This is a genomic window from Pseudoalteromonas sp. SWXJZ94C, assembly GCF_015864385.1.
Lineage (GTDB): Bacteria > Pseudomonadota > Gammaproteobacteria > Enterobacterales > Alteromonadaceae > Pseudoalteromonas.
This window is the reverse complement of record NZ_JADYXF010000042.1, coordinates 1-45,394: the sequence shown is the minus strand read 5'-3', so window position 1 is coordinate 45,394 and position 45,394 is coordinate 1. Positions and strand designations below refer to the sequence as shown.

The window sequence follows — 45,394 nt, the reverse complement described above, 5'->3', positions numbered from 1 at the left end:
TCGCCACATAAAAAAGCACGGCGAACGCAACGTGAAATACAGTGGTAGTATTTTGTATCAACCAAACTTATTTGACGTTTTCTTGCAATAGCCATAAAACACCTGCTCACTTTTCAGACTAATTAAAATTTAGTCATTAACCTTAGAAAGTGCAAATTTAGGTTGGGTGTCTAGTTTATTTTCTGTTTAATTTTTGAGTGGGTGCTATGAGGGAAAGAAGTGAATTTAAAGCGGTTTGTACTGCTTTTACATCGTCTGGCTTATTTGCGCCGCCAATTCCTACCGATTGGATTAATTTCATTGCTGGCATCGAAGAGTCCTTTTCTTTTGTGTTATGTTGTTTAAGTACAACGTGTTAGTAGTAAATTAACACCCACTATTTAAAGTGGGTGTCTTTGTTATTTTGTGTTGGCATCGAAGAGTCCTTTTCTTTTGTGTTATGTTGTTTAAGTACAACGTGTTAGTAGTAAATTAACACCCACTATTTAAAGTGGGTGTCTTTGTTATTTTGTGTTAAGTGGGTGTCTTTGTTATTTTGTGTTTGTTATTTTCCTGGTGACTGGTGCATATTCACACCAATCGACGTCATTACTAGGTGCGTAGTCATATTTAAATTGAGTTTAAATAATAAGAACACTTGGTTTTTGAATAAAAAGATCAAGAAAACACAGCTGCCTGCTTGACCGGAACTTTCTAATGGGTGACCCCATTCTCTCCACTTTTGTTATTTTCTTTGTTATTTTTTTGGTTCTTATTTTATTGGTTTACGAGTTTTTAAGATGGTCTGGCTTACGCCTTGCTCTTCAAACTTTTTAAATAATGCTGCTATCCCATATTGCTTTTCAAACTCGATTTCTTTTTGGTATAACGGGAAAAGTCTATAGATGTATACAAGGGTATCGTTACAGTTAATTTGCTCTTCAGTCAGTAAAGCAATACCTTGATATGGTGTACACTCAACTTCTCGGGTAATAATAATGACCCGTTGCGTTAAGTCTATCTCAACTTGGCTTATCACCTCTAGCCAATCAAACAACCATGGATATGATTGAGTAAGTACTTCTTCTGCTGTATCAAAGCCTTGTTTTGTAACTTCAAACATTATCTCAAACGGGATTTCGGGATTTTTACTGATGTTGTCAGAATAAACCGTAAATTTGCCCTTTGCTTGTTTTGAATACAAAACACACGGTGACTCTTTACATTGTACGTCAGTCAGCTCGCCATAATGAGTGCTTAACTTATCTTTAAACGTTTCTGTTATGGCAGATACATAATTAAGGTCGTTTAAATCGTCTTCAATGTTTTTATAACCTTGACCACGACCAAAACGAATAAGCTCCTCTTTAGTTTCGTTATTTGCGCCATTTTCTATTAATAGTTTGAGTAACTCTTTATTTTGGCTATACACCGCACAAGATAAAGGGGAATAATCACCACCATGATTAACGTTGGCACCTAGCTCAATTAATTTTTTAGCTGGTGCTATTTCATCAGCTGTAATAGCATAACAAAGTGGTGTTCGACCAAACTTATCAACACCTTCTATATCTGTTGTATTTGATAACATTTGAATAACATCAGGCACATCATTCTCAGCAGCCTCATGCAACCAATTTCGGTTTGATAAAAGATCATATTTAAAAATTTCAGGGTGTTCATTAAAAAATGATTGCAAAGATTCCGCATCATTTTCAAGCATAAATTTCATTGCTAATTTAAGTAGTTCAGTATTCATGGGTATACTTTTCCTCTTGTATGCTGTGCAGCTATTCTTCCCATGTTTTGGAGTGCTTTGACAACAGCCTTTTTAGTACCTTTCGTTTCGTGTGCATAAGCTAATTCTTCATAAACCAACTTAGCCATTTCTTCTGTATGTAACCCTTTAATATTTGGTGCCCAGACTAAATTTTCAGGACCTTTAAGCCAATCAATTTTATACTTCTCTAAAATAGCTTTACTCTTAAGCACCCATTCTTTTTGCTTCCCACTACCTTCTTTAAATACAATATGGTGAGCATGAGCATTTTCCATTTCTTCAGGGCTTGGTTTAGCAACACCATGCTCTTCTTCTAAAATTTTACCCCAATGAATGTTGGCTACTTTTTCATTGTTATCAACATGCTGCTGAGCAAAGTCTTCTATACTGACGGTTTGCGATATCCTTCTGCCTGATGGTAACTCTCTTGTTATTATAATTTTATTTTCTTCAGGGAGAAGTTTTTCAAAACTATATTCATGGTCTTTTCGATTTACCCCCCCTTCTATTGGATAATTAATCGTAGATATATCTTTATTGTTAATAGGAGTGCATGCTATTGCAATTTTATAAATAGCCTCAACGGTTTCTTCATCAAAACCATTACCTACCAAGGTGCCCAACATGTTTTTTAATGTTTTTTCACCATTTTTACACAGCAACCCCATCGGATCTACCCAATTAACCGGATTGGGCGCATATTGATAGTGGTTGATCCCACCCACTAACCCTATTGGATCTTGGTTTATAAAGCGCTGTTGCTTGGGGCTGTAATAGCGGTAGCGATTGTAATGTAATCCGCTTTCCTCATCTAAATATTGCCCTTGAAAACGAATTGGCTGAGTAAAGGTATTATTTACAGGAGATTTAGCTTCTAGTTTTGGCTCTTCGTAACCATATGCGTCGGCTTGGTTTTCCCATACTACTTGTGCGCTGTTGTTGGTAACAAAACGCGGGGTATTGAGTTGATCTAAATGGTAGTAATATACTTCACCTTTTTTAATCAGTGCTATTGGATGAAATTGATTTGGTAAGTTTATATACCACGTATATTCACCGTGCTGGTACTCGCCAATAAGTTGGTCGTTATCCCAAATGTAGTCAATTTTACCGTGTTCAGTATGCTTAGCTATACGTCGACCAAGCGGGTCGTAATCGTATTGGGTAAGCGTGCCGTTGTTGTTAAAACAACTTAATTGGTTAAATGCATTGTATTCACGAAGGGTTTTAATGCCTTTGCCGGTTTCGCGTATTTGGTTACCGAATTCGTCGTAGTCAAAGTCGCTGTCGCCAAATTGCGTTAAGCGGTCGGCTTCGGTCGTACTGTTTTTAATGGTGCCATGTGCGTTAGAATTACTTGATGCAATGCCAGCTTTATTGCTATTTGCTCAAAAAGGCTATCGTTGATAGCCTTTTTTATTTATTTTATTTTTTGCTGTAAACTTATAACCAGCGCCTAACTTTTGCTTTATAGGTAATATACTCTTTGCCAAATAATTTAGTTAAAGCACGCTCTTCTGGCATTATTTGAAAAAACGTTAAGTACGCAATAAACCCTGCAACGCAAAGCAGTGCCCACAACGAGCTTAGCCAAATGCCCCACCCTACTAAAATAAAAGCAAGCCCAACATACATAGGATTACGAGAGAGCCGGTAAATTCCGCTCGTAATTAGCTTTGATGCTTGCTCTAGTTTACTTGGGTTAACTGTTGTTTTAGCAAGTTTAAAACTCAATACACCCGCAATACATAACACGCTCCCTATTGCTAAAAAGCTCAAAGCTAAATAGGTAATAAACGCTGTAAAATCAATAATACTGTAGTGCGCGATAAGTGCCATTATGCCCGCAAAAAACAGCACAACAATAACGGGTGGAATTTTATTATTTAACATAGCAACTCACTGTATTAGTTATAAAATATTTATTTAATTTATTACATAATGTTTAGCCGAACATTAAACAATACTACAAGTGTATAAATGATGAACGCTGTAAACTATAAATCAATTTGAACGTTAAAAATAACAGCTTCTACCAACCCACAATCAAGAGCTTAAACTGACCATACAAATTAAGTTACAATTGTCAGCTTTATCAAAAGTGCTTAAAGGTTATACTTTAAATATAAACGAATGAATAAAATGAAGGAATGTGATTATGTCTGGAACTACGATGATTGTTTTAATAGTGCTAATTTCGGTTGGCTCAGGTGTGGTTTACGATATGTATAAAAAGCATCTTGAGTTTAAACATAAAATGCAAAACAATAACAGTGATGCTAATAAAGAGTTAGCTGAGACTAAAGCACAAGTACTTGCATTAAAAGAGCGTGTACAAACACTTGAAGCTATAGTTACCGATTCAAGCTTTAACGTGAAACAAGAAATAAATAAGCTTTAGTTGTATGTTTTAATAAGTTTGCACTAGGTGCAAACTTATAAGTAACCTGGGTACAAATGTGCGTTTTCTGGTTGCTCTATACCATGAGCAGCTAAAAAACCGCCAATAGCTTGTCCGCACCCTTCTGGCGCTCGCCCACTGTCTATTTCAAAATTTAACTGGTTAGCGTGCTGTTTCCCTAATGAGCAAAGCCCTATTGCACTTGACGAGCGCATGGCAATGCTTAGAGCACCTATTTGCTCAGCCGTAACGTGTTTACTAAATCGAGCAAAGCCTTGGTACTTAAACTGCTCATTAACGTATTCATTGCTTGCATTGACTAGTGCTGCAATTAAAGCATGTAAAAAGCTATTAGCAGTTTGATCACTGGTTAAAAATGCAATCGTTTTTTGGTTAAACTCGGTTAACTGGCTGTCTTGGCATAAAAGTTCAACCGTATATAAATACTGCTCAGCCGTGATCATATTCTGGCTTTTTAAAACAATTTCTTTACCGGCAAAAACAATACGTTTAACAACATCTGCAATGGCTTGCGTGTCATTACAGTCGCTGTTAATTAGCTCAGGGTTTTGAGCCATTAGCGGCAAATCGTGGTGATTATTAAATGGCGTGCTTACATGATTTGCGTGCTTATATTGAAAAAGCTCTCTCACTTCGTGCTCACGGGCCACTTTAAGTGCTAAAAATGCAGTTTGAATAAGCTCTGAGGTAGGCAAGTTTTCTTCAACAATCCAACGTCTGCCAAACAACAATTTTTTTGCTTTTATATCGCTCTGAGAAACACCTTTTTGATAGTTGTCAGGGCTTAGTACCGCAACTTGCAGGTAAATTTCGTCACCCTTTTGTGCAGCAAGCACTCTAAAGTGTGTCGAAAATTCAATGCTATCGAGCACTTCGTTTACGCTATTTAAAGTGTGTTTATAACGTAAAAAATGTTGAGGCACCACCCAGCTATTATTTGCCAATTGCACAACAGGCGCATAAGAAATTGGCTGCTCGTAGCTATGTTGCCATTTTTGCTCATTACTGAGTAAAGACTGTAAGTAACTATTATTATCTGACATAAATTAACCAAATAAACTTGCTTAAGCAAGATATTAACTTTAATCATATTACGTCTTCACTGTCGTAATTAGATCACACCAACGCCTTTATTTTAGGCTTTTTTAACTATCGGCTAATCCTTGATAGTCTGTTATAACTTTTTGATAATAAACTTCATCTTTATTGAGCATTTTATTATAGTGATTTAGTAATTGCTGTTTGTAGGTTATGTGTTCTTTATTTGTGAAATCCCACATGTGTAAACCTGTGCAACTTACTTTTGTGTTGCTATTAAAGCTGACTTCTATAATTTCGTAAAAACGTTTATTTTCGCAAACCAGTTGCTCGCTTATCAAACCTAAACCCAGCATATTAAGCCCTACTCTTACGTCATAAGTATGGTGTACTGGGCACAAAATAAAGCGCGTGTTTTGTACGCTTTCAATGCTGTTATTTGCGATTATTTGTTGCACGAGTTTTAATAATAACTCACCGCCTACACCAGCAATAACAACGGTCTGCTTTATATTTTTGCCAAGTAAAATACGACCAACATCTTTGCACATTACTTGCCACTGCTCGCTGCTTGAATAAGAATTTTGCTGGGCGCTAACACGCATAAGCAACGATTCTAAATCAGCCATTAGATTGGGCACTATATCTACAAAAATAACTTTTTTAGCGGCATTTCGTTTTAACAACGCTAAACCTAAATAACCATGGTCACAGCAGCAATCCCATACAATATCGGTTGGTTGTGCTATTAACGAATCAATAGCTGATAAACGTTTACTGAGCTTCATTTAATCAGTTGTTTGTGACGTTTTATAGACCAGCGCTTTTAAGCTTCTATCGCTGTCTATTTCTATAAAGCGTGCTGTTGGTGCTAAGCGCTCAACAAACTCAATGGCACCTTGTGTATGCTCTGTAATAAGTGCTTTAAATGCATCTTCGCTAAGCTCTGGGCTATTAGCACAAAGCAGTAACTTTGTTGTATCGCTTAATAGCTCTGGCAATCTGCGCAGCACTTTTTGATAGTCTTTAGTTAAAATAAAGCTACCTTTTTGAAAGCTTGGCGGATCAACAATAATTAAGTCAAACGGAGCTGCTTTTTTTAATTTACCAAACGACTTTAAAATATCGTGTGGTAAAAAGCTCACGCCTCTTTCAAAACCATTAAGCTGATGGTTTTGTTTGCCTACTTTAAGTACACCTTTGCTCATATCCATGTTCATTACATGATCAGCACCGCCTTGCATTGCTGCAAGCGAAAACCCACACGTATACGAAAATAAATTAAGTATTTTAGCGTGCTTGCTGTTAGCCATAACAAACTCACGGCCGCTGCGCATATCCGGAAATATTCCAGTATTTTGGCGGCTCTGTAAATCAACCAAAAAGCGAATACCGTTTTCGTTTACAACATGCTGAACAGGTAATTGACCATACACTAATTGGTTTTGGCTCTGCACACCGGCGCGTTGCTGGTACACAAGCGATGTAATAAGTTCGGGATGATGTGCTTGCGCCCACTTCCATACAACACTTGTTAATTCGCTAAGTGTTAGCTCGTCAATTTCATCATAAGACACTAAAAATAAACTCGGCGGGTAAAAGTCTACGTTAATATGGCTTAATGCCTCAACCGTATGCCCACGCCCATGAAAAACACGGCAAAGTTCATTATTTAAAATCGGCGCATCAGCTAGCGCTGTAATAATTGGAGTAAAATCAGATGTCATTTTTAATTAATCAACTGTTGTTGTAGTTCATGTATTTCATCGCGAACAGAAGCCGCTTTTTCAAATTCTAAATCGCTCGCATACGCATGCATTTTGCTATCGAGTTGCTTAATTTGAATTGTAATTTCTTTTGCACTGAGTACTTTTTTAGACTCTTTACGAATAAGTCTCAGGTTATCTTTTGGTGCAGCCTCTTCGCCTATATCCATCACATCGAGGATTTTTTTGGCTAATGAATGCGGTTCAATACCATGTTTAATATTATATGCATGCTGAATTTCGCGTCTGCGTGCTGTTTCATCCATGGCTTTAGCCATCGATTTTGTGACTCTATCACCATATAAAATAGCACGACCATCTAAGTGACGAGCGGCGCGACCAATGGTTTGAATAATTGAGCGTGCAGAGCGTAAAAAGCCTTCTTTGTCTGCATCAAGTATTGCTACAAGCGCCACTTCTGGCATATCTAAGCCTTCTCGAAGTAAGTTAATGCCCACTAACACATCAAACACACCAGCACGTAAATCACGAATAATTTCAACTCGTTCAACCGTATCAATGTCTGAATGTAAGTAACGTACTTTTACATTATGCTCACTTAAGTAGTCTGTTAAATCCTCAGACATACGTTTGGTTAATGTAGTTACAAGTACGCGTTCGCCTTTCTCTACACTTTTGTAAATTTCAGATAGTAGGTCATCAACTTGATCAGCCACTGGGCGCACTTCAATAAGGGGATCGAGTAGCCCTGTTGGTCGAATAACTTGCTCCGCTATTGCGCCTACGCAACGCTCTAACTCAAAATCACCTGGCGTTGCAGATACATAAATTGTTTGTGGTGCTATGGCTTCAAACTCTTCAAAGCGTAGCGGTCTATTATCCATAGCTGAGGGCATTCTAAAGCCATACTCAACAAGGTTTTCTTTACGGCTTCTGTCGCCTTTGTACATAGAACCGATTTGCGAAACGGTCACGTGCGATTCATCAATAATCATCAATGCATCATCTGGTAAATAATCAAGTAATGTTGGCGGCGGATCGCCAGGCGTACGTCCCGATAAATAACGACTATAGTTTTCTATACCTGAGCAGTAACCTAACTCTCGCATCATCTCAATGTCGTATTGTGTACGTTGCGTTACCCGTTGCTCTTCTACTAATTTATTTGCACTTAGTAATTGCGCTCTTCGATCTTTAAGCTCTTCTTTTATATTATCGATAGCACCCAGAATTTTTTCTCGTGGGGTTACATAATGCGTTTTTGGGTAGATAGTGGTGCGTATAATATGTCTTTCGACTGCACCTGTTAGCGGATCAAAAATACTCAAACGCTCTATTTCATCGTCAAACATTTCTACGCGTATAGCGAAAGTGCTTGATTCTGCGGGAAATATATCAACCACTTCGCCACGTACGCGGTATGTGCCACGGCTAAAATCTATATCGTTGCGGGTGTATTGAATTTCGGCTAAACGGCGCAGCATGTCGCGTTGATCTACTTTTTCGCCCACTTTTAAAAGCAGCATCATTTTCATGTATGATTTAGGGTCACCCAAACCATAAATAGCCGATACCGACGCCACAATAATGGTATCGCGACGCTCAAGCAGTGCTTTGGTTGCACTTAAACGCATTTGCTCTATGTGCTCGTTTATTGATGCATCTTTTTCTATGAACGTGTCGCTAGAAACAACATAGGCTTCTGGCTGGTAGTAATCATAATAAGATACAAAATATTCAACCGCATTTTTAGGGAAGAACTCTTTCATCTCGCCGTATAACTGCGCTGCTAAGGTTTTGTTGTGTGCCATTATTATTGTCGGACGATTTAAGTCGTTAATAATATTAGCCATGGTAAAGGTTTTACCTGTACCTGTTGCGCCTAACAATGTTTGGTGCGCTAAACCTGCTTCTAGACCTTCACATAACTGCTTAATAGCTGTTGGTTGATCTCCCGCAGGTTTAAAATGTGATTTTAGTTGAAAATGATCGCTCAATTATTGCACTCCTTTAATGATTGACTGCTCAAAGCCTCAAGCTCTTTTATAAACCACTTGTATGCCACCATTGCGGTAAATAAATTCCCGATTGCTGCACCAATAAATAATCCGATTAACCCAGCGAGTTCGTTACCTATATATGCAAATGGCAGATAAAAAATGAATAAGCGCACAGCACTTAAAAACAATGCGTTCATTGGTTTGTGTAAAGCATTAAACGAAGAATTAGATAATATGATCACACCTTGTAAGCCATAACTAAGCGGAATGGTATAAATAAAGAGTTTTATAACGTCAATAACCATTTGCTCTTTACCAAACAATTGGCTGATCACACCTGATAAAGCAATGAGTAAAACATAAATAGCGAATTGCCAAATCATTACAAATTTTAATGTACCAATATACGCTTCTTTTACTCTGCACAATTTACCTGCACCAAAGTTTTGACTCACAAAGGGTGGAAGTGTCATCGATAAAGCAAGTACCAATATACTTGCTATAGATTCTATTCTGCTGCCAACTCCAAATGCCGCTACAGCCTCCGGACCGTGATGTGCAACCATAGCGGTCATTACTGCCATTGCTACTGGTGTAAGCATATTAGCGCCCGCTGCAGGTAAACCAATTTTTAATATTTTACGAATAGCGCCAATAACTGTTTGCTTGCCTGCTTTTAAGCTTAATAAACGTTTTTTTACTATTAGCAAATATAAAATAATTACAACAGCCACCGACCACGCTATAACACTTGCAATAGCCGCACCTTGAATACCTAAAGCAGGTATTGGACCAAAACCAAAAATAAGCATTGGATCGAGTATGGCGTTAATAAGCCCTGCCCCGCCCATTACAATACTCGGTGTTGTGGTATCGCCACTGGCACGTAATACCGAATTACCTATCATGGGGGTAATTAAAAACACACTTCCGATAAACCACACATTCATGTATTCGTGTATTAATGGCAGTACTTGTTGCCCTGCACCTAATAACGTAAATATGGGATCAATTAATAAATAACCAACAAAAGATAAAATAAGCACTAAAACAAAAGCGACCAATATAGATACGCTTGCGTCAAAACGTGCTTCATCAATTTTATTACTGCCAAGTGCCTTACCTATTACAGCCGATGTACCAATACCCAAACCAATCGCTAAACTAATAACGGTAAAGGTAACTGGAAATGTAAAACTCACTGCTGCTAATGGCTCAGTTCCTAATAAACTTATAAAAAATGTATCAACAATATTGAACATCATTAAAGTGACCATTCCAAAAATCATTGGAATGGTCATTTTTTTTAATGTTGAAGGGATAGGATCATTTAGTAAATCTGGGCGGGTCTGAGATTTTGAAATTGCGCGCATGGAATAAATTAGCCTCTTTTACTGAGCGAATCATTTTAAAGCATCAAGGCAATTCAAGCCACGGATTTATCAACAGATTTGAAGTAAACAGCAAACTAAAGATTCGAAAAAATAGTAAAAGCCTCTTTTTACGTATTTTTGTTAAAATAACGGCTTAGTGCTCTAAAAAACAATTAAAATACATTTTTGTAACTTTTATTACAAACAACCACCAGTTGCTGATGCTTTTTTACACAAAGCAATACTTTGATTTATCGTAACGAAAAATTTTGCTCATCGAGTTGCATGGAATAAAGGTGAAACACTAACTCATTGTTTTATATTGAAATAAAAATAGTGATTTAAAAGCTTGAAATCGGTGCAGCGCCCTACAGCTCTAGTGCGCCTGATGTTCTTAAGGTTTCATAAACAGAGTTATCCACAGAAACCGTGGATAACTCATTCAAAGCCGCATTTATAAAGGCTTCTAGAGAGGTCTCATTTTTAGTTAATTCTTATTAAACTTAGATAATCAATTAATGTCATTTTTACAATCTCAAAGTAAAAGTCTATTAATTGGATCAATCCGCCTTACTAACTCAATTGTTTAACTGAGTTCGCTAACCAATAAAATGCTGCAAGTTATTGATTGCACTATTTTTGAACAACTTCAATATTATTTGCATAATAAATCGTAAATTAAATTTATTACCGCTAAATAGTGACTAATTTTTTTGAATTACCCAAAGTCGATTTTAAATGTTTTTATATTTTAAAGGTAAAAAAGCGAAAACTAAAAAGAAGTGAAAGCTAGTTTTTGTCTTTTACGTGTAATTTTTGCTAACAAAGCAGTTTAATATTGTGTTTTATTTGCTCAACACACAAAAGTAATTTACTCAAAAAGCAATTTACGTCGCATTTTCTTCCATTAAAATTTCTAAAAAAAATCAAAATAAAGCCATAAATCACACAGATCGAACATAAAAACGCCGAATAGACTTCTTTTTTTAGTTTATGATCTTTTATGTGTTGACAGTTTGCAGTGAGGTCATTAATATTTCGCCCCGTTGAAAGGCAAGCGCTTCCCCCTTAGCTCAGTTGGTTAGAGCGACGGACTGTTAATCCGCAGGTCCCCCGTTCGAGTCGGGGAGGGGGAGCCAAGTTTTTACGATTTCCCCCTTAGCTCAGTTGGTTAGAGCGACGGACTGTTAATCCGCAGGTCCCCCGTTCGAGTCGGGGAGGGGGAGCCAAGTTTATGTTTATGATATTGTAGTTCCCCCTTAGCTCAGTTGGTTAGAGCGACGGACTGTTAATCCGCAGGTCCCCCGTTCGAGTCGGGGAGGGGGAGCCAAATCATAATAATATTTTAGTTCCCCCTTAGCTCAGTTGGTTAGAGCGACGGACTGTTAATCCGCAGGTCCCCCGTTCGAGTCGGGGAGGGGGAGCCAATTATAATAATTCCATAGACATTCCAGCAAAAATCCACTACTCTCCTATCTATAACTAAAGCATTAATTTATTATTCATATGCGTTGTAACTTAGTTTATTAATCAAGGACTTGATTCCTTCCCTTTTGAATTATTAAAAGACTGAAAACATGGCTGGTTTTAAAAAACTTATTTTTGTACAAATAATTACTTGGCTACTATGCATTGCAGCTGGAACTTACTTTATATCGGTAAGCTTTAACAATGCGGTTAGTGATGCGCAAAAAAATGCTCAAACTACTGTAACCAAATATATAAATGAAATATCTTTTAATGATGATTCAGCACAAAACTTAAAAAAAATAATTGCTGACGGGAAAACATTTTCTAGTTTTACATTAAGAGATTACCAAGGTAACGAAGTGTTTAGTATTGACACCCCTTCTCGCTTACCTATATTTGCTAACTTTATACAATCTAACCTTAACTCTATTCGTCCACAATTTGCTGTTAATGATGCAGCAGATATAAAAATTGAGTTTACACTTAATATAGAACGCTTAGCTGAGCAGCTTCAAACCGCCCTATTTATTGTTATTGTTATTTCTGCTGCATTAGTAATTATTCCTATTATTTTGATGAAATCGATTTTTTACCGTTTAAATAAAAATATAAGCATGACGGTTGCAGACACAATTGATATTTATATTAATCAAAACCAAGTTAATAACGATTTAGAAACAGCATTAGACGGTTCAAAATTAAAAAACTTAGGTAAAGACTTAGTTCCTAGCTTTAATCGCTTGTCACACTTTTTAAAATCAAAAAATGAAGATATTCAAAGTGCCGCGCAAGATATTAAACACGAAGCGTATAAAGATGTAATTACTGCGCTTGGCAATCGTAATATGTTTGTTGAGTATTACGAAAAAAACATCGAAAACACCGAAAAAAGCACGTTTGGTGCTTTAGCAATGGTTAGATGTAGCGAGCTACAAGCTATAAATCAAAGCCGTGGCTATCAAAAAGGCGACGAATACGTTAGAGGTGTTTCTGAAATAGTTAAACACATAAGTGGTACGTATACTGGCAGCCAAGTATTTAGATTAAACAGCTCTGATTTTGCCGTTGTATTGCCTAATGTACCTCTTAAAGAAGCTGAACGCTTTGGCGAAAACTTACAATCGCGCTTTACGCAATATCAACAAAACCAAGAACTAACTTCAGTAGCTAACACGGGCATTGTAGGCTACGAAAAAGGAAAACCTTTAGGGGAGCTTCTTTCGGTTGTTGATAATGCAATGAGTATGGCGCAATCAAAACAAGTAAATGCGTGGCATGTACAACGAGAAACCGATTTAGCTAATAACGCAAGTGCTGGGTTTGGTAATCAAAACTGGCGCAAAGTGATTAACGAAGTTATTGAATCAAAACGTGTGCACTTAGTAATGCAAAATATTATGCCACTTGGCAAAAGCATTAAAGCATACGCCGAAATACAAGTTAGATTTAAAACTGAAGATAACCAAGTACTCCCTACCGCGTCATTTTTGGCGATGGCCGAAAAACTCGATATGGCTATAGAGATAGACAGATTAATTATTGATTCGTCGCTTGAAAAAGTTAAGAGCCGTAACCTATCTGAGAAGTTTTTTGGCTTGAATGTAACAGCATCAAGCGCACACAACGACCAATTTGTAATTTGGTTAGAACGCCGCTTATTAAAAGATACTCACATTGCATCTAAACTTGTGTTTGAAGTAAGCGAGTTTGGTTTACAGCAAAACATTAAAGCTAGTAAGCGCTTTATTGATATGATCCACCGAGTTGGCGCTCGCGTAACAGTTGAACGCTTTGGTGTTGGCTTAACTTCATTTAAGTTTTTCCGCGATTTAAAACCCGATTTTATAAAAATGGATGCAAGTTACACTCGCGGTCTAGAAGATGATAAAAACAACCAATACTTTATGCGACTTATGGTTGATTTAGCGCACCGTATTGGCGTTAATGTATTTGCTGAAGGCGTTGAAAGCCAAGAAGAAAAGCACATTATTGAAACCCTATGTTTAGATGGTGTACAAGGTTATTACATCGAAAAACCTAAAGATATCTAAATCAATTAAGCTTGCTCGCTGTTAAATCAGCCTAGTAATGTTAATTAATTTAAAAAGAGCACTTGTTGCTCTTTTTTGCTTTGTGAATTGTAGTAATAACGCTGTGGTACTATTTGGCATTACTTGCACTGTAAAATTAAAGTAAATATTACATACGAATTACAGTATTTTTACACCTTTATAATTGCCTTTGAATTTTAACTTGTTTATTTGGCTGATAGTCACTGCACATGTTGTTAATCAGGGCAGAAAAAAGGATAATACCAATGATTTTAATAGCGTGAGGCACACATGACAGAATATGTCTTATTATTGATCGGAACAGTTCTGGTTAATAACTTTGTATTAGTACAATTTTTAGGCTTATGTCCGTTTATGGGCGTATCAGGGAAACTTGATACGGCAATTGGTATGTCATTGGCGACCACCTTTGTACTTACCCTTGCCTCCGTTACAAGCTACTTAGTAAATCAGTATATTTTAGTGCCACTCGACATCGAGTTTTTGCGCACTATGAGTTTTATTTTAGTTATTGCCGTTGTAGTGCAATTTACCGAAATGGTGGTGCGTAAAACCAGCCCTACCCTGTATCGCTTATTAGGCATATTTTTACCGCTTATAACTACCAACTGCGCTGTACTGGGTGTCGCTTTACTAAATATCAAAGAAGATCATTCATTTTTACAATCGGCAGTGTATGGTTTTGGCGCTGCGGTTGGCTTTTCGTTAGTGCTAGTTTTATTTGCAGCATTACGTGAACGTTTAGCAGCAGCTGACGTACCCACTCCTTTTAAAGGCGCCTCTATTGCCATGATAACCGCAGGCTTAATGTCGATGGCGTTTATGGGCTTTACCGGATTAGTGAAATTTTAATATGACCTTGTTTTATGCCTTAATTGCGCTTGGCTCGTTAGCGCTGATTTTTGGGTTAATTTTAGGATTTGCCGCTATACGATTTCGTGTAGAGAGCAATCCCATTGTTGAGCAAATAGACACCATTTTACCACAAACCCAATGTGGTCAATGTGGCTACCCGGGTTGCCGCCCTTATGCCGAAGCTATTGCAAACGGCGATGAAATAAATAAATGTCCACCCGGTGGTGAATCAACCATGAAGAAGCTTGCGGGCTTAATGGGTGTTGATGAAAAACCACTTGCGGGCGGCGAACAAGCAGAGCCTATAAAAACAGTTGCCTATATTCGCGAAGACGAATGTATTGGCTGTACTAAATGTATTCAGGCTTGTCCTGTTGACGCTATTTTAGGTGCCACTCGCCAAATGCATACTGTATTAATTGATGAATGCACTGGCTGCGATTTATGTGTTGAGCCCTGCCCTGTAGACTGCATTGATATGCTACCTGTAGCCGAAACTAAACAAAACTGGAAATGGCAGCTAGACGCTATTCCTGTTACACAAATAGATTAGAGGTTTGAGTGGATAAGTTACTTGAACAAATAAATAAAGGGACCGTTTGGCCATTTCCTGGCGGAATACACCCGCCACAACAAAAATCACTCTCTAATAGTGCTAGCATTGCTCGCCTACCATTGCCCGAAAAGCTTGTAGTTGCTTTAAAGCAACACATAGGTGCAAATGGTAAGTTACTTGTAGAAAAAGGTCAGCGTGTACTTAAAGGCCAAGCATTAACTGCCCCCGCAGCTAATTGGTCAGTGCCGGTACATGCGCCAAGTTCAGGTATAATTACTGATATAGCACCAATGCCTTCGGCGCACCCATCTGCATTGCCAGAGCTCAGTATTGTTATTGAGACTGATGGAAAAGATGAATGGTGCACACTTAATCCAATTAACAACCCTACGAGCTTAGCTCACGACGAATTAGTAAATATAATTCATCAAGCGGGCATTAGTGGCATGGGCGGCGCGGGTTTCCCTACTTATATAAAAGCAGATACAAAACAGCCAATTGAATTTTTGATTGTAAATGCGGTTGAATGCGAACCTTACATTACTGCAGACGACACACTAATGCGTGAGCATGCAGCACAAGTAGTACAAGGTCTTGAGCTAATGCAACAGCTGTTAAATCCAACGCTGTGCATTGTAGGTATTGAAGATAATAAGCCTGAAGCTATTGCAGCTATGAGTAAAGCGGCTGAGCATAACAATAAAATAATAGTACAAACAGTCCCAACTATTTACCCCTCAGGTGGTGAAAAACAACTGATTAAGTTACTCACTAATCGTGAAGTACCAAGTACGGGTATACCCGCTGATATAGGCATACTTGTACAAAACACAGGAACGTTATTTGCCGTACAACAAGCTGTTTACGAAGGTAAACCGCTCATTGAACGAGTAGTAACGGTAACGGGCAATACCATTCATAAACCAGGTAATGTGTGGGCTTTATTAGGTACTGAAATAAAACACTTACTTGATTGCCAAGGCTTCTCACCCGTACCACAGCAAAGCGTTATAATGGGTGGCCCAATGATGGGCTTTACACTGCCAACCGTACGTATAGGTATTGTAAAAACAACTAACTGTATACTAGCGCCTGATCATAAAGAACTTGCAGAGCCTGGTCCTGAAAAAGCCTGTATACGTTGTAGTGCCTGTGCTGATGCTTGCCCTGCTTCTTTATTACCACAACAATTACAATGGTTTGCTAAATCGAAAGAATACGACAAACTTCAAGAACATAATTTATTTGATTGTATTGAATGTGGTGCGTGTGCGTATGTTTGCCCAAGTGAAATTCCACTCGTGCAATACTACCGCGTAGCTAAAGTTGAAATAAAAGAACAGCAAGCTGATAAAATTAAAGCAGATCGTGCCAAAGAGCGTTTTGATGCACGTAAAGAACGTTTAGACCGCGAGCAAGAAGAAAGACAAAATCGTCATAAACGTAAACCTGCCGCTAAATCAGCTGACGAAAAACAAAAAATAGCCGATGCATTAGCGCGTGTCAAAAACAAATCTGATAACGGCGATGAAAAATCGGCTGTTGCTGCAGCAATTGCCCGTGCAAAAGCTAAGAAGTTAGGCGATCAAACTGCTGAATTAGAACCAGACAATAGCGAAGTAGCAAAAGAACGCGCACTTCGCAAAGAACAAGCGCGAAAATACAAAGAGCAAAAAGCACAAACTGATGAGCCAGCATCACCTGATGATAAAAAATCAGCAGTGGCAGCAGCAATTGCACGTGCTAAAGCTAAAAAAGTGGCAAAAGCACTAGAAGACGCAGAGCCAGCCGTTAGTGATGAGCCACAAGCCGATACACCCGTTGACGACAAAAAAGCAGCTGTAGCGGCAGCCATTGCACGTGCTAAAGCTAAAAAAGCGGCAAAAGCACTAGAAGACGCAGAGCCAGCCGTTAGTGATGTTCCACAAACCGATGCACCCGTTGACGACAAAAAAGCAGCTGTAGCGGCAGCCATTGCACGTGCTAAAGCTAAAAAAGCGGCAAAAGCACTAGAAGACGCAGAGCCAGCCGTTAGTGATGAGCCACAAGCCGATACACCCGTTGACGACAAAAAAGCAGCTGTAGCGGCAGCCATTGCACGTGCTAAAGCTAAAAAAGCGGCAAAAGCACTAGAAGACGCAGAGCCAGCCGTTAGTGATGATCCACAAACCGATGAACCCGTTGACGACAAAAAAGCAGCCGTAGCGGCAGCCATTGCACGTGCTAAAGCTAAAAAAGCGGCAAAAGCACTAGAAGACGCTCAGCCAGCCGTTAGCGATGAGCCACAAGCCGATACACCCGTTGACGACAAAAAAGCAGCTGTAGCGGCTGCCATTGCACGTGCTAAAGCTAAAAAAGCGGCAAAAGCACTAGAAGACGCTGATGCACCAAGCACACCAGATAAAATCGAAAATTCATCTAGCTCTGTTGAAGCTGAAGTATCTCAATCAAGCGACGATAAGAAAAAAGCAGCCGTTGCTGCCGCTATTGCCCGAGCAAAAGCCAAAAAGTTACAAAAAGAAGGAAATGATAAGTCATGAAATTAACCATGGCCAGTTCGCCGCATAATCACAGTCATAAATCGTTAACGCGATTAATGCTTACCGTTATTGCCGCGTGTATTCCTGGGCTCATTGCTCAAGTTGTTTTTTTTGGCACCGGTGTACTTATCCAACTAGTGATTGCACTTGTTGCCGTCAGTGTTTTTGAAGCCGCTATAATGCTGATGCGAAAGCGCCCTGTTTGGCCTGCTTTAAGTGATGGTAGTGCTTGGCTTACAGCCGTATTGCTAGCATTGAGTATTCCGCCCTTAGCGCCGTGGTGGATTATTATTATTGGTTGTTTATTTTCCATTGTTATCGTTAAACAATTATACGGTGGCTTAGGATTTAATTTATTTAATCCAGCAATGGCTGCGTATGTACTGCTATTAGTGTCATTTCCGGTGCAAATGACTTCATGGCTGCCCGTATCAGATTTATTAAATAATTCAATTGGGTTTACCGATCAGCTACGTCTGGTATTTACCGACTTTACCTCTATAGGTTACAGTTTAGATCAAGTACGTGCCGGTATTGACGGCCTTACTATGGCGACCCCCCTAGATACAATTAAAACTGATGTTGGTCATGGCTTAACAGTAACCGAAAGCATGCAAAAGCCCGTATTTAATGAATGGGCTGGTCTTGGATGGATGTGGGTAAATTTAGGCTTTTTAGCAGGTGGTTTATACCTACTGAAAGAAAAAGTAATTAACTGGCATATCCCAGTTAGCTTTATCGCAAGTTTAGCGCTGTGTAGTGCAATTGGTTATATTGCAGCACCGGGCACAGAGCCTGGTACTATTTTTCACTTATTAAGTGGTGCCACCATGATGGGGGCATTTTTCATTGCAACCGATCCGGTATCTGCAGCAACCACAAATAGAGGGCGTTTAATTTACGGCGCCGCTATTGGCTTATTAGTGTATTTAATTCGTACCTTTGGTGGTTTTCCTGATGCAGTCGCTTTTGCGGTATTACTTATTAATATTGCAGTACCGTTAATTGACTATTACACACAACCTCGTACTTATGGTCATGGAGCAGTAAAATGATTATTTCGTCGATGGCTAAAAATGGCGCTATTTTAAGTGCCTTTGCACTGGTAACAACCGGTTTAGTTGCCTCTATAAATGCGCTTACAGCGGATAAAATTGCCGAGCAGGAACAGCTTCACCTTACTTCTCAATTGCAAGAAGTGCTTGACCCTAAATCGTACGATAACGAACTATCAAAAGACTGCGTTATTATTACCGACGAAAGGCTTGGCCCATACGCAGATCAAGTTATTTACCGCGCCCGTAAAAATAATCAACCTGTCGCGCTTGTTGTAAGGCACGTTACGCCCAATGGCTATAGCGGCGATATTAACTTATTAACCGCCGTTTTAAGAGATGGCAGTATTGCCGGTGTACGCACCACTAAACACGAAGAAACCCCCGGCTTAGGCGATAAAGTAGAAGTTAAAAAATCACTTTGGATCACCGACTTTAAAAGCTTAACAGTGAACAGTAAAGATGATGCGCGGTGGGCTGTAAAAAAAGATGGTGGTCAATTTGACCAGTTTACAGGGGCAACTATTACCCCTCGTGCCGTGGTTGGCTCAGTAAAAAAAGCAGTGCTGTTTGCTCAAAGTGAATTTGACGCTATTTTTGCAGCACCTAACGCTGAATGTTTAGAGGTAACTAATGAGTGAATTAAAAACACTGTATAAAGAAGGTGTATGGGTAAATAACCCTGCCCTAGTTCAGCTTTTAGGTCTTTGCCCATTATTAGCTGTTACATCGACAATTACAAACGCACTAGGTTTAGGGCTAGCTACGCTACTTGTTTTAGTCGGTTCAAACGTTAGTGTTTCAATAGTACGTAACTGGGTACCTAAAGATATTCGTATCCCTGTATTTGTAATGATCATCGCAGGCTTTGTAACCATAGTGCAGCTGCTAATGAACGCTTATACATATGGGCTTTATCAGTCATTAGGTATTTTTATTCCACTTATCGTTACTAACTGCGCCATTATTGGTCGTGCTGAAGCATACGCCTCTAAAAATCCAGTTCACTTATCTGCCTTTGATGGCTTAATGATGGGCCTTGGTTTTATGGTTGTACTTGTAGTACTCGGTGCAATGCGCGAGCTAATTGGTCAAGGAACTTTATTTGATAGCGCCGATTTATTATTAGGTCCGTGGGCACAAAGCTTACGCATTGAAGTATTTAACTTTGATAATCAGTTTTTACTCGCCATTTTACCACCAGGAGCATTTTTAGGTCTTGGATTGCTTATTGCCGGTAAAAACGTAATTGACGCACAAATAAAATCAAAGCAAGTTGCACCACCAGAGGCTGAAAAAGGTCCTCGTGCACGTGTTACTAGCTTAACTTAAGGGGAAAACGCATTAATTTAGTAAATAGTTAATGCGTTTTAAGTTGCATGAATAAAGAAAAACGTCACCAAATACTCTCGCGCCTGCGCGACGATAATCCACACCCAGTTACTGAGCTTGAATATTCAAGCCCGTTTGAGTTACTCGTAGCGGTAACGCTCTCAGCACAAGCAACCGATGTAGGCGTGAACAAAGCCACTCGTAAGCTATTTCCAGTTGCCAATACGCCACAGGCCATTTTAGATATAGGTCACGATACACTGCGTGATTATATAAAAACTATCGGCTTATTTAATTCTAAAGCCGCAAACGTTTATAAAATGTGCCAAATATTAGTTGATGAACATAACAGCATAGTGCCAGAAAATCGTGAAGCGTTAGAAGCCCTACCTGGCGTTGGCAGAAAAACAGCAAACGTAGTGTTAAATACAGCCTTTGGCTGGCCTGTAATAGCGGTAGACACCCATATTTTTCGTGTTTCTAACCGCACTAAGCTTGCCATGGGTAAAGATGTTGTCGCTGTAGAACAAAAGCTTGAAAAAGTAGTGCCTGCTGAATTTAAAGTAGACGTGCATCATTGGTTGATTCTTCACGGACGTTACACCTGCGTTGCACGTAAACCTAAGTGTGGCAGCTGTATTATTGAAGACTTGTGTGAGTTTAAAGATAAAGTTGATTAGATAAACATCAAAAACTCTCGGTCATACAACTCACTTTTGGTGAATTGTGAGTTATAAACCTTATTTATCGGACTTACAAAATGAACTAACTACCTAAATAGTTAGTTCGCAACACGCCATTACTTTCAGCTCATTAGGCACAAGTAGCAAGCCTTAGCTTATTTCATTTTATGATATTTTAAAGATCCATATAAATAAAATCACTCTTTATTTAAGGACTTGAGAAGAACTAAAAGCTTTGCTCACTTTTTATATGAATGTAACTTATTAGAGTAATGCAGGAGCAGCTACCCAGCCCACTAAGTTACAAACCCCGCACCGCAATTAAACAGCCTCCAGGTTGAACAAGTTTTAATCATGAAAGTTCAACACGCTTTCGTGAAAAAATACAATTATTAGAACATTATCAAAGTATTAATTTCACAAGTCTCACTCCTTTAGTTATGCTAATGAGCATTATAAAATTATATTGCGAAATCCCTATGTTACCTCTACTTCGTATCTTGATAATTGAACAAGACCCAGCCACCTTACAAGAGCTTTCAACGAACCTGTCAAAGACCATCCCTAACTTTGAGCGAGATGATATTCATATCGATATTATTGAATGTCTCGAGCTTAAGCACGCGCTGGAATGTGTAGAGGAAGATGGTGATATTCAAGCTGTGATTCTCAGTTGGGATATGCACAACAAAGTGGGTGAGCGGATGTATAGCCGCTTTATTGAAGAGTTAAAAGCAATTCGCCTTGAGTTGCCGGTTTATGTTATCGGCGACGACACTAAAGGGCTGGAGATCGTTAACGAATCGGAAGAAATCGAATCCTTCTTTTTTAAAGATGAGGTGATTTCTGACCCAGAAGCGATTTTAGGTTATATGATCAACGATTTTGATGACCGCTCTGAAACGCCATTTTGGACGGCATATCGTCGTTACGTTGGTGAAGCAAACGACTCTTGGCACACACCAGGTCATAGCGGTGGCTCTAGCTTTAGAAACTCACCTTACATCAAAGATTTTTATCAGTTTTACGGCCGCAATGTATTTGTTGGCGACCTATCGGTGTCGGTAGACTCGTTGGGTTCATTGTCAGACAGCACCAATACCATTGGTCGCGCACAAGAATCAGCTGCGGCAACATTTGAGGTTAAGCATACTTACTTTGTTACTAACGGTTCGTCTACCTCAAATAAGATTATCTTGCAGACACTGCTGCGCAAGGGAGACAAAGTAATCGTCGACCGTAATTGCCATAAGTCAGTACACTATGGCATCTTGCAATCAGCTAGTTACCCCATTTATTTGGCGAGTATTTTAAATCCAAAATATGGGATTTTCGCGCCACCGTCGTTGGCCGACATCAAGTTGGCAATTGAAAACAATACTGATGCTAAATTACTAGTGCTTACCGGTTGTACTTACGATGGTCTGCTTAGCGACCTAAAACAAGTGGTAGATTATGCTCATCAACATGGTATCAAGGTGTTTATAGATGAAGCCTGGTTTGCGTATTCATTGTTTCATCCTAGCTTTCGTCATTATTCTGCAATACATGCCGGAGCCGACTACATTACGCATTCGGCGCATAAAGTAGTATCGGCGTTTTCTCAGGCGTCTTATATTCATATTAACGACCCAGATTTCGATGCCGATTTCTTTCGAGAGATTTACAGTATCTACGCCAGCACATCGCCTAAATATCAGCTTATTGCGTCTCTTGACGTGTGCCAAAAGCAATTAGAGATGGAAGGTTATAAACTGCTCAATGCGCTGTTAAATCATGTTGAAGAGTTTAAACAACAGATGGCGTCGCTTAAGCAAATTAAAGTGCTAGGTAAGCAAGACTTTATGGAAATATTCCCACATTTTAGTGGCGATAACATGGGTCACGATCCGTTAAAAATCCTTATTGATATTAGTGAGCTACCCTATTCATTAAAAGATATTCATAAATATTTACTAGACGAAATTGGGCTAGAGATAGAAAAATACACACACAGCACCATCTTGGTTTTACTTACGCTTGGTGGCACGCGTTCAAAGATAATTCGTTTGTACAATGCGTTGAAAAAGCTAGATGGAGGTAAGGTAAAACTGTCGAAATCGACGCGCAGAGCCCGCTTACCTGAAAATTTACCTGCCATCGACTTGGCTTGTATTCCAAGCGACGCTTTTTATGGCGATCGCGAATCTGTGCCAATCAGCAAAAGCAACAACCGTATTTGCGCAGGTTTAGTCACCCCATATCCACCAGGCATTCCGCTTTTGGTACCGGGTCAGCATATCACTACAGATCATATTGAATATTTACAAGAATTGGCGAGCCAAGGGCTGACTATTCAAGGCAGTTTTGATGGTGAAATCTACGTTCTTAAAGGTAAGGTAAAAAAATAAAAGTGTTCGTTTAATACTATCACGATCATTATTACTGAGCGGCAGTGTCGTATGACATTGCTGCTTTAAACCATGTTCTTGTGCGAGTTAACCTGAATTATTGTGTGAGCTATAATTTTGGGTAACGTTAAAAAATTAGAGTCCTACTTAGTGTCACTAATAGTATTACTATAGTTTAAGCAAGGCGCATAATTAACCGTTGCCCTACTTTAATACATCAATGTTTATCTCTTCTACAATTGGTTAAATTACACCCCTACTTTTCTAGGCTGCCTGTACGGCAGTGAACCGCACTTGCATAAAATGCCACGGCATCTACGATTTCTAAGCTGCCTGTGCGGCAGTGAACTAGCTCAAGTCAGGTTTTCGCGTGATGTTCAATTTTTAAGCTGTCTGTGCGGCAGTGAACAAATGGGACTAGAGTCCACTATTATAGTATGTTTTCTAAGCTGCCTGTGCGGCAGTGAACTAACGAACTGAGTAAGTGGGTTTATGCCGATGTTTCTAAGCTGCCTGTGCGGCAGTGAACACCAGTTGAGACATTACCATACTCATTGCCGATTTCTAAGCTGCCTGTGCGGCAGTGAACAAAAAGAGCAAAACAAGTGTATCCAAGTCTCAATTTCTAAGCTGCCTGTGCGGCAGTGAACAAAAAGAGCAAAACAAGTGTATCCAAGTCTCAATTTCTAAGCTGCCTGTGCGGCAGTGAACAAAAAGAGCAAAACAAGTGTATCCAAGTCTCAATTTCTAAGCTGCCTGTGCGGCAGTGAACAAAAAGAGCAAAACAAGTGTATCCAAGTCTCAATTTCTAAGCTGCCTGTGCGGCAGTGAACAAACAGTGCGTGCAGGTTTATCACCTTTAGCTTTTCTAAGCTGCCTGTGCGGCAGTGAACAGCAAGTAGAATGAATCAGATTCCGCATAAAGTTTCTAAGCTGCCTGTGCGGCAGTGAACTTGTCGTGTCAGTAATCCCCTCTTTGATATAATTTCTAAGCTGCCTGTGCGGCAGTGAACATTAAAAGGCTAATAAGCCAGCGGTTTTTTATCTTTCTAAGCTGCCTGTGCGGCAGTGAACAATCAGTCTCAATTAGCACTGTTTCACCTAGCTTTCTAAGCTGCCTGTGCGGCAGTGAACGATGATTGTGCAATAGGTGAGCCAGCCTTAAATTTCTAAGCTGCCTGTGCGGCAGTGAACGTTCCAGAACCGCAGCTGGTGACAGTGACAAATTTCTAAGCTGCCTGTGCGGCAGTGAACAAAATAGTAAGTCGATTCAAGTTGCACGATGTTTTCTAAGCTGCCTGTGCGGCAGTGAACAAAAATGTTGAAAGCATGATCATGTCACTAACTTTCTAAGCTGCCTGTGCGGCAGTGAACACTCTGTATGACCAAGAACAAGAGTGTTGTTATTTCTAAGCTGCCTGTGCGGCAGTGAACGCATACTAATAGAACCTGTTTGAGCTTTTGACTTTCTAAGCTGCCTGTGCGGCAGTGAACTGAAGAAAAAGCAATTGAACAAACCGAAGAATTTTCTAAGCTGCCTGTGCGGCAGTGAACCTCACCACCTACATCGGGGTAAGGTCTAAAAGTTTCTAAGCTGCCTGTGCGGCAGTGAACGGGCGGGTGAAAAGCACAAAATAGAATGTATATTTCTAAGCTGCCTGTGCGGCAGTGAACTTTAACATTACACAGACGGACCACGGTTTAGTTTTCTAAGCTGCCTGTGCGGCAGTGAACTCTATTTGTAGTTTAGGCTTTTATTTCTTGTCTTTCTAAGCTGCCTGTGCGGCAGTGAACAATAACTCTCATACTCTCTAACTACCGCATTCTTTCTAAGCTGCCTGTGCGGCAGTGAACAAATATGTTCTGGTTGTTGATATTCATATAAATTTCTAAGCTGCCTGTGCGGCAGTGAACAGGCTGCCGAAGCTGTTGCAAGCGCTGTATCATTTCTAAGCTGCCTGTGCGGCAGTGAACAATTAAATAGCGCAGCTTCACAGTTTCAAGCTTTTCTAAGCTGCCTGTGCGGCAGTGAACACAAAGTTACCGCAACTCGTGTGCGCTCAAAATTTCTAAGCTGCCTGTGCGGCAGTGAACGTTTCATAGGTTCGTAGCATCAACTCCCCAGTTTTCTAAGCTGCCTGTGCGGCAGTGAACGAAATGTTAGCGTTAATTGATTACATTAAAGGTTTCTAAGCTGCCTGTGCGGCAGTGAACTGTGACGGCGTTCTTAATTTAAGGTTTACAAATTTCTAAGCTGCCTGTGCGGCAGTGAACAAAGGAGCAAGTTAAGTTCAAGCAAGCTGATTTTTCTAAGCTGCCTGTGCGACAGTGAACGTGAAGGCTTAAGCAATTACGCAAAACAAATATTTCTAAGCTGCCTGTGCGGCAGTGAACGCATCTATTGAAGTTAATCGCATTAGCGGTGATTTCTAAGCTGCCTGTGCGGCAGTGAACTTGATTTAAAAGCGTTAACGCCGCCCTGTTCATTTCTAAGCTGCCTGTGCGGCAGTGAACTGAGCCATGATGTTACTATAATGGAAGTGTCATTTCTAAGCTGCCTGTGCGGCAGTGAACTTATGATTAATGAACAAGAGTTGACAGCGTTATTTCTAAGCTGCCTGTGCGGCAGTGAACCGTGAGTTTGTTCAAAACCGTAATAGCGTTATTTTCTAAGCTGCCTGTGCGGCAGTGAACCTTAGAAAGCGGTAAACGTGTAACGCTTTTGCTTTCTAAGCTGCCTGTGCGGCAGTGAACGAATACATGGGCGGAAACTACGAAAGCAAAGATTTCTAAGCTGCCTGTGCGGCAGTGAACGATAAGTTTGGTCAAGTTGCTATCTGGGTTATTTTCTAAGCTGCCTGTGCGGCAGTGAACAAGTTAGTTGACGACCTCGACACTTTTAAGATTTTCTAAGCTGCCTGTGCGGCAGTGAACGAGATGGCACAAGAGACACTGGCGGCGAGGGTTTTCTAAGCTGCCTGTGCGGCAGTGAACGCGCCAAGCTTAGCTCCAATGCCTGATGTTGATTTCTAAGCTGCCTGTGCGGCAGTGAACCTTTCAAATGACGATACAATAAAACCGCTACATTTCTAAGCTGCCTGTGCGGCAGTGAACATGTTAGTAAGTCGATTGACTTTCTTATCAATTTTCTAAGCTGCCTGTGCGGCAGTGAACAATTGTTTGTGCGCGGGTATGTCCAAGGGCGCTTTCTAAGCTGCCTGTGCGGCAGTGAACATGTTGACAGCGATGGTGATATCATCATGCAATTTCTAAGCTGCCTGTGCGGCAGTGAACATTAACTTATTGGAATGCTATGGTTGCTAGTTTTTCTAAGCTGCCTGTGCGGCAGTGAACTATCCAGGTGACACAAGCGCACCTGCTAAACATTTCTAAGCTGCCTGTGCGGCAGTGAACCTTCACACACTTGCTCTGCATTAATATCATTATTTCTAAGCTGCCTGTGCGGCAGTGAACTGCGATGCGTTGTAACCGCTACTAACGCGATTTTTCTAAGCTGCCTGTGCGGCAGTGAACGTCAAAACGCGTTTGGTCACATTGCATTAAAATTTCTAAGCTGCCTGTGCGGCAGTGAACAGTTTGGCTCGAACTCAGACATGTGATGATAATTTCTAAGCTGCCTGTGCGGCAGTGAACCGCAAGCCATAGCCCAAACAAGTTCCTCTTGCTTTCTAAGCTGCCTGTGCGGCAGTGAACTTGAGGGTTATCACCTTGCAAAAACTATTGTTTTTCTAAGCTGCCTGTGCGGCAGTGAACAGATGGTCCTTGAAAATCAGGATGTAACTGTATTTCTAAGCTGCCTGTGCGGCAGTGAACTTTCCAATCAATTGTAAAGTGACCGCGATTAATTTCTAAGCTGCCTGTGCGGCAGTGAACCTATAGCTTTATTTATGCAAGTTCCTGCATTTTTTCTAAGCTGCCTGTGCGGCAGTGAACGTTGGTCTCCTTTTGAAATGGTATTTGCAGAATTTCTAAGCTGCCTGTGCGGCAGTGAACAGAGAAGCACTCTCAGGAGGTTATAGACTGGTTTTCTAAGCTGCCTGTGCGGCAGTGAACACCAACGATTCTCGTCGAAACCATGTCGTAATTTTCTAAGCTGCCTGTGCGGCAGTGAACGTTTTCGTCGTTCAGTTCGTACGCAAACATACTTTCTAAGCTGCCTGTGCGGCAGTGAACTCAGCGGGCTTAATTGCCTTGTTTACGTCGATTTTCTAAGCTGCCTGTGCGGCAGTGAACTAATGAAGAACATACCACCTCCAACGCTCGACTTTCTAAGCTGCCTGTGCGGCAGTGAACTGTAACGAATCGCGTGTTGCTTCGACTTTAGATTTCTAAGCTGCCTGTGCGGCAGTGAACAATTCAATTGAGCGATTGTTGCCAGTGTTTGTTTTCTAAGCTGCCTGTGCGGCAGTGAACCACCAAAAACGTACGGGTCAGCGTCATTAGCATTTCTAAGCTGCCTGTGCGGCAGTGAACTGTTAACTTTGATACACAAACACCGAGCAACTTTTCTAAGCTGCCTGTGCGGCAGTGAACCTAAGCGTGAATTAAACCGAGCGTACTTAAATTTTCTAAGCTGCCTGTGCGGCAGTGAACACGCTATCATTACGTCTAAACGTATGGATACATTTCTAAGCTGCCTGTGCGGCAGTGAACCCGACTTAGGTGTTACTCAATCAAACCTAGAATTTCTAAGCTGCCTGTGCGGCAGTGAACACGGCGGCTAGAGCACTAAGAGTGGCGTTAATTTTCTAAGCTGCCTGTGCGGCAGTGAACGTAAGCTGTTGACGCTGCGGTCTTGTACTCTATTTCTAAGCTGCCTGTGCGGCAGTGAACAATACGGCGAACTATTCCCCAATGTGAATTTATTTCTAAGCTGCCTGTGCGGCAGTGAACTGAGGTGATTAAATGCCACTTAAACCATGAATTTTCTAAGCTGCCTGTGCGGCAGTGAACGGTAACAGGTAGTTATTGGCAAGCACGTCCCATTTCTAAGCTGCCTGTGCGGCAGTGAACGAGAATATATTTGCCACCGGTACGACGATAGATTTCTAAGCTGCCTGTGCGGCAGTGAACCGACACAAGCACCTACGATGCCGATTAGGATTTTTCTAAGCTGCCTGTGCGGCAGTGAACTAACCCGCCAAACGCCATAATTACCTGCTTTTTTTCTAAGCTGCCTGTGCGGCAGTGAACTACCCGAACCGTGTCGTAAAGAAGGTCATTATTTTCTAAGCTGCCTGTGCGGCAGTGAACAAAGGTTAGGTTATTACGTTGAGTCTGATGGATTTCTAAGCTGCCTGTGCGGCAGTGAACTAATGAGGACTACTAGCATGGCTAAAACTGCATTTCTAAGCTGCCTGTGCGGCAGTGAACAGTCAGGAATACAATTCTTTGACAAAGTAAACTTTCTAAGCTGCCTGTGCGGCAGTGAACCACACAAAAAGGCATCAGGATTATCTGATGTATTTCTAAGCTGCCTGTGCGGCAGTGAACATTCAAAACAATAATTCTTTAATAACGTATGATTTCTAAGCTGCCTGTGCGGCAGTGAACTGTTTTGAATAATATCCCTTAATTTGTCGTATTTTCTAAGCTGCCTGTGCGGCAGTGAACTTTATTTCACGCAATAAAAACCGCAATTAAGCTTTCTAAGCTGCCTGTGCGGCAGTGAACTATCGCTGTACTCGAAAAACAATTTACTGCGATTTCTAAGCTGCCTGTGCGGCAGTGAACACGTAATTCATGCATTGCGAAATATATCTAACTTTCTAAGCTGCCTGTGCGGCAGTGAACACAAATTTACTAGGGATGAACTTTTGAGGTTATTTCTAAGCTGCCTGTGCGGCAGTGAACTTTAGATGTGGTCGCGGTACGCTGCGCTAAACTTTCTAAGCTGCCTGTGCGGCAGTGAATTTCAGGTTTAAATTTTTCTAGTTGCTCATAATTTTCTAAGCTGCCTGTGCGGCAGTGAACCGACAGCTACCGGAGGTGTTACAAAAGGACAATTTCTAAGCTGCCTGTGCGGCAGTGAACCATATGCAAAAAAAGATAGCAGCAACCGGAAATTTCTAAGCTGCCTGTGCGGCAGTGAACGCTGATTGATGTTGCCCCGCATAAAGCTCAATTTTCTAAGCTGCCTGTGCGGCAGTGAACTCGCCGAGGTTAACCGTATCTTCACACCTAACTTTCTAAGCTGCCTGTGCGGCAGTGAACTTATGATTTGGGGTATATATTATGCAGCTCTTTTTCTAAGCTGCCTGTGCGGCAGTGAACAAGCAACTGCACAGTCTATTCAGGATTGTACTTTTCTAAGCTGCCTGTGCGGCAGTGAACATACTGATGGTCCTATTCTATTGGCTACTGAATTTCTAAGCTGCCTGTGCGGCAGTGAACTCAAAAATATCAGCGCATAACATAGCGTTATATTTCTAAGCTGCCTGTGCGGCAGTGAACTTTAGTATTGATTCATATGAATTGATGGGAATTTTCTAAGCTGCCTGTGCGGCAGTGAACACATATTATCCATGGGGTTGTAATACTTCAACTTTCTAAGCTGCCTGTGCGGCAGTGAACTAGTACAATACCCCTATACCCCTTACTTTATATTTCTAAGCTGCCTGTGCGGCAGTGAACGGTATTGGTTACACTTTTCGTTTAACTCGTAATTTCTAAGCTGCCTGTGCGGCAGTGAACTAAAAGCTGCTTAGTTGCGGCTTTTTTTATGGTTTCTAAGCTGCCTGTGCGGCAGTGAACAACATTGACATAATCACACGTGAGGGTTTAACTTTCTAAGCTGCCTGTGCGGCAGTGAACTAGAGCCTAGCGAGTATCAACAATTTATTTTATTTCTAAGCTGCCTGTGCGGCAGTGAACACGTAATTCATGCATTGCGAAATATATCTAATTTTCTAAGCTGCCTGTGCGGCAGTGAACAAAAGGGCGAAACTGGTTTAACTGGCTCTGCCTTTCTAAGCTGCCTGTGCGGCAGTGAACAATAGAGTAACAGCAAAAAAACAAGTTACAACAATGAGTTACTATAAAAATAAATATTTTACCTTTATTTTGAACGCACTTTTAACTTGTTGTTTATATTACATAATTTTAAAGAGCTGTTTTTTAGGTCAAATATAATATATTTATCCTTCTCTAATACTTTAGTAAACGCGCCGTAGCGGCTTTTGTAACTCGTTGCTTTTGATGTAAGATTATCATGATATAAATATTTGTATTTCCTATCTGATAAGCAAGACTGAGCTATCTGTATTACTCGATGCTGGCTTTTTAGGTACTCGCATTAACAGAGACCATGTCGCCAATAAATTTACCACTTCTTCTATTTTAAATAATTTATCAATAAACTAATTACTTAATCGGTTTATATAATGTGAGTAAATCACCTCTAAATCTTTATTCGCTCTTTGAGTGAACTGATTAATTTAATGTGAGTAGATAGTGACATAATTTACCTCCTATGATCTCATTTATTAAACTGTGGGAACGGTAATAGAGAACCAAACATCAACTATATTTGGTTCTCTATAAACAAAGAAGTAACTATAACGCACAACATATTAAACAACTAAAACCATGGTACGGTCGCGGTTTTGCTTAGACCAAATTGATCAAACTCACCGTCAATAGCATTCGACAATAAAATACTAAACTGAATGTAGCGTCGGTGCATGTGCCCATTAGAGTTACTTTCTAATTCAAAGTATGGGTTATCTAAGCCTTTAGCAAACATTTTAGCTTTGTATGCTTTTGCTTCATCTGTTGATATTGTTTTTCGCTTAATCAGGCGGTTAAGCTTGGCATTAGTCATGGTGCTCTGTTTACGTGCAATAACTCGATATTGCAGCGCTTCAGGTATTGGTAAAATACCAGTTACTTTACAGTAGCCACTCAAGCCACCTAACCAATTAACTGCCTGAAATTTGGTTAATGCCTCTAATTCACCATGGATGCGCATTACATTACCCAATAAAATTTTATATGCTGGAAAGCTAACACCAATACTCGTAGATTGTTGATCGCATAAAGCTTTGTGCAGTTTGGTATAAACTTTGTTTAGTAATACGTTTTCGCGCATTTCAGCATCAGGCTGTAGCGTAATATCAATATAGTAATTCATCGTTAAGCCCTTATCTTTGTGACATAAGCAATGCCTTTTTTACCAAGGTAAAAGGAAGAAACGCCAGCATTTTCTATTAGTTGGATTAATTCGTGCCCTTCATCTTTGCTAATATTAAGTTCAATATCTAATTTCCCACTGGCCTTGGTCATTAGGTGTTTTATTTTTCCTTCTCCTTTAATGAATTGCTCGTGAATATAGGGATTGCCCCATATTTTTTTCTTGTCTCCCGTTGTATAGCGAGCCATGAAATCCTTCTTAGTAAAACCATTATTAGATATTCCGCTTATGCCACCAGCTTTAGTTTTTGCAGAACTCATATCAAACCGAGTAGTAAGTCGCTGTAATTGAAGATACAAAGCAGAGCAATAAAGGCTAATAGGAAATATTAAACCTTTATTGTTTAACCCTTTAAATTTTTCAAATTCATTATTTAAATTATCAAAAGCTGTTTTAACCTCTCCCTCATTTTCGATGACTTTAAGTTTATGTAGCTCTTCTAAACGCTCAATTACCGATAATGGTTCGCAAGTTATTTTTTTTTCAATGAGGATGTCGTCATTTATAAACTTACAAAGCTGTGATAAATCTAACGCTAAAACACCCCAGAATTCTTCTGAATAACTGGAATTAAAAATAGGATCGTTAATTTTTACTGTTCCAGTGAAAGAATTTTGATCTGTACTACCCGTTATATTTCGAATAAATGTCATTTCGTTATTTATAACGCTAGGTTTATCTTCAAACTGAACTACGTCTTCAATATCTTTAAAGTAATAATTTTCTGCCGTTCTTGATTGATATAGCTTGCGTTGATCACCTATCAACCGATTCAAAACGCCCATAACGGTATCTAAGGAAATATCACGTTCTTTAAAGTTTTCTGCTTTGCCTAGGCTAGTCATAGAGCCTATAAATTTACGCCCTGCATTTGGTAGTGCTTCATTGTTACTACCATCTAAAAATGAATTTCGCCAAGATGATTCGTATTCTATGGTTATTTTCATGGTTACCTCGACTATTTAGCGTAAAAATAGGTAGCAAATTCACTGTTCGCTTGTTCGCAGATAGAACTTTCATCACGTTTAATACGCATCATTTTATTACTATCGTTATAATCTAAAACTACATCGTCAACATACATGTATGACTTAGCTTGTCTGATAGACAATTCTGAAATTAAGCTAATGGTGTACTCAATTAATGCTTTAACAGCATCATCGTTTAATAAAATACCATTCTCTCCTTCTTCAAAAATAGTTCCGCCTCTAACATAGTTGTGATGAAAGGTGGCTTTTGGCTTTAAGCTTGGATTTAATGTTTGAATAAAATCCTGCACAGTTTGTGCTACTTGCTCACCCTGCCCTTCATTAACGTTCATCGCTTCACGGTCAAACTTTTTATCAAGTGAAATAAATTGCAGTTGCTCAATACTAATGGATCCGTAAGAAATATATTTAGTATCACCAAAGGTTGTTTTTGAGAAGAAAGAGGAACTATCGCGCTCTCCTGCTTGCCCAAATTGTTCAAAGTTGCCGTTACCTAGTTGATCAACAAAATCTTCTATTAATAATGGGCTAGTACGTTTATTTTGTGTAGAAGGAACAACATAACCTCTAACCAAACCTGTTACTGATGCTAACACTTGCTCTAAGTTCGTTTTTTTAGCGTAGTGTAAGTCAAATGCCTGTGATCTAAACAAATGGTGTCGAATACAGTTTTGGCTAATATAAAGCGGTGTTTCTTTAAAGTTTATATCTGTTGCTTGTTTCTTATATTTATAACCTGTTTCTTCTTTTACCTTACCACTTAAGTTCGAATAACCTCGGAGCTTGGGCATTGTGTGATTATTTAATTCAGTTCCTTTATCACCTGTTAAGGTTGTTGGACCATTCCAATTCACTACCCCATGACCTAATGCGGTAATTTTAAAATCTACACTTTTAATTCCTATTACTTTTTCCATGATTTATTCCTCATCCTCTGTTGTGTTATTAAGTTGTGTTAGCGCCATTGCGCCAATGGGTTGTTTGTCGCATGTCATGTAATAAATAGCATGTGAATGTCTTGCTGATTCGCCGCCAACGGCAAGTAAGTCGTTCGATGTATAACTTAGGTAGACCGGTAACTCAGGATCACGCGCTTGGTTCAATAAGGCGTTATCGTTATAGGGCTTTATGCCGCCCACTGCGTTGTGATGCTTTTTATACATGTTCGATAATAAGTCTTGATCGCTTTTGCCATAACCTTTAATTGCTAAAGCTGAATAAGTTAAGTTATCTATATCGGAGGTATCATCAAGTGGCATTATGTAAGCATATTCGTTAATAAATTTAGGTTCGTGCTGATTGTTAACATCACAAACCGCCATTTGCACAAAACGATTATTGCCACGTAGTGAATTTTTATTCATTTTTCCACGTGATTTTTCTTGTGCTTTTTTAGGTGGTATTACAATAGGGTCAACTACTTTGTTATTAATATCTAACACGCTGTTTTTTAAAGCTGCAATTAAATCACTTTCTATTTTATCTCTACTTGAAACTTCCTGATGAAAACGCCTATACATTTGATAAATTTCGGGAAGGGTAAAAGCTTTATTGTCAAAATGTTCAAGTAACGACTGATACCATGCACGCGTGCTAGCTAAACTGTACATTTTGTTTAAAAATCGAGAGGCTGAACTTTGCCCTTTGTTGTTTGCAATAGTTTCAGGAACCGCTAAACAATATGTGTTTAGTTGCTCGTTTAACCCAAATCTGTCCAATCGCCCTAAGCGCTGCAAGGTATTTTCAGGGTTAGATATTTCGGCAACCATATAATCACAACTAATATTTAAAGAGGCTTGAACAATCGGACCACTACGTAATACGTCATATTTATTGGTGCCATTTTGTTTAAACGCGTTGTAAACCTCGTTAAACCAAGTCTGCTTATCACTTTTTTTAAACTTGGAGTGTAGTAATATATTGTTTTCTACTTGTTGGTTAGCAATAAAGCTATTTTGTGCCGATAACGCTGTGTTGCTAATGACAAAGGTTTTGTTTTTATGCGGTTTTAACAGTGGATTGTCATTACTCAAATTAGCATCATCAAAAATATCAAATTTAATTTGATATTTACTTGAGTTAAAAGATGGCATTTCGATAATGTCTTCTTTATCAATATTCAATACCTCTTCGACAAAAACATAATGTGGCGTAGCAGATACAAGTAAGGTGTTTGCTAATTGCCCTTGTGCTTTTTTACAGGCGACTAATTCAGCAAATAATAAATTAAAGGCTGACATATTGATGTATTCGTGAAATTCGTCAAAAACTACATGTGCATTTAAATAGTCAATTAAGCTATTTGCTTTGGTATGACTAATAACACTGCCAAGTATTTGATCAATAGTGGTTATAACAATGTCGCCTGAAAAGTAATCTTCTTCGGTAGTTTTATTGCCCCACTCATTTTGAAATTTGAACTCCCCTGTTAATATTTCAATGGTCGCATCGGGTAAATACTTATCGGAAGTCAATTCAGCAAATAAACCTTGGCAAACTTGTACCCGTGGACAAACCCAAATGATTTTTTTAGCTTGTTTAAGTGCCGCCCATTCCAAAGCTATTTTAGTTTTACCGCAACCTGCAGCGCCAGCGAGTACACCAACATCTTCAACCCCAGTTAATTGCACTGCAATATCATGCTGTTTTTGAGTTCGTTCACCATCGGGGAAGTTAGCAAGGCAATTAGTAATATAAGTTGATAATGAAGAGTCTGTAATAAATTGAGCTTCAATTATTTCATTAAGGGTTTTAGTTTTAATTGCTTGGTGAAGCTCTTGAGCTGATAAAGTCGAAACAAGCCTGTCAGCCGTAATTACACATGCTCTAGCAATATTATTGTTGGCATTACATTGAATGCTTTTTTGGTAATCGTAACTTGCTTCTTCTGTTTCATATTCCTTATACAGTGGTAATTGTGGCGCATTAGGCAGCAACTCTTCGGCATCTTCAATTGCACTACTTAAATAGGCTTTAGTAATAGTTGCTTCACTTGTTCGGTAGCTAAGCTCAATATCTGATACTTTTTTTAAAATATTTTGTGCTTGTTCGATAAAGTCAGTGAGTGATTTATCTTTATTATTTGCTAGAAATTTTTTCGACAACCCTTTGTAGCTGTCAAATTCTGGGGCTATTTTATCATTACGGTATGCTCTAGCATGGTGCCAATATATAACGTGGCGAATAGAGCGCTTATTGCCTGCACTAACAAATTTTAGGCTTACATCATCCAATAAATGATAAAGCAGTAAAGATAATTCATTATGTCTTGGGTATTTTTCAAAACTAAATTTAGCGGTGTCAATGTGTTGTCCGTCTTCAGCTATTACAACTTTCTTTTTAGGATCAACTACCCATTTTTGAAAATTGGGATCGAGTTTCCCTAAATCATGCAAGCAACCAGCAATAAAACACGTTGTTGTATATTGCTTATCTAAATTAGAAAATAATTGTTTATGTAATAATTCAGCTACATAACCAACAGCAAATAAATGTTCAACCAATGTTTGTAAATGCGTATTAGCATAAGCCACGCCTTTAATTGGTTTGTTGTTATTCGTGTCCATAAAAACCTCTTTTGCTGTTGTATTCACAGGCACTACTCCCTGTTGATTAAATTTTGATTTTGAACCCACTACCCAGATAAATTGACTACGGCTGCGTGAACGTATCCAATGACAACTGACTGCTGTACTTTTACTTGCGGTTTGCTTGAGCATTTTTTTAACTGTGAGCAAGCCATCTTCGGTGATTAGGGTTTGCCACGTATTATCGCCAATTCTGTTGGCAAAAGCGTCGAGTACACGTCGTGTTTTTTTTAGCGCATTTTTTTCACACTGCGATACAAACGTGACCATCATAAATTGTGTTCCTCTATGTGGTTTTGTGAGTAATTTTGCAGTGCAATTGTTTTGACGGTATCAAACATAAAGTCGAGGGATTTATGATCTGTAAAGGCTTGCAATACTTGCTGGCGAAACTCTTGCTCTGTGGCATTTTCTTTGGCACATATAAATGCCCAAGGAAGTACGATGGCATCTTTTATTAAATCGGCTACATCAAACACTAAGGCACCACGTCTGGTTTTTCCATGCATTACGGCAAAACCATGAGGAATACCTAACACCCACAAACAGCTTGCAGCTAAGCCATAGGCAAGGTAGTTACCATGATTTAAAAAGTCGTTGGCTTTATCAGTGCTTTGGTGCTGGCGTTTAAATGCTGCTGCGTTGGTATTATTTGCAGCGTATTTATAAAGTACTTTGGTTAATTGCGCTTCAGTAAGAAGTAACTCCGATTGTTTAGTTGCTGCACTAGTACGCGCTTCAAACGTATTTAATGCTTTTTGCATTTGTTCACTATTAAAGTCAAATCCTTCGTTTTTTAAATCGCGATCTTTGTTCCATACTTTTTGTAAGTAACTAATACGGGCTTGCTGCATTGTTTTTGCAGCTAGTAAACGCTTTTCGTCTTCAAACCAAAACTGTAGCCAACCATGTAAGTATTCAGTTGGTCTATATTCGCTTTGTGGTGTAAACCACTCGACCTCGCAGGCCATATATAAAGGAGTACCTCCTCCACCAGCAAAACCAACAAGCACACCTGCTTGTGATAACATTCGCATTGCGGCTTGCGTTATTGATGTGCCATTTCCCAGTAATAATACGGTGGTATTGGCAATAGGTACGTTAAAGTATTGGTTTTCATTTTTAGCTTCAGTTAGGTACAAAACACGCCCGTCTTTTTGCATAACGCGGCAATATTCTAGGTAATACATATTGGCGCGTTTTGAATGCAAAATTGTTTTTAAGTCACTTGGGCTAAAATCGTCCATTACTTTCATCCTTTATTATCGTTCCTTTAAATTACTGGCTGTTTAGCCTTTGAGCAACACTGTATATTTATCACCTGTCGTAATTTTAGGCATATTTTTAATCTTCTACTTACTTTACTTGTTAAATACTACGGCATATAAGGCTGTAAACCCGATAAGCAATCGGGACTGAGTATAATTTGTTGCGCTTCGGGGTTTGCTTGGTAGCTATCTACACGTAGTTGTTTTAATAGGTAAAGTAATAAAGCTGCGCGGACTTTTATGTTACGTTTGTAATTACCATTTGATTGTTGATTCATTTGGTGATCGAGCGCTATTATTCTTGCTCTATTGGCGGTTAATCGTGGATCTGGCTCTATGCCAACTGTAAGTTGGGTTTGCCATAATGTGTCGTGTTGTTGGTCATACTCTGCTGGACCTTCTATTTCACATTCGCCATTAAAACGAGTAAGAACAAAATCTCTGAAATCTCGATTTTTTTCACAATAGGCGCGTACATGCCAGCGAGTACCGTCAAAAACCAAATTGTGTGGACTAATGATACGTGATTCGAACTCTGGGCTCGATACAGAGGCATAACCTACATCTATTCGTTGCTTATGTTTTAGTGCGTGTAGTATACCACTCACTCTTTTTGGATTTACTGGTACTAGCGGGGATTGCATTGCAGTAAAGTGATTATAATATTCGCTTTGAATACCTTGCTGGGTAATGTGTAAATAGGTACCAAGATCTTGTGCACCATACTTTGGTATAAAGTGTTTTGTAGCCTGATATCCCTTTTTTGAGTTGTTGTAAACCAAAAAATCTGGATACAATTTTAAGTAATCTTGTATGTGTTTAGATGCACTTGAACGGCTTATATTAAAATGCTGTTGTATGTGTTTTGTAGTTAAGCGATTTTCCCAAAATACAATAAGTTCTATAAAATGAAAACGCTTTACGAAATCGTAATTTAAGTGTGTTATCACGCTGTTCCTTAGCTAATTTGATTCCTTTTCACAAAGTACCAAATCAGCTAAAAATAACAACGATAATTTACCAAAACTTAATTGCAAATGGTGTATATAGATTAAAAATCTCATTCGCAGACTATATCTATTTAAAAATAAAAAAAGCAAGCCTGGTGGCTTGCTTTTGATCGTCTCTAAAGACAACACACTTTATAATCTAAATTTAGTAACTGCTTTTAAAATCTATAACTAGCACCAAACGTTATACGGCGGTCTGTAAGACCTTGGAAACAAAGTAGAGCACCCTCGTTAACACAAGACTGATTAACTTCTGATTCGGTTAAGTTAACGGCTTCTATACCGATGTTTAGTTGATCATTCACATCGTAACTTATGCTGGCATTGAGTTGTCCTCTGTCCTCTTGAACAACAGGAAAACCCCATGGGAAGCTTGATGTACTACCAAAGTCGGTTGAACGATAGCCTTCACGCCATGTATAGCGAGCGCGTGCAGACAAACCGTATTTTTCATAGTAAAAGGTCACGTTATATGCATTTTCAGACAGGTCAATTAGTGACTGTTTAGCACTTATATCTGCATCAGGATTTCCGGTTGTTAATGCAAAAACAGCATTAGCACGGCTTGTTGCAGTATCAAACGATTCTCCACCAGAGAACTCTTGGTAAGTATAGTTTGCAACGATACCAAAACCAGATGCCCACCCTAGCTCTTTTTCAAAGCTTGATAAGTCATATTGAGCTGCAAGCTCTAAACCCTGCTGTGTTGTTTCACCTGAGTCATTAATCGTTGTTTGTGTTGGTACACAAAGCCCTACTCCGGCGTCAGGACCAAATACATTTATATCTGCAATTGGGTTAAATATGCCGCCGCCTTCACACTCTGGACCATTTGTGTCGCGAAATCCTGTGCTTGGATCTTCAAACGGGTCAACTTGTTGAGTAACGTGTAAGTCGCTACGGGTTTTATGAAAATACCCTACACTTAATAAAGCAGCAGGTGCAAAATACCAATCAGTTGAAACATCAAAAGACGTTACTTCTTCTGGTACTAATCCAGAATTACCGATTGATACTGCGCTATTAGGGCTTGTGCCAAAGGTAACTGATGTTGATAAATCATCAAAATCTGGACGTCTTATATCTTTTGACCAACCCAATCTAACAATCACATCTTCGCTTACGTTTGCAGATATATTGATTCGTGGTAGTAAGAAGTCGTAATCACCTTTAGAAGTTACTTGAGTGACTAGTTCATTACCGCTGCCATCTTGAGTAACTGAGTTACCTACCGATGTTACATCTGTTTCTAAATAACGCAGACCAAAGTTACCTCGGAATATGCCGTACTCAAAGTTAGCTTGTGCGTATAAGGCGTGAGTTTCTTCTTCAATATCAAAAAAGGCATTCACAAGAGACGTTGGAGAGCTAATTGGACCGCGATCAGAACCTGTTATTGCATTATTTGCTTCAATTGCTTGATTAAGTGCCGCTAAAACACCTTCAGGGTCAGAAGAAGCAAGTTCAGGATTTATAAGCAAGAAATCACGAATATAAAGCTCTCGTCCATCTGCATCATTAAAGTTATCAGGACCCGCTGTTAATATATCAGCAAATAAATCGCCAGTCGGGCTATCAGCCAAATTCCTTAAACCAACGTTTGAGCGAACCTGATCAGATACGCTACTGGTTTTACTGTAACGGTAGCCAAAATCGACTGACGTTATTACGTCATCTAAGTAATAAGTAAAGTCTGTGCGAAATGCATCTTCTGTATTTTCAGATTCATCTTGCCCTTGGTTTACATCACGTAAAACAACATTTGCTGGGTCGAGTAGCTGAGCCATAGTGGGTGCATTTGCTTCACCGGTTGCAATGCCAAATGTAAGTGCATTACCCGTTAAGTCATATTCAAATGGAGTGCCGTTTTCGTTTGATGAGTTAGTCGCAACATTTGGGTTTATAAAGTTAAGTGTTGTATTAAAACTTGGCGTAGATGAGTCTGCACGAGATGTTGAAGCTTCAACACTTGCAAATAGTCTATCACCTTGCCATTCACCACCAATTCTAAATATTTTACTCTCAGTGATACGTGAATTTGTATCACTAGAAAAACGTAAGTTAGGATCGCCACCGCCGTCTTCTACTGGAATAACGCCTCTTACTGCCGCTTGTATGCTTCCTAAGTTTTGACCATCAAGAGAGCCAAAGTTAACTGTTTCAAATTCACTTGGTATCGATACATCTCTGAGATCACTTAAACCAGATGCTTGTACTCTTGAGCTTTCTTGGCGTCGTTCTTGGTCATTAACAACAGCATCAAAATAAAACTTCATATTATCGTTTGGCGCATATTCAAACGTACCAGCAAAGTTTTTTGTCTCGTATTCGTAATTATCGTAATCTTGAATTAAAAATTGAACCGGTAAAAAGTCGAACGATTGTGCGCTTGCAGCTCCGCTATCAGCTGCTACTGAATTATCTCTGTCAGCGCGAGGACGAAATGCGGTTACATCTTGCTCACTGTAACTACCACTAAATACAACACCAAACTTACCACCAGAATCAAGCTCCCAGTTATCACCCCAAGCGCCAGAAACTCGAGGGGTAACACCATCGGTTGATAAGCTGCTATCTTCACCTTGGACTCTTATTGAGCCTAGTGTTTCATTTAATTGTAGTGGGCGGATTGTTTTAAGATTTATTGTTGCGCCTACTGAGCCTTCAATTGTTTTAGCTTCTGGTGACTTAATGACTTCAACGCCAGAAATAATAGCGGCTGAAACATCTTCAAAGCTAATACCGCTTCGACCAGAACCCGAACCAACTGTTGATACACCGTTTACTTCTGTGCGATTTGCATTGGTACCACGAATTTGAACACCAGTACCAACCCCTGCTTCGCGGGTGATTTGAATACCCGTGACATTTTCTAGTACTTCAGCAAGATTTTGATCGGGTAACTTACCAATATCTACCGCTTCAATAATTTCAACGAGACTGTCTGCCGAGCGCTTTTGTGCAAGCGCATTTGTCAGTGATTGTCGAATCCCTGAAACTTCAATAATTTCAAGATCGTCTGCCACTTTTTTTTGTGTTTCTTGAGCTTGTGTAGACAAAGACATACTAAGTGCTGTTGCCGATAAAACGGCCAGTGTGATTTTAGATAACTTGTGACTCATAGTTTTTTTCCTGTGTGTGTGAAATGCTATGTAACCAGCTACTTTATTATTTTTATTAAACCCCTTTAATTATTACAAAACCTTAACTTTATATTTACACTCAACCTTTAAAAGGTCAACCTTTTGGTAATCTATTTAGGTGAAATATTATGCAATATGTTATTACCAAAATAATTAAAGCTCGTTATTCTAATTAATAAACATTAACTTTATTCTTTAATTTGTTGTTATATAAATACTTTAAATTAAAGCTCAGGAAGAAGTTACAAAGACGACAGCCAAACACGTTTATTATTTTTAAACTAAAATAATTTTAATTGTATTGAATAAAATTCAAACAGCGCAATAAGAGCCATATAATTGGTTAACCAATTTATGTTTATTCGCTAAAAAAGCAAAATAGAGTGCTATTTATTTTAAAACTGGATTTATTACGTGGCTAAAGAAGACGTTCAACTTATATGGCATTAATGAAGTTGTTTTGCTGTTAATTAGAATTTACTGAGGAATAAAAATAAGAGGATTTAAGATCACAAAAAGACGGTAAACCGTCTTTTTGTGATTTGCTTTAATAATTTTAAATATTATTAAAGTTTGTAGCTTAAGCCTAAGAATAAACGAGGACCGTAGTCATTCACTTCGCCTAGGTTACCTTCAACAAAGAAGTCTTGTGATTTAGGTGCGCTAAACAAGTTAATTGCTTCGGCTTTAATTCTGAAGTGCTCATCAATTTTATATGATGCACGCATTTCCCATACACCTACTGCATCAACATAACGTAAACGAGTACCATTGCTTGTGTAAGGTTGGAAATACTCACTACGGTATTTGTAAATAACCGCAGTATCAAATCCACCAATTTGGTAGTACAACTGGCTGCTAAACACATGCTTAGAAAAACCAGGAACTGCACCAGGCTCAATAATACCATCAGTTAACTGTGTAGTATTGCCGTCTAAATCAGTCTCAAACGTATCACCGTACAAGCTATCTTCAAACTCGAAATCAGTATCTGCAAAGTTATAACCAAACTTCATACCGATGCCATTATCCCAACGATAAGAAAATGAAGCCTCAAGACCAAAAATTTCACTTTCATCATCTGTAGTCACTGAGTTGGTAACAGGAAGAGAAACTGTTTCACCCCCAATCACGTAATTCTCAAGTACAGTTTGTTGCTGGAAGCCACCTTGGAACTGTTTATAATAAAGACTCATTGCGAAAATTGAATCATCATTTGGATACCACTCAAATGCAGCATCGTAGTTCCATGACATAAGTGGTTGTGTATCAGGGTTACCTGAACCGTCAACTGTTAATAGGTCAGAAAGAGAAAGTGCAACCGATTCATCATCAGTAACAAAGTCACGATCGAAACCTAAATCAGAAGGGTCGGCACGTGACATACCACGGTAAATACCCGCGCGAAGTAAAATGTCTTCACTATAATCTACAACTAAGTTAAAGCTAGGAAGGTACTTGGTATAACTACCTCCTCCTTTTACTTTTTCTAAAGAGTTGCCTTCAACAAGTTCAACAACGCCCGTAACTTCGTCTACATTAACGCTATAATTACTTCTAAAACCAATAGAAGTTACATCAGTATCAACAACTCGAAGACCAAAGTTACCGCGAATAAACTTGCCAAACATTTCTGTATCGTAACTAGCCATTAAGTAAGCTGAAGTAGTTTTTTCTGTTACATCGATAGTACCAGCATTTTCGTATTCAACTTCTGGATAAGCAAACTCACCATCAACATTAGAACCTGTAACAGCTTGTGAAAAACATACATTATCGTAAGTTGCCCAAGAAGAGCCTGTACCACTGCTTACAACATTACCATCGCTGTCGATGTTAGTAACAATGTCGCCATCCGAAACGCTTGAAAGAAAACCTGACTCAGGGAAGTCAATTTGACACCCTTCAAGTACATTAATCGCGTCAGTACCTGAATCTAATGTAAATTCATTTCTTGAACCATTACCTTGGGTACCACCAAACTGAATAAAGCTCAATTCAGACGTTCTTACACCACCTTCTATACTTGTAAATACATTGCCTTCCAATGCATAGTCGAAGTCTAAACGCGCAGATTTTATTACGTTTTCACGTACATTTTCACGGTCAAGGCGTGTTCTTAAGCTGTCTGTAAAGTTTGAAATATCAGTAACATCAAAATCTGTTAATGTGAAATGAGGTATCTCATCGCCCATATCCCATGAGAAGAAGTTACGATCTGCGGTTCTGCCGCGGTTCGAAATTTGTAACTCTTCACGTTCTGTTTTTGAGTACGCTAAATCAAGATCAACTGTTAATCGATCGGTAACATTGTGCTCAATGTTTAAACCATAACCTTGATAATTTTCTTCACGTGAGAATTGCTCACCTGCAGATTCAATTCGCTCTTCACCTTCCCAATGAAGGATCCCGCCAACATCATTAGTAACAAGTGTTGGACCTGTTACACCTGGTGTTGCACGTTTTTGTAAAAATATTAAGTCGTGACGCGCTTCTTTTTGTGTTCTATCTGAAATTTGGGTATCGAAGTTAATATCCCATGAGTCTGATGGCTGAAATTGTAATGCAAAAAACACAGCATCACGCTCATCAGATGTTTCATTTTGACGGTAGCTTCGGCTACTACCAGTCCACGCATAAGGAGTACCATCACTTACAGCTTCACCTGTTTCTGGATCAATTGCTGTATCGTAACCTTGATTGTTACTACCACTTACCTGATCTTCACAATCACCGGCACTACTACGGTAAAAGCCTTCATTAGTGTTATTAGGATCGTTTATACATGCCCATAATGATGAGCCTGATGGGCTGGAACTTCTGTATTCAGCTTCTGGTTGGCTTATATCTTGGCGTTGAACACCAAACGACACCCCTAAAGCTTGACCGTTATCGAATTCAAACTGGTCAACATAACTAAACGTACCACGGTAACCTGCATCGCTTTGTAGTGAATTCTCTACATTGCCTTCATCTGGGTTGTAGTTTAATTTAACTTCAGCTGAAACACGTTGTTTACCAAAATCTAATGGCGTAACTGTTTCAAGTGCAATAACACCTGCAACACCACCTTCAATCATTGAAGCATCTTGTGTTTTATAAATTGCTATCTTCTTTACTAGCTCAGACGGAAACTGTGAAAAGTTAACTGAGCGGTCACCACCACCATTGGTCGCTTCACGACCATTGATGTGAGTAGCACTTAAAAATGGTCCAAGACCACGAATAGTAATTTCTGTTGCGCCACCATTTTCACGGTGAGATGCAGCACCCGTAATTGATTCTAATGCTTCACCAATAGACAGTGCAGGCAAGTCGCCAATGTCTTCAGATGAAAGTCCGTCTACAACAGTAGTTGACTCTCGCTTTATAGCAATTTGGTCTTGAATCGTTCTACGTGTACCGGTAACACTGATTATTTCAACGTCCGGTTCGACTTCTGTCGTCTTATCTTGTGCTTCTTGAGCTTGTGCTGTAAATGCACAAGAACCAGCCATACTTGCTATAACAGCTGTTCTTACCCATTTTGCAGTTGGACTTAAAGCGAACTTTTCTGTTATAGAATTATTATTTTTTTCTGACTTCAACGACATTAGAATACTCCGTTGGTTGTTGTAGTGTAATTTTAATTGTGTGTCACTTGTTATACTTGTGTATACATGATGTGAAGGTCATGGTTAATATACTCAATTGCACCAGCTTGATCAACCAATTTGAGATTAAAATATTACCATAAGGTATACCAATTCTAATTCATCGGCATTACCAGTGGGTAACATAGGTTTAAGTAGAACGGTTATAAATAAAAATAGCCAATAAAAAAGCCCCTAAATAGGTAACACCGATCAGTTAAGGTATTTTTGATCGGTTGACCGATCTTTTGGTTGCTTCACAATACCCTTATCATCTTTTG

At 39.3% G+C, this 45,394-nt stretch carries 27 protein-coding genes, 4 tRNA genes, 2 pseudogenes and 1 CRISPR repeat array; of the genes and pseudogenes, 14 read left to right on the top strand and 19 right to left on the bottom strand.

What is annotated here, in order from left to right; genetic code table 11:
* The 6 genes and pseudogenes from I6F65_RS16705 to I6F65_RS16685 all read right to left on the bottom strand — a co-directional run.
* A pseudogene (locus I6F65_RS16705) lies at positions 1–95 on the bottom strand (Mobile element protein); the annotation flags it as partial.
* An 80-nt stretch (positions 96–175) separates the two neighbouring features.
* Positions 176–310 carry a hypothetical protein gene (locus I6F65_RS21990; protein WP_269435959.1) on the bottom strand — a complete coding sequence of 45 codons (135 nt, stop codon included), beginning with the start codon at positions 308–310 and terminating at the stop codon, positions 176–178.
* 441 nt (positions 311–751) lie between these two features.
* A complete protein-coding gene (locus I6F65_RS16700) occupies positions 752–1,738 on the bottom strand; it encodes an ankyrin repeat domain-containing protein (RefSeq protein ID WP_197114020.1) in 987 nt (328 codons plus the stop codon).
* A complete protein-coding gene (locus I6F65_RS16695; RefSeq protein WP_197114018.1) occupies positions 1,735–2,427 on the bottom strand; it encodes an AHH domain-containing protein in 693 nt (230 codons plus the stop codon). Before I6F65_RS16695 ends, I6F65_RS16700 begins: the two co-directional genes overlap by 4 nt.
* Positions 2,428–2,430: 3 nt before the next feature.
* Positions 2,431–2,991 (bottom strand): annotated as a pseudogene (locus I6F65_RS16690) (RHS repeat domain-containing protein); the annotation flags it as partial.
* A gap of 211 nt (positions 2,992–3,202) precedes the next feature.
* Positions 3,203–3,652 carry an isoprenylcysteine carboxylmethyltransferase family protein gene (locus tag I6F65_RS16685; protein ID WP_197114016.1) on the bottom strand — a complete coding sequence of 150 codons (450 nt, stop codon included), beginning with the start codon at positions 3,650–3,652 and terminating at the stop codon, positions 3,203–3,205.
* Positions 3,653–3,917: 265 nt separating this feature from the next.
* On the opposite strand from I6F65_RS16685, the gene I6F65_RS16680 reads away from it, so the two are divergent.
* Positions 3,918–4,160 carry a hypothetical protein gene (locus I6F65_RS16680; protein ID WP_024612977.1) on the top strand — a complete coding sequence of 81 codons (243 nt, stop codon included), beginning with the start codon at positions 3,918–3,920 and terminating at the stop codon, positions 4,158–4,160.
* A 35-nt stretch (positions 4,161–4,195) separates the two neighbouring features.
* Here the strand turns inward: I6F65_RS16680 and I6F65_RS16675 are convergent, their stop codons facing one another.
* The 5 genes from I6F65_RS16675 to I6F65_RS16655 form a co-directional block, all read right to left on the bottom strand.
* A complete protein-coding gene (locus I6F65_RS16675; RefSeq protein WP_197114014.1) occupies positions 4,196–5,224 on the bottom strand; it encodes a hypothetical protein in 1,029 nt (342 codons plus the stop codon).
* 102 nt (positions 5,225–5,326) lie between these two features.
* Entirely contained in the window at positions 5,327–6,007 is a 681-nt protein-coding gene (locus I6F65_RS16670; protein WP_197114012.1) for a class I SAM-dependent methyltransferase, read from the bottom strand.
* On the bottom strand, positions 6,008–6,946 hold the full coding sequence (locus tag I6F65_RS16665; protein ID WP_197114009.1) for a class I SAM-dependent methyltransferase: 939 nt from the start codon (positions 6,944–6,946) through the stop codon (positions 6,008–6,010). It abuts the gene before it with no gap.
* A 2-nt stretch (positions 6,947–6,948) separates the two neighbouring features.
* Positions 6,949–8,943, bottom strand: a complete 1,995-nt coding sequence (gene uvrB, locus I6F65_RS16660) for an excinuclease ABC subunit UvrB (RefSeq protein WP_197114007.1) — start codon at positions 8,941–8,943, stop codon at positions 6,949–6,951.
* Entirely contained in the window at positions 8,940–10,319 is a 1,380-nt protein-coding gene (locus tag I6F65_RS16655; RefSeq protein WP_024612982.1) for an MATE family efflux transporter, read from the bottom strand. Before I6F65_RS16655 ends, uvrB begins: the two co-directional genes overlap by 4 nt.
* A gap of 1,062 nt (positions 10,320–11,381) precedes the next feature.
* On the opposite strand from I6F65_RS16655, the gene I6F65_RS16650 reads away from it, so the two are divergent.
* The 13 genes from I6F65_RS16650 (at position 11,382) to I6F65_RS16590 (ending at position 23,272) form a co-directional block, all read left to right on the top strand.
* Positions 11,382–11,458 (top strand) — tRNA-Asn (locus I6F65_RS16650).
* Between the two features lie 13 nt (positions 11,459–11,471).
* Positions 11,472–11,548 (top strand) — tRNA-Asn (locus I6F65_RS16645).
* 24 nt (positions 11,549–11,572) lie between these two features.
* Positions 11,573–11,649 (top strand) — tRNA-Asn (locus tag I6F65_RS16640).
* Positions 11,650–11,669: 20 nt separating this feature from the next.
* Positions 11,670–11,746: transfer RNA gene (locus tag I6F65_RS16635), tRNA-Asn, on the top strand.
* 150 nt (positions 11,747–11,896) lie between these two features.
* A complete protein-coding gene (locus I6F65_RS16630; RefSeq protein WP_166113032.1) occupies positions 11,897–13,840 on the top strand; it encodes an EAL domain-containing protein in 1,944 nt (647 codons plus the stop codon).
* A 291-nt stretch (positions 13,841–14,131) separates the two neighbouring features.
* Entirely contained in the window at positions 14,132–14,713 is a 582-nt protein-coding gene (rsxA, locus tag I6F65_RS16625; RefSeq protein ID WP_024609646.1) for an electron transport complex subunit RsxA, read from the top strand.
* Position 14,714: 1 nt separating this feature from the next.
* Positions 14,715–15,269: an electron transport complex subunit RsxB gene (gene rsxB, locus I6F65_RS16620; protein WP_166113029.1), complete on the top strand. Its 555-nt coding sequence runs from the start codon at positions 14,715–14,717 to the stop codon at positions 15,267–15,269.
* Between the two features lie 8 nt (positions 15,270–15,277).
* Positions 15,278–17,812: an electron transport complex subunit RsxC gene (rsxC, locus tag I6F65_RS16615; RefSeq protein WP_197114005.1), complete on the top strand. Its 2,535-nt coding sequence runs from the start codon at positions 15,278–15,280 to the stop codon at positions 17,810–17,812.
* On the top strand, positions 17,809–18,867 hold the full coding sequence (gene rsxD, locus I6F65_RS16610; protein ID WP_197114003.1) for an electron transport complex subunit RsxD: 1,059 nt from the start codon (positions 17,809–17,811) through the stop codon (positions 18,865–18,867). The genes rsxC and rsxD overlap by 4 nt, the downstream gene beginning before the upstream one ends.
* Complete coding sequence (gene rsxG, locus I6F65_RS16605) at positions 18,864–19,508, top strand: electron transport complex subunit RsxG (RefSeq protein ID WP_197113993.1); 645 nt, start codon at positions 18,864–18,866, stop codon at positions 19,506–19,508. The genes rsxD and rsxG overlap by 4 nt, the downstream gene beginning before the upstream one ends.
* A complete protein-coding gene (locus tag I6F65_RS16600; RefSeq protein WP_197113991.1) occupies positions 19,501–20,199 on the top strand; it encodes an electron transport complex subunit E in 699 nt (232 codons plus the stop codon). Before rsxG ends, I6F65_RS16600 begins: the two co-directional genes overlap by 8 nt.
* Positions 20,200–20,246: 47 nt before the next feature.
* Positions 20,247–20,879 carry an endonuclease III gene (gene nth, locus I6F65_RS16595; RefSeq protein ID WP_008137398.1) on the top strand — a complete coding sequence of 211 codons (633 nt, stop codon included), beginning with the start codon at positions 20,247–20,249 and terminating at the stop codon, positions 20,877–20,879.
* A gap of 482 nt (positions 20,880–21,361) precedes the next feature.
* Positions 21,362–23,272, top strand: a complete 1,911-nt coding sequence (locus I6F65_RS16590; RefSeq protein ID WP_197114022.1) for an aminotransferase class V-fold PLP-dependent enzyme — start codon at positions 21,362–21,364, stop codon at positions 23,270–23,272.
* Positions 23,273–23,533: 261 nt separating this feature from the next.
* Positions 23,534–30,286: direct repeats of the CRISPR family, unit length 28 nt; unit sequence TTTCTAAGCTGCCTGTGCGGCAGTGAAC.
* A 586-nt stretch (positions 30,287–30,872) separates the two neighbouring features.
* Here the strand turns inward: I6F65_RS16590 and cas6f are convergent.
* The 8 genes from cas6f to I6F65_RS16550 form a co-directional block, all read right to left on the bottom strand.
* Complete coding sequence (gene cas6f, locus I6F65_RS16585; protein ID WP_197113989.1) at positions 30,873–31,424, bottom strand: type I-F CRISPR-associated endoribonuclease Cas6/Csy4; 552 nt, start codon at positions 31,422–31,424, stop codon at positions 30,873–30,875.
* A 2-nt stretch (positions 31,425–31,426) separates the two neighbouring features.
* Positions 31,427–32,431, bottom strand: a complete 1,005-nt coding sequence (cas5fv, locus tag I6F65_RS16580) for a type I-Fv CRISPR-associated protein Cas5fv (protein WP_197113987.1) — start codon at positions 32,429–32,431, stop codon at positions 31,427–31,429.
* 11 nt (positions 32,432–32,442) lie between these two features.
* Positions 32,443–33,390: a type I-Fv CRISPR-associated protein Cas7fv gene (gene cas7fv, locus I6F65_RS16575; RefSeq protein WP_197113985.1), complete on the bottom strand. Its 948-nt coding sequence runs from the start codon at positions 33,388–33,390 to the stop codon at positions 32,443–32,445.
* 3 nt (positions 33,391–33,393) lie between these two features.
* Complete coding sequence (locus I6F65_RS16570) at positions 33,394–36,333, bottom strand: CRISPR-associated endonuclease Cas3'' (protein ID WP_197113984.1); 2,940 nt, start codon at positions 36,331–36,333, stop codon at positions 33,394–33,396.
* Positions 36,330–37,307: a type I-F CRISPR-associated endonuclease Cas1f gene (cas1f, locus tag I6F65_RS16565; protein WP_166112993.1), complete on the bottom strand. Its 978-nt coding sequence runs from the start codon at positions 37,305–37,307 to the stop codon at positions 36,330–36,332. The genes I6F65_RS16570 and cas1f overlap by 4 nt, the downstream gene beginning before the upstream one ends.
* Positions 37,308–37,435: 128 nt before the next feature.
* Positions 37,436–38,278, bottom strand: a complete 843-nt coding sequence (locus I6F65_RS22070) for a WYL domain-containing protein (RefSeq protein WP_197113982.1) — start codon at positions 38,276–38,278, stop codon at positions 37,436–37,438.
* Positions 38,279–38,496: 218 nt separating this feature from the next.
* A complete protein-coding gene (locus I6F65_RS16555) occupies positions 38,497–41,460 on the bottom strand; it encodes a TonB-dependent receptor (RefSeq protein ID WP_197113980.1) in 2,964 nt (987 codons plus the stop codon).
* A gap of 587 nt (positions 41,461–42,047) precedes the next feature.
* A complete protein-coding gene (locus I6F65_RS16550; protein WP_024611062.1) occupies positions 42,048–45,074 on the bottom strand; it encodes a TonB-dependent receptor in 3,027 nt (1,008 codons plus the stop codon).
* Positions 45,075–45,394 lie beyond the last annotated feature (320 nt).

What these genes read in the sequence shown, in the direction of transcription:
- I6F65_RS21990 (WP_269435959.1), bottom strand. Translation starts at nt 310, where the DNA reads ATGCCAGCAATGAAATTAATCCAATCGGTAGGAATTGGCGGCGCAAAT.
- I6F65_RS16700 (WP_197114020.1), bottom strand. Translation starts at nt 1,738, where the DNA reads ATGAATACTGAACTACTTAAATTAGCAATGAAATTTATGCTTGAAAAT.
- I6F65_RS16695 (WP_197114018.1), bottom strand. Translation starts at nt 2,427, where the DNA reads ATGGGGTTGCTGTGTAAAAATGGTGAAAAAACATTAAAAAACATGTTG.
- I6F65_RS16685 (WP_197114016.1), bottom strand. Translation starts at nt 3,652, where the DNA reads ATGTTAAATAATAAAATTCCACCCGTTATTGTTGTGCTGTTTTTTGCG.
- I6F65_RS16680 (WP_024612977.1), top strand. Translation starts at nt 3,918, where the DNA reads ATGTCTGGAACTACGATGATTGTTTTAATAGTGCTAATTTCGGTTGGC.
- I6F65_RS16675 (WP_197114014.1), bottom strand. Translation starts at nt 5,224, where the DNA reads ATGTCAGATAATAATAGTTACTTACAGTCTTTACTCAGTAATGAGCAA.
- I6F65_RS16670 (WP_197114012.1), bottom strand. Translation starts at nt 6,007, where the DNA reads ATGAAGCTCAGTAAACGTTTATCAGCTATTGATTCGTTAATAGCACAA.
- I6F65_RS16665 (WP_197114009.1), bottom strand. Translation starts at nt 6,946, where the DNA reads ATGACATCTGATTTTACTCCAATTATTACAGCGCTAGCTGATGCGCCG.
- I6F65_RS16655 (WP_024612982.1), bottom strand. Translation starts at nt 10,319, where the DNA reads ATGCGCGCAATTTCAAAATCTCAGACCCGCCCAGATTTACTAAATGAT.
- I6F65_RS16630 (WP_166113032.1), top strand. Translation starts at nt 11,897, where the DNA reads ATGGCTGGTTTTAAAAAACTTATTTTTGTACAAATAATTACTTGGCTA.
- rsxA (WP_024609646.1), top strand. Translation starts at nt 14,132, where the DNA reads ATGACAGAATATGTCTTATTATTGATCGGAACAGTTCTGGTTAATAAC.
- rsxB (WP_166113029.1), top strand. Translation starts at nt 14,715, where the DNA reads ATGACCTTGTTTTATGCCTTAATTGCGCTTGGCTCGTTAGCGCTGATT.
- rsxD (WP_197114003.1), top strand. Translation starts at nt 17,809, where the DNA reads ATGAAATTAACCATGGCCAGTTCGCCGCATAATCACAGTCATAAATCG.
- rsxG (WP_197113993.1), top strand. Translation starts at nt 18,864, where the DNA reads ATGATTATTTCGTCGATGGCTAAAAATGGCGCTATTTTAAGTGCCTTT.
- I6F65_RS16600 (WP_197113991.1), top strand. Translation starts at nt 19,501, where the DNA reads ATGAGTGAATTAAAAACACTGTATAAAGAAGGTGTATGGGTAAATAAC.
- nth (WP_008137398.1), top strand. Translation starts at nt 20,247, where the DNA reads ATGAATAAAGAAAAACGTCACCAAATACTCTCGCGCCTGCGCGACGAT.
- I6F65_RS16590 (WP_197114022.1), top strand. Translation starts at nt 21,362, where the DNA reads ATGTTACCTCTACTTCGTATCTTGATAATTGAACAAGACCCAGCCACC.
- cas6f (WP_197113989.1), bottom strand. Translation starts at nt 31,424, where the DNA reads ATGAATTACTATATTGATATTACGCTACAGCCTGATGCTGAAATGCGC.
- cas5fv (WP_197113987.1), bottom strand. Translation starts at nt 32,431, where the DNA reads ATGAAAATAACCATAGAATACGAATCATCTTGGCGAAATTCATTTTTA.
- cas7fv (WP_197113985.1), bottom strand. Translation starts at nt 33,390, where the DNA reads ATGGAAAAAGTAATAGGAATTAAAAGTGTAGATTTTAAAATTACCGCA.
- I6F65_RS16570 (WP_197113984.1), bottom strand. Translation starts at nt 36,333, where the DNA reads ATGATGGTCACGTTTGTATCGCAGTGTGAAAAAAATGCGCTAAAAAAA.
- cas1f (WP_166112993.1), bottom strand. Translation starts at nt 37,307, where the DNA reads ATGGACGATTTTAGCCCAAGTGACTTAAAAACAATTTTGCATTCAAAA.
- I6F65_RS16555 (WP_197113980.1), bottom strand. Translation starts at nt 41,460, where the DNA reads ATGAGTCACAAGTTATCTAAAATCACACTGGCCGTTTTATCGGCAACA.
- I6F65_RS16550 (WP_024611062.1), bottom strand. Translation starts at nt 45,074, where the DNA reads ATGTCGTTGAAGTCAGAAAAAAATAATAATTCTATAACAGAAAAGTTC.